Here is a 57,671-nt window from a genome sequence, read left to right on the forward strand (position 1 = left end):
GACACGTTTCTAAATGATCATTCACCAAACCCGACGCCTGTAAAAAGGAATAGACTGTCGTGGCACCTAAAAATTTAAATCCTCGTTTTTTTAACGCTCGACTAATCTGTTGCGATAATTCCGTGGAGGCTGGAACCTCTTCTGGCCGCTGCCAGTGATTAACGATTGGTTGCTGATCAACAAAGTTCCATAGGTAGCGATCAAAGGAGCCAAATTCTGCCTGAATTTCTTGAAAAACTTGCGCATTCGTAATGGTCGCTTGAATTTTTAAACGATGACGAATCACACCAGGATTTGCTAGTAAAGCTAAAATTTTTTTCTCATCATATCGCGCAATTTTCCGATAATCAAACGCATCATAAGCTGCTCTGAGCGTTTCTCGTTTATTCAAAATAATCGCCCAACTTAAGCCGGCTTGCATACTTTCCAAGGTCAATAACTCAAATAACTGTTGCTCTTCATGAACTGGACGTCCCCATTCATCATCATGATAGGCTTGCATCTCTTCAGTTGTATCCGTTGCCCAAGTACATCGCTCCATTGTCCTGCCTCCTTTTATTTGCTAAAAAAGATGCGAACAAAGGGTACTGCCTGTTGTTCCACACCTTTTCTTATTCCTAATAAAATGCCCAGAAGTTTAACGCTTCATTCATCACTTCTTCGGCTGTAAATGTCCGTTTTGAATGGCCCTTTTCTTCTGAATCGTTTGGATCATTAATCCAGAAATCGCCTTTTTCATCCACACCACTCATCACCATAATGTGACCAGTTGTAGTGAAATAGCCCGGTTTTACAGAAATAATGACTGGATGACCTTCCTTCAAGAAAGCTGCCACTGTTTCAATATCCCCAATTTCTTGACAGTTATAGCCTTTCATTTCAGCATATGCACTAAAAATAGACCACGCCGTCCCTTGCCCTTCCATAAAGAAGTCATTTTTTGCCCAAGCTAACACATCCAGAGGGGTAACTTCTTGGTGATCCATGTATGAACCAACCATTGCAAGCGATACAATCGCACAGCCATTAATTTCGATTGTATTCGGCTTATCCACATTGCCAAATCCGTATGCGGTGTCTTTCCATTTAGCATCTGTCTGCAATTCTAACGGCAAATCCAGATGTCCATCATATTGCTTCTTTTCAATTTCTTGATTGACCTGTTGTCCATAGCTTAAAGGTTTGACTTTTTTCTCAATTTTAACTGGTGCTGGTTCTTTTGTTTTACTTGATTCAGCACTAGCTTTGACATATGAATCATCAAACCAACTTGAAAACCCACCCGATTTCATCGGCGAAAACTGCGCTAACACCCCGCCAAAGCCAAACGATACCAACAACACCGCGAGAACTTTTTTTTGGTAACCTGATGGTTTTTTTGACATACTATTCATCCTTTTCTATCTATTGACTACATCCGATAATCTTATGTATTTCTTATATGCTCACACATTATACTACTTTCTTTTTCGAAAAACAGAAACGTTGGTAAATTCTCATAATTATTGAAGGCGAACATATTTTCTTGAATTTTATCACAAAATTAGGTAAAATACAGGTAATTAGTCATTTGAGTTTTATTCTATTTTATTCGTAAAGGAGGCAGAAGAATGGATCAACATAAAGCTACCATCAAGAGCATTTCTAAACTGATTACGCTCTCTTCCCAACATTTCTTTTCGGCATTTTTAGAAGATTCTCAAGATCAAAAGAATAAAGAAAAGGAACGCAGTGCGCTTTTACAAGAGCTCCAAGTCGCTGCCGCCCAAAAATCCTTAGTGGTCTTACAATTGAAAGAAGTCCCTACAGCGCATAAATTCGAAACGGTGATCGGCTGGATTGTCTCAAAAAATATTTCGGACAATATCGTTGTTCGTTTACAAACGGATGAACAACAGTTGCGCATGATTCCTGTTGCTTCTGTCATGAAAGTCAGCACGTTAGCCAATCGTCACCAACGTCAAATTCACTAGAATATTGAAGTCTTTATAAAATAAATGGAAACCACCAACCCTGGCGATTGCAGGTTGGTGGTTTCTTTTATTTATGACTTTAGTCAAAATCCCATGAAACTTCTGACTTAGGACTCAACTTATTTCTTAGGAACAAATAATTGCGGTGCTACTTTTGCCAATAAGCCTAGAACTAGACTTACATATAAACAATTGACGACGGTACTTGTACCGTTTAGAACAAAGGAATAGAGATATGGGCTCATTCCTTCTGGTGCATACATGCCCCAAACCAATACACCCGCCCAAAAATGCCAAAACCAGCGGGCGAAGACTGCGACAACACTTCCTAAAATAATCGTACGAATGGCTGATTTTAAACGATTCGCTTGAAAATACAGTTGAATTTTTCTAGCGAATACGCCACCCATTCCTCCAAACGCAAAAGCAAAGGGATATTCAAAAATAATCTGTGGAACGGACAAGAAATTTTTCATGGCTGTACCGAGAATAATATTTAACATGCCCCAAACAAAGCCTGCTGCAACTCCAGGAAGCAACCCACGACGAAACGAATAAAGAACTAATGGGACCATTCCCAACGATAGGTCCAAGCCACTATTGGCAAATTCAATCGGTAAAAAAGAGAGGGCCATTGCCATTGCTGCGACGACTGTTCCTTCTACCCAAATACGTAAATCCATTTTTCTAGCCAAACAAATTTCCTCCTATGTTCTGACGCTCTCAACCACTAATACATCGTTATTTTACCATAGGGACTTTAGAAAAACACGTTTGTCGAACAAGCAAAAAAATAGCTGATCAGCATTTAAGGGAATCAACTCCTACTCAAACGCATGCCAGCTACTTTTTATCCATTAATCGTCCCGCTCAGTTGTCAAAATTTTACCAGAATGAGCATCGATTTTTACCTCTATTTTTTGTTGGCCCTCTTTCACTTTCACTTCCCAATAGGTGATTCCTAATTCTTTCTCTAACTTCCAATCTGTTGCCTGGCCGACTTTCGCTTCTTTTTCAGCCAAGGTTGTGGCTTGTTCTCTGGAAATGATATTTGTTAAATCAAGTGCCTCTTCTTGCATTTTAACGCCATTTTGTTCATCGGCATCCAAGGTTTCGACTTTTTCTTTTGTGAATTCGCCTGTTTCTGCGTTCACTTCAACTTGATATTCTTTTTGCTGATCCACGCCTTCTATTTCATAAAAATAACGTCCAAAATCTGTATCTAACTGCAGACTTGTTATTTTAGCTTCTGGATATTTTTTCTCAAATGCTGTCGTTACTTTTTCTAAAGAGACAGCTACCGCACTTGTCTTCTCTGATGTCGTCGTTGCTTCTTGTTGTACGGATGAACTTGTTTCAGTAGTTGATATTACTGTTTCTTTTTGTTCATTTGTTGATGAAACAGCTGTGGGTGTTTTGGATGTACAGCCAGCTACCAAAAAGAGTGCCAAGCCAGTCATAGAGCCATAGAGTATTTTTTTCATTAAACAACCTGCTTTCCTTTTTATCATTTTATTATACTTGATTTCTCATCCAAATCATAGCTACAAAAAAAAGCCCTACTTTAGTTGATAAAGTTAGAGCTCTCTCAGCCTTCATGGGTCAACATAAAAATTTCACCGAAATCATTCTCTTGTTCAATGTGCCAAATGCGTTTTTCACTATTATAGACAAGCGTTGCCAAAATTTCTTCTTTTTGGTAAGAGGTATTTTTCATCTTGCTAAGTGAATCTTCCACCAAGTAAATAGGAATCCGATATTCTTCTTTATCCACTTCCGTTTGTTGGAAGCAAAAAATAACACCTTCTTGCAAGATACCTTTCATATTTTTAAGTAATTCAGGACTTAATTTTTCGACAGGCGTATTTCGTTTAAAGAAGGCCTTTTTCTGGTTCACTTTCTCTAAAACAACACGTGTAATTTTATCAGCAAAGATTCGATAAAATTCATCAATATAACGATAATAGACACGCGTCATCTGATCTGCAAATTCAAAAAAGACAAAATCATTTTGTAGCTTATAAAAGAAAGGCGAATGCAAACTATTCTTCATGTGTCCAAAATAAAGAAGTTCCGAAATTTCTAATGGCGTTAGCTCTTTTAGCATCGTCACATCGGAAAAGTCAATCCATTTAATTTCTTCAGTCATCCAACGACGTTGTAGCGATTGAAAATAGCGATTGACGCTTTCTTCTCCGCGAATAATTTTCAAGCCTGAATGCATATCGTATTCGCCAGCTTCGGCAGAAGGATCTAATAATAGTAAGTTCTGTGGATGATGCACAATTGAACGAACAAAATCGGAATGGGTAATTCCTTTAGATAAAACCGCGTTGCTGGTTACATCTATATGTACATAAATTAAATCAAGCAAATTCCCATCTCCCCTCTACTAGCCTCCTTACCATTTTACAATATTTTCAAAAGAAAAGCTTGTTTCTTTTACTTTAAAATTCCATTACAAAATGAGGATTTTTTTGAAAAATCAATCGATTCAGTTGTTTTTTATTAAATTAAGGTCCGGCCAGCTTACCTATTCCCCAAAGAAAATAAATAGGTTTTTCAAATAAATTGTGGTAAACTTGATACATTAAAAGGAGGGAGAATATGCGCCCAAAAGAGAAAAAAAGAGGAAAAAATTGGTTAATCAACAGTTTATTAGTTTTACTATTTATCATTGGCTTAGCCTTAATTTTTAACAATCAGATACGTAGTTGGATGGTTCAACAAAATAGCCGCTCGTACGCCGTTAGCAAGTTGAAACCAGCTGATGTGAAGAAAAATATGGCTCGTGAAACAACGTTTGACTTTGATTCAGTTGAGTCCTTGAGCACAGAAGCGGTGATGAAAGCCCAATTTGAAAACAAAAACTTACCTGTGATTGGTGCCATTGCGATACCAAGTGTCGAAATTAATTTGCCCATTTTTAAAGGATTGTCAAATGTCGCTTTATTAACTGGTGCCGGGACCATGAAAGAAGATCAAGTCATGGGGAAAAACAATTATGCCTTGGCTAGTCATCGAACGGAAGATGGCGTTTCCTTATTTTCACCTTTAGAAAGAACCAAAAAAGACGAACTCATTTATATCACTGATTTATCTACTGTTTATACATACAAAATAACTTCTGTAGAAAAAATCGAACCAACCCGTGTTGAGTTAATTGATGACGTTCCTGGTCAAAATATGATTACCTTAATTACCTGTGGCGATTTACAAGCAACGACGCGAATTGCTGTTCAAGGAACATTAGCAGCAACGACGCCTATTAAAGACGCCAACGACGATATGTTAAAGGCTTTCCAATTGGAGCAAAAAACCTTAGCCGATTGGGTGGCTTAATAAAAAAATCCTTGAAAAGTGTCAAAACTTTTCAAGGATTTTTTGCTTTATTTCATCACTTGGCGTTCTTGCTGTTTCAGACGAGCAAAACCATAACGAATACCTGCAAATAATAAAACTAACGGAGATAAGAAAACAGAGATCATTAACCATTCACTTGTATACATACTACTAAAAGATAAATGATACGTGACAGCATACACTAGCGGCAGACTCATTATCAACAATAAATAATACAAACTCAATTCAAAAACATAGGATAAATAACTACTGTTCATCTTACTTCCCTCCTGTCTCTTTTTCCCTGAACAATTTGTTAACACTATTGTACCAAGGGGAAACAGAAAGTACTATCGGACTATAGTCCTAATCTTTCAGCTGTGCTTTTATTTTTTTCAACCATTCTGAGGTACCTGCTTCCACTAAGCGGTAAGTTTCCTCAAAATCACCAGTATAATAAGGATCAGGTACGTCCATGGTTTCTTTACCAGCCACAACTTCCATAAATAAATGAATCCGCGGTTGCTCTTCTTGAGGAGCTAATGCTTTTAGATCTGCCACATTATTCGCATCCATCCCAATGATATAGTCATATTTTTTAAAATCACTTGGCTGGATTTGTGTCGCCCGCATTCCTTGATAGGAAATTCCTTGTTGCTCCAAAATTTTTCTGGTTCCCTTATGTGGCTGACTGCCAACTTCCCAGTGACTAGTAGCTGCTGAAAATACTTGAATAGTCGATTCTAAACCAGCTTGTTGGACTTTCTGACGAAAAATCGCTTCTGCCATTGGCGAGCGACAAATATTGCCTAAACAAACAAATAACACAGTTACCACAACGTTTCACTCCTTCATAAAACTTTTTATCCTTCACACATTACTCATTGGCTTCTTGTTCATACAAATGATAAGCCATAAATTCTGTATCTTTCGCTAAACGGAATAATTGCGTCGCCATTTCCAAAGGAGTCTGAGGATATTCCTCAAGAATCCATTTCGTTAAGACGCCGCTACATCCATAGGAAAAGAAATTCGCATAAAATTGTTTGTCTTTATCTGTTAAATGGTTCTCAACATCGACTTGTTCAAATAATGAAATAAATAAGCGATTGGTCGAAGCGGAAAAAACATTAAGAAGAACTTCTGAATCTGAGGTCACCGTTGTATAGTAAAAATGACTCTTCTCTTTAATCGCTTTTAATAACTTCAGGGCTTGTTCCTCCCAGTTTTCCAAACAAATATCTGTTTCCAAGTAAATCAATGCATCGTGACGATAAATCCAACGTAATAAATCATATTTATCTGTAAAGTGATAATAAAATGTTTGGCGATTCAAGCCCACTTTTTTGGTAATATCTTGGACACTTATTTTACGAAAATCCTTTTGTTCACATAATTCTATTAAAGCTGAAGCGATTGCTTGTTTTGTATCGTGCGTTCCGCTCATGCTGATTCCTCCGCTCCTAATATGTATATACCTCTATAATTGCAAAAAAATGGCCAGATTACAATATTTTCAGATACATTTTATGCATATATTTAAAATTAAATGAATAAAAAAAGCGGTAACTAACGATTTTTGTTAGTTACCACTCCTTGTTATCAATTATTAATAGATGACTATTTAGCCTGGAAAACGCCATACAACAGCGCGGAATCCTGCTGGTGGTGCTGGTGACCAGTTAGAGTTAGAAGAAACATAACCAGAACCTCCTGGGTTGTTTGCTTCAACGATTTGGACACTTCCACCACTTACACCTGTAACTAAGACAGTATGCACGCCACCAATCCAGCTATCTGGACTATAGGCACTTTCATATTGAACAACATCGCCTGGTTGCACGTTACTCCAGCTAACTTGTGTTGCGCCAGAAGCAACATAGCCACTGTTTGGACCACCATAACCGAAGTTAATACCGCCTGCCGCTAGCCAGCGACGAACAGATACTAAACATTCACCTGGTTGATTCCAACCTGTTGCATAAGAATTACCAACATCTGCTAAAGCTGCATTAATTGCGGCTTGTTTTCCTGAAGTCACGCCACCATTCCCTGGTTTTGCTTCATTACCTTTTTCAGGAGTCGTTGGGTTAGTTACAGGAACTTCTTTTTCTTTTTCAGGTGCTGCTGCCACAGGTGTTGTTACAACACTTTCTGTTTCAGTACTTGAAGTTGTTGTTTCTTGCGTTGTGGTACTTTCAGTAGTTGTTGATGATTCTACTGCTGGTGTTGCGGCTTTTTCTTCAGCGGCTGATGCTGCTGCCTCATTGGCTGCTTTTGTTGCTTGCGCTTGCTCTGCTGCCGCTTTTTGTGCTGCGGCTTGTGCTTGCGCTGCCGCTTGTTCTTCTGCTTTTTTAGCAGCTGCACGTTGGCGTGCTTGTTCTTCTGCTAAACGTTTTTCCGCTTCTTTTTTCTGTTTAATGAAGCCGTCTTTTTTCCCTTGTTCTTCAGAACGTTGTGCTTCTAAATCATTTTTAGCCACTTCTTGTTGAATCTTCAATGTTTTTAATGATTCTGTTTTGTCATTTAATTCTTTTGTTGCGGCTTCTAATTCAGCAATTTGTTTTTCTACATTCTTTGTTTTCTTTTCAACAGTCGCTTTGTCTTCTTTTTGTTGTTCTAGTAATTCATTGTTAGCGCTCATCATTGTTGAGACCGCTTGAACGCGACCAATTGCATCTGCTACTGAATCTGCATCTAAGACAGCATCAATAATTGAATCACTTTGACCATTCACTTGGACATCGCGTGCTTGTTTTGTCATTTGTACTTCACGTTTTTGAATACGGACATTCAAATCAGAAATTTCACTATATAATTTAGATACTTCTGATGATAGCTTGTTCTTTTTAGCTGTTAATGTATCGATTTGTTTGGCCGTTTCAACCATATCATTTTCAATCGCGGCAACTTTTGCTTCTGCATCTGACATTTGGCTAGTTAACGCATTAATTTTTTGATCTTGTTGTTGAATCTTTGTATCGTATTCATCTGCAAATGCTGCGGATGGCAACGCTACGCTTGTTAAGGTAATGGAACATACCATTAGAGCCGATAATACACTTTTCTTCAATCTGTTGTCCTCCGAAAATCCTTTTTTGTTAAGCTTTTTTATTATTTATTAAAATTTGAATAAATTTCTCTTTTTCAACGATAGAGCAATTGTAGCATAGCTGTATGTCACTGAGATAATATGGATGTTACAGTAATATTTCAATTTTCTTCTTGTAAATGACAAAAAAAAGCTTCACTTTTTTCACAACTTTCTTCAAGGCTCCAGGGTAAGCTTCTCATCGTTTTGTTATTTAAAGAAAATAAAAAAAGCGAAAAACGCTAACAAATGAGCATTTTTCGCAAACGAACAAAATTTTCAATTTTTATTTTACGGAAAACAGTTTTTTCAGCGGATAAGATAAAATAACATACCACACCATGTTCAATAGCAATGTAGGGCCCAACACACGTGTAATAAATAAAATCGGGCTGACATCCGCTAAATGAAAGGCCACTTGAATCAGTACCGCAATCAGTTCATACAACGTGGTAAAAATGACGATCCCAAAAAAACCAGTTAGTAAATTTGTTTGAATTACTTCTTTAAATGTATACATCAACATAACCGAAATCGTCAGTGCAACTGTATAAATCCCGATAATGCCAATGTAGTAGCTATCGCAAATAAAGCCTAAAATTAACGAAGTAATTAATAAATAACGTTTAGAAAAATTAGGAACGGCAAACATAAACGCAAGTAATAGCAGATGAGAACTGGCGAAGTAAACATTACTTGTCCACGTTTCAAAAGACTTTGTTAAATGAGCATCAATTAACATTAAGAAAAACAAGAGAATAGGTGTGACGTATTTTAAATACTCTTTCCGAATCATTCGCTTTCCCCTGCCGATCTTTTCACGACCGTCACAACGGAGATACCATAGACATCCGCATAAGGTTTCACATACACTTCACGATCTAAACCAAAACTATCTGGTTTCACTTTAATAACTGTCCCTACCGCTAAATCGGCTGGGGAATTACCACCTAAGCCAGAAGTCTGAACGACATCGCCTTCTTTCAGAGTAGCATCGCCAGTTAATTGTGACACAATTAATGCATTTGTCTTATTGTCGTAATTTTTAAGTAAACCAAACGATTCGCCATTTGCGGAAGTTACTCGCACAGGGAAATGGTTCGAGTTAACATTTTTAGACGTTAGTAGTTCCACTTTTGCAGTCGTTGCATTGACTTCAATAACACGCCCCACTAACCCTTTTTGCGCCATGACCGCCATGCCCGCTTCAATGCCGTCATTGGTTCCTTTATCGATAATTAATAAGTCTTGCCAAGTATCAGGCGAACGAGTAATGACATTCGCAGTTACTTTTTCATAGTTGGCCAACGTTTCGTTCAGATTCAATTCTTGTTTTAAACTATCAATTTCACGTTTATAGTTATTGTTTTGGACAGCTAATTCATTATAGCTATCAATTTTTTCTTTTAGACGTTCGTTTTCTTTAAACGTGTTAATTAAATTGCCCATTGAAGACAAGCCGTTTTCCACCACACGAGCTGGAAAAGAAATCACACGATCCACCATACTAACGCTATTATTGACGCCACCTTGAACGACATTGGTTTTGCCTTTTTCAGAACGTTGCGCAGCAGTTAAACTAATAATGGTTACTAAAATAATGACTAAAATTAAGGTAATGATTATATTTTTATTTGGATTAAATTTTTTCACAAAGACACCCCAGATATTCTTCAGACTGATAGTATTAATTTTACCACTAATTGACTATAAACAAAAGAGTTGGCGATCGTCTTTAGCTTTTTTTATCATTTCTTTTTTAGGGCTTGTTTTCAACGAAAAAACCAACGAAAAGAAAGGAAGCTTCCTTGGTTTTCGTTGGTTTAAAAAGAAATTATTTTTCTTTGTTTTCTTCGTTTAATAATGCTTTTCTTGACACGTTGACACGGCCTTGTTTGTCAATTTCAGTTACTTTGACAAGGACTTCGTCGCCTAATTTCACGACATCTTCAACGTTGTTCACACGTTCGTTTGCTAATTGAGAAATATGGATCAAGCCATCTTTGCCTTTAATTAGGTTAACAAACGCACCAAATTTTTCAATGCGGACAACTTTTGCTAAGTAAACTTGACCGACTTCAACTTCTTTGGTTAATTCTTCAATAATCTTGATGGCTTTTTTAATCATTTCAGCATCTGATGAAGCAATACTTACGTTACCGTCTTGATCGATATCAATCTTAACGCCGGTTTCATCAATAATGCTGTTGATTGTTTCGCCACCTTTACCAATGACATCTTTAATTTTCGCTGGTTTAATTTGAATCATTTCAATTTTCGGTGCATATTGACTTAATTCTTCACGAGGAGCAGCAATCGTTGTTGTTAATTCTTCTAGAATTTCCATCCGTGCTTTCTTCGCTTGGTCTAATGCTTCCGTTAAAATTTGTTCTGTAATTCCTTGGATTTTGATGTCCATTTGTAAAGCAGTGATTCCGTCTTTCGTTCCCGCTACTTTAAAGTCCATATCGCCAAGGTGGTCTTCTAAACCTTGAATATCTGTTAAGATTGTATAGTTTTCGCCATCACTAACAAGACCCATTGCAATACCTGCAACTGGCGCTTTAATTGGCACACCCGCATCCATTAATGCTAATGTTCCCGCGCAAATACTTGCTTGTGAAGAAGAACCATTTGATTCTAACACTTCTGCTACTAAGCGGATTGTGTAAGGGAAGTCTTCTTCTGATGGAATAATTTGTGCTAAGGCACGTTCACCTAACGCACCGTGACCGATTTCACGACGACCTGGTGAGCCCGCGCGTCCTGTTGAACCAACAGAGAATTGCGGGAAGTTATAATGATGGATGAAACGTTTGCTATCTTGGACACCCAACCCATCGATAATTTGATGTTCTCCTAAAGGCGCTAATGTACAAACGGATAAAGCTTGTGTTTGACCCCGAGTAAATAAGCCAGAACCATGCACACGTGGTAAAATACTTACTTCTGATGATAAATGACGAATTTCGTCTAATTTACGGCCATCCGGGCGAATCTTATCGATCGTGATTAACTCACGTACGACATCTTTTTCAAGATCTTCCGCAATTTGTTTCACTTCTTTTAGTAATTGCGCTTCTTCTTCGTGTTCCGCAAATTTTTCAGCGTAAACTTCTTTGACTGTATCTTTTACTTTGTCAATTTCAACTTCACGTGCTAATTTTTCTTCCGTCATTACGGCTGTTTTCATTGTATTGTAGTACGCATCAAAAATTTCTTTTTTAAGATCAGCGTCCACTTGTAATAAGTCCACGTCCATTTTTGGTTTACCTACAGCGGCAACGATTTCTTCTTGGAACGCCACTAGTTCTTTAATGGCATCAAAACCGAAAAGTAAGGCACCTAACATATCTTCTTCTGATACTTCTTTGGCACCACTTTCAACCATGTTGATGGCTTCTTTTGTTCCAGCAACAGTTAATTCAATATCTGTTTGTTCTGTTTGTTCTACCGTTGGGTTTAATACATATTCGCCATTAATACGGCCAACGTCAACACCAGCAATTGGTCCATCAAACGGAATATCTGAAATTGCTAACGCTAAGGAAGACCCAAACATTGCAGCCATTTCTGGTGTACAGTCTTGCTCCACACTCATAACGATGTTTGTGATTTGGACTTCGTTACGGAAGCCTTCTGAGAACATTGGACGAATTGGACGGTCGATTAAACGAGCGGTTAATGTCGCACGTTCACTTGGACGACCTTCACGTTTAATGAAGCCGCCAGGAATTTTTCCTACCGCATACATTTTTTCTTCATAGTTTACAGTTAATGGGAAAAAGTCTACATCTTTTGCTTCTTTAGAGGCAACAGCAGCACTTAAAACGACCGTATCGCCGTAACGTACTAAGACAGCTCCATTGGCTTGTTTGGCTAATTGGCCGATTTCTACTTCTAGTGGGCGGCCGCCCCAAGTTGTTTTAAAGACTTGTTTTTCTGTCATAATTCTTCTCCTTTACTCTTGCTCTTTGGAAAAGTCAGACGGCTACTAAACAAATGAAAAAGTAACAAGTCGTTGCTGCTCTTTCATTTGGTTAGTAGTTCCTAAAAACTTTCCAAAGAGGACCTTCAATAGTGACAATAAGATAAAAAGCGAGATTCTGATTGAACCTCGCTTTATACGTAATGATTAACGACGTAATCCTAAACGTTGGATCAATTCGCGGTAACGTTGGATGTCAGTTTTACGTAAGTAAGCTAACAAGTTACGACGGTGACCGATTTTTTTCATTAAACCACGGTAAGAATGGTGATCTTTTTTGTGTGTACGCGCATGTTCGTTCAATTGGTTAATGTCTTCAGTTAAGACAGCAATTTGTACTTCTGGAGAACCAGTATCTCCTTCATGACGTGCGTACTCTTTAATGATTTCGTTTTTTCTTTCTTGTGAAATTGCCATTTGTTCCACCTCTTTCTCTATTATTCGTCTGATCACTGAGTGAAGCGTTGGTGACTCGCTAAACCAAGTGATAGATGGTGTGTTTCCACACAAGCTTACTTTACAGGAAACACCGCTAAAATGCAAGCTTAATCTCTATTATTCGATAGTTTTTTTAAACAATCTAGCCCCTTTTTTGGTGATTTTGTGATACACTAAATGGTGGTAAACAACTGATTATTTCAGCGCATGAATAAATAAAAGAAGAATTTTTTATGTTTCAAAGGAGGAACCATTGAATGATTACAATGAAAGATATTATTCGTGAAGGGAACCCCACACTTCGTGCTGTGGCAGAAGAAGTGCCTGTCCCTATCACTGAGGAAGACCGACAATTAGGTGAGGACATGTTGACTTTCTTAAAAAACAGTCAAGATCCAGTCAAAGCCGAAGAATTACAATTACGTGGTGGCGTTGGTTTAGCTGCACCACAATTAGATATTTCTAAACGAATTATTGCTGTCCATGTTCCTAGTAACGACCCAGAAAACGAAACGCCTTCATTAAGTACGGTGATGTACAACCCTAAAATTTTGAGCCATTCTGTGCAAGATGTATGTTTAGGTGAAGGGGAAGGCTGTTTATCTGTCGATCGGGATGTGCCTGGGTATGTCGTTCGCCATAACAAAATTACCGTCAGTTATTTTGACATGGCTGGCGAAAAACACAAAGTTCGTTTAAAAAACTACGAAGCGATTGTGGTTCAACATGAAATTGATCATATTAATGGCATTATGTTCTACGATCATATTAACAAAGAAAATCCATTTGCTTTAAAAGAGGGCGTTTTAGTTATCGAATAAAAAAAAACTGGGCCGTTTGTTTTCAGACAAACGGCCCAGTTTTTTTAAATGGCCTTCATTTCTTTTAAGGCTTTCCAAATCCCATCATTATCATTTGTATCTGTGACCATTGTGGCCACTTTTTGAATGGAAGGACTCGCGTTGCCCATTGCGACGCCAATCCCTGCATGGCTTAACATTTCTCGGTCATTTTCGCCGTCCCCAAAGGCAATGATATTTTTTGCATCAATGCCCACACGTTTAGCTAAATACGTTAACGTAGCTGATTTTGAGCCATCTTTAGGCACAACATCTACGCTATGTTGATGCCAGCGAATAAAGCGAAATTCTGGGTATTCTTCTTCAAACGTACACTGATCTTCTGCGTCATAAAAAGCCAACGCTTGGTAAATATCATTTTGACGATAAAAGTGTTCATCATAAGCAGGTGAATGAAAATGAAAAGAGTTCATCGCAATTTCCATTTTTTCAGCACGGTGCTGGTTGCTCTTCTTAATATCATCTAAGCCCACACAAGCAAATCCTAAGCCGCGTTGATCACTGTCTTGTGCCAAACGTTCCAACGCTTCAGCGTGCAATAAATTTTGATAATATTGCTCATGATCCACAAAAGCCGCGGCGCCATTACATAATACGTAATTAGTAAAATCTAAATCCCAAATCACCTCTTGCGCCATATAACGACTTCTGCCAGTTGCCAGCGTAACTAAGTGTCCTTGCTCCCGCAATTTTGCTAGCGCTTCTCTCGTGCTATCCAATGCTTTCTTCTCCGAATTTAACAACGTCCCATCAATATCAAATGCAAAAAGTTTTCTTTCCATCATTTCTCCTTATTCGCTCGCTTTCGCTAAATATTTACTGCCTTCTCGTTGTGCTAAAGGACTCAACACTAATTCTTTCATCAATTCCTCGACCCATTGCGGATTCGTTTTACTATATTGGCGCAATGACCAGCCAATCGCTTTTTGAATGAAGAACTCCTCTGTAGTTCTATCATAAATAATCGCCTTTTTCAACAAGTCCTGATTGGTCTTTTCTTTCAACATCAACTGTAAATTCAGCGCAACACGCCGATTCCAGAAATTTTCAGCGCCATAAAAAAGGGCAAAAATCGTTGGCAATTCAGTCAGATGTAACGCCACCCACGACCCAAAAAATTTTCGCCAAGCATCCACACTATCCCACCACGCTTTTTGTGGAACATAGGCTTTAAACGCTACGACCTCTTCTAATGAAAATCTCCGAACATTTTGAAGGGCTAAATCAATAGCGACATACTGATATTCTCGTTCTGTTTTTTGATAATAAGCCTCAATCTCTTGGCATAATTTTTCCTTTGGCCACGTATGACTTTCTTTTAAAAGTTGTTTACTTAACGCTTGACGTTCTGGGGCGGGGATGCCTGCAAAAACAAACTGGTGTTTCATATAAGCAGACATTTTTGCTGCTGTTTCTGGGTTCTTCTGAAATTGAAGTGTGTCCATTCCTTCGCTCCTTATAATAAAAAAACTATACTAAAACAGTGTACCATGTTTTAGTATAGTTGGTTGGTCAATTAATCAAAATACGTTAAGTTTTTGTTGTCTTTATCTAACCAGGCATAGCCGAGACCCATAATTAAGCCACCACCGATAAAGTTACCGATAAAGGCCCAGAACAGATTATGAACAACATTACCAGCTGTGAAAGCTTCAATTGCGCCGTTCGAAGCAAAGTAAGCTAAACTGAAGGCTGGGAAGTTGGCAATCACGTGTTCAAAACCAAGGAACGCAAAGATAAAGATAATGAAAATAATGGCCGCGACTTTGCCGGCGTCATCTTTCATTCGCATACTCACTAATACGGCTGTATTAACTACAATATTGGCGAACATAGCTTCAACTAAAATCTGTAGGGTGGTTTTTTCTAATTTTCCAGCAATCGATGTAAAGAAGAAACTATCTTTTGGCAAATCTTGGAACGGTACTGTAAGTGATACCAAGAATCCAAACAAGACGCCACCAATTAAATTGAATAAGATACAGGTAAATAAAATTTTTGCAGCTAAGGAAAAGTTGACTTTTTTACGATAGACCCCAACAGTCATGTACAACATATTCGAGGTACCAAGTTCGGCATTCATATATAAAATCATCACAAGTGACCAACTGAACATGAAGGCGTAAAGCATTTTCCCTAAACCATGAGAAATCCCTTCTCCTTTAATTGCGATTGCAAAAGCAACGGCTGTTCCCAACGTTAAAAATAGACAAGCAAGCATTGCACGAACAGCGTAGCGGGAAAAGCTATTTGAGAATAAATTCACTTTCTTGTCGATGGATTTATCAATTTGTTCAAACAATGGTGAACCAGACTTCATTGTAAACTCCCTTTCATTCCGTTTTCAACTTATATTTTCAAAACATCTCCCCTTATTCTAATGAGGAAAAGTGTTTTTGTCTACCTTTTTTTCATATTTCACTTTAAAACCTTGACGTTTCCTATCCTATTAAGTATACTAGATTTTGTGTAAAATAATTGCAGCAGAAGAATAATAACTCGTCAACAGTTCATTGCCAAACTTGGTTCAACTGCGTAACCGCGGCTGCAAAGGCGAAGGTTGAAGAATGAACTGAACGAATATGAATTTTTCATCTAATTATTTTACTCCAAAAAAACATTTATTTATTGGAGGAATTTTTAATGTCTCGTTATACTGGACCATCATGGAAAGTATCTCGTCGTCTAGGTATCTCTTTATCAGGTACTGGTAAAGAACTAGCTCGTCGCCCTTACAAACCAGGTCAACACGGACCTAACAGCCGTGGTAAAGTTTCTGAATACGGAATGCAATTAACTGAAAAACAAAAATTACGTCATATGTATGGCATGAACGAACGTCAATTCCGTACGTTGTTCATTAAAGCAAGCAAAATCAAAGAAGGTAAACACGGTGTTAACTTCATGGTTTTACTAGAACAACGCTTAGATAACGTTGTTTACCGTTTAGGTCTTGCAACTACTCGTCGTCAAGCACGTCAATTAGTTAACCATGGTCACATCACTGTAGACGGCAAACGTGTTGATATTCCATCATACCACGTTGAAGTTGGTCAAGTGATCGGTGTTCGTGAAAAATCTCAAAACATCTCAACAATTAAAGAAGCGGTTGAAGCAACTGTTGGACGTCCAGCATTCGTAAGCTTTGACACTGAAAAATTAGAAGGTAGCTTCACTCGTTTACCAGAACGTGATGAACTTTACCCAGAAATCGACGAAGCACTTGTCGTTGAATACTACAACCAAAAACTTTAAGATTTCAAAAGGTCGAACTACGGTTCTTACCTTCTTTCAAAACCTTGCCTTTCTTGGCAAGGTTTTTTTCTTTGCCCTATTTACAAAATTGTTTACTTCCGCTAAACTATTGTTAACCAAATAAAAATAATTGGTTAACAATAGAAAGTGAGGCTTCTTATGAATAAATCATCGTTACGCTCTTTAATTTTAGCAGCAGAATTCGCTGTGATTATTGCTGTACTTTCACAATTTACAATTCCATTGGGGATTGTCCCCTTAACTGGACAAACATTTGCCATCGGCTTAACCGCTACCGTTTTGGGCAAGCGAACGGGGACCTACGCTATTTTAATTTACTTCTTATTAGGATTAATTGGTTTACCCGTTTACGCTGGGATGTCTAGCGGGTTCGGTGTACTCTTTGGACCAACTGGCGGCTATTTAATCGGATTTATCTTTAACGGCTTATTAACTGGTTATATTTTAGAAAAAACAACCTTTAACTATACTTGGGCCATTATCGCAAATATTGCCGGCGCCTTAGTTACCTTAGTTTTCGGTATGATTTGGTTGAAATATTCCGCAAATCTGCCGTGGCCAAACGCTTTCGCTGGCGGGTTTGCTCCGTTTATTATTCCTGGTATCATCAAGGCTGTCGCAGCTGCTTATGTTGGTATTTTAATTCGCCAACGCTTTATGAAACGTTTTTTAGCACACCTTTCTTAAGGGGAAAACTTTTTTCTTTTCCTTGTCTGTAGTACACTAAAAGGACAAAGGAGTGAAGTCCATGTCCTCATTATTAAAACGATTAGTTCAGTTGGTTTTGTTAGTCGGCGCTGTCTTGCTGATTCGACACTATGTTTTCTCCCCTGCTGCGGTGAACGGCTCTTCAATGGAACCAACACTTCATAACAACGACCGTTTATGGGTGACCTCGATTAAAAAGCCACAGCGCTTTGATATTATCGCTTTTCCCAGTCCTCGCAACGGCCAACGAGTAGCCAAACGTTTAATTGGTTTACCTGGCGAAACAGTCGAGTATCGCGATGATACCCTTTATATTAATGGTGTATCACTCAGTGAAGATTACTTAGCAAGTGCTAAACGAAATGTCTCTAAAAATGAAAATTATACCCAAGATTTTACGCTAGAGACCTTAGAAGCCACCCAATCCCTGACCGTTCCAGAAGGCATGTATTTTGTCTTGGGGGATAATCGCCCGCGCTCAGATGACAGTCGTTACTTTGGCTTTGTTAAACAAGCGAGTGTGGAAGGTGTTTTGACTTTTCGTTATTATCCGTTAGATAAAATTGGCTTTCCATAAAAATAATAAACCGCCCTCAAAAAGTCTAACTTTTTGGGGGCGGTTTACTATTTTTTTAAGGTCCAGTGACTAAGTTCCACGTCACCGTTCCTTGATATTTCTCATTTATTTTCCCTTGATTGGCAGGGACTTCTAATTTCACATTGGCAAAATCAAAATCTAATTGATAGACATCATTACCTGTAAATTGGTTATTAAGAATTACTGGTGTAGATGTGCCGTCACTCGTCAAAGTTAAGGCTTTCGTAACCCCAACTTTATTTGTTAACTCTGTGACTTGATTATAGTTTTCGATTGCTATAACATCCGCACTTCCTAATAATAAACGCGTACTAGTTGGCAAACTATCAGCTGACGCTGTTAACTGTGACAATTGTGCTGTTAACTGCCAATTAGGTTGGCTTGTCTTTATTCGTAGATATGGATTACGTGTGCCGTTGCCATAGTAATCAGCGGCTTTTTTCAGTCCGTACTGCTTAGTGCTACTGTTAATCGTAATTTTCCCAAAATCAAATGTTGGTGTACTAATGAAACCTTCTTCTACTGGTGTTGGCGTAATCGTTTGATCTTCTCCTTGAATACGTACAAAGTTACTAGCTGTCACTGCAGAAAAGTTTCCACTAGCTGTCATTTCTGCGGTTAAAAGTTGTCTTGGTTCTCCCGTGATTTTCGCTGTACCCACTGTCACTAAGGCTTCACCGTTCACAGGAATCTCTATATCCAAATTAACCCCTGCTTGCCATTGTTCTGCCGTCACTGGAATAATTTTATTTGGTGTATTACCAATACGAACAGCTAATTGTGTCGGTACCGAAATACCTGCCGCCCATTTGGCAGTTGGGGCTAGTTTAACGTTGGTCAATGGAACTTCACTGGTGTTTTTTAGTCTAACTGTCCAAACCATAGAAGCTTCATTTGGGATCACTTCTAGTAACCGACTAACCGTCATTTCTGCTGTTGGCTGGACTTCCTCATAGACTGCTGTCATGTCGTCTTTATCGTCGTAAGTCACAGCGTAACTTGGTGTTTTAGTCGTTGTCAAGGTACCTGGTTTGATTTTACCTTTGTACCAGCCTCTGAACTTATAGAATTTGTCTCCTGTTGTATAAGTGTCTGGTAAGGCTTTCGTACTAGCGTAAGTGAAATTATCACTATCAATCACTGTTTGTTTCCCTTGCGCGAAGCCTGTTGGCGGCGTAATTTTAGCGCCGCTTGGATCCACAAAGTTTTCAGTGACTCGGCGATTTTCTAAATAATAGTAGATTGTTCCCTCTGGAGAAGCTAGGTTATAGTTTTTTCCGACTGTCCCTGAATAAATTCCCATAGCATACAACGTGTTATTCGGGTCCCATGTCCAAAAAGCTCGTCTGGTTCTAAAAAAAGTTCCAGCGTCAGTTAATTTGAAGGCTTCTGCTCCGTCAGCTTGAGAAACAACCGTATATGGCGCTTCTATATTTTTCCGGATCTCTTTGCTCATAGGATACTTTGTTTTGTCTCCCGTATAAGTAGCTAGCGGTGTAATCGACATTGTCTTATATTGTTTAGGAATCGTATGATTAACAGACCTTGCACCATATGTCTTAAGCTTCTCTATCGGGAAATCATATGACTTGCCAGGAATCGATAATTTTTTTAATTTACTCATCACTTCATCAGTTCCTTGGATTTTCCCTAATACTGTTGATTCAGTTTCGTCACTTTCACCTAATTCGGCTTCTACAGAAAAGCCTGCTGTATTCAATAGGTTACCTGCCTCATCAACATAACCAAAGTACACATCTTTGGCTGGTAAATTATACGTTTTCATCACGACTTCTTCATAGACTACCGTCAAATCATCATCATCATTATAAGTGACTGGATAACTGGGAGCTTTGGTCGTCGTCAAGGTGTCTGGTTTGTTTTTACCTTTGTACCAGCCTTTGAACTGATAGGTTTTCGTGCCGACTTTATAGGTATCTGGCAAATCTCCGCTTTGCTTAAAGGTGTACGAATCACTAGTAATTACTGTTTTTTTCCCTTGAGTGAAACCCGACGGTGCGGTGATTTTAGTACCATTGGTATCTACGAAGTTTTCCGTAACACGACGATTTTCTAGGTAAAGATACATCCGTGCATTTTCATCTAGCGTATAGATAATCGGTTCTACTCCTTTACCAGTGCTAGTAGCACTTAGTAGTGTCGCAAGCCTAACATTTGCAGGCATTGATGACCAGTATATACCGCTCATCGTAAACTTTTGTGGATCTGTTGTCGGGTCAAGACCAATTCGCCATCCAGTTGTATCGATGTCACTTTTGACACCACTTCTTAAACTAAGACGATACGTTTCTGGAATAGGATAGGCTGTACCTGTATAATTAGGGCCAGGTTGATACGTTACGGTTTTATACATTTTGGGCAACGTAAAGGTTGCATTGCGAACTCCATATTGCAACTGTGTAGGTCTTTCTGTATCGAAAACCCGACCTGGTATAGTGATTTCTTTTACTGCGCTATTATCGTTAGTCGGAACTGGGCCAATTGGCGTTACTTTGCCATCCGCAACCTCAACTAATTCTCCAGTAAAGCCATAACGATCAGCAAATGTCAGCCCCCCTGTTTCATTGATAAATAGGACACGATACATGCGATCAGGCAAAGTCACTGGATTCTGAATCGCCTCATACATCACTGTCAAATCGTCATTCCCATCATAGATCACCGCATAGCTTGGCGCTTTAGTCGTGGTCAAGGTACTTGGCTTGGTTTTGCCTTTGTACCAGCCTTTGAACTGATAGGTTTTGCCGTCTGCTTGATACGTGTTTGGCAAAGTACCGCTTTGTTTGAAGGTGAAGTCATTGCTGGTCATTGGTGTTTTCTTGTTTTGGGTAAAACCTGTTGGCGGTGTAATGGCTACGCCGTTAGCATCTACGAACTTTTCGGTGACTTGTTTACGGGTGACTTTGTATTTCGCAACATATGGATGTGGTTCTGTATCGGCATTAAATCCTATTAATAACGCTGTAACTGGCGAGTCAGGCCTTCCTGTTACCATAGCTGTTACAGGAAGAACGGTGTAAACTGTTCCTGCTCCCCATTTTGACTGAATAGAGAAAGTATTATCTGTATTGTTTTTTATAAAATTCTTCTCAACAGCATTATGACTCACTCCTACTGTTGTCAAAGGAGGTCCAGCTATTCCATTAAAATTATAATAATATCCTGGTACACTGGTTGTTGTAAGCTCAATTTTATCTACGTAACGTAAAGGTGTTGTAATTTGTAACTTATTAATTCCTAATCCTCGTTGTGTATACCCAGTTGGAAGGACTTCAGACAGGTTACTGGGTACTTGCATTGCATTCTGTGTCACTACTTTATGTCTATTATTTACTGTAGATTTACTAGATACCATCGGATACATTGTATCTGTATAACGTACTACTTGTGTAGTAGAAGCAAGCCAATGGACGTACTCTCCAGTAATATTTAGAGGTTCTGTAAATGCTTTATTCTCTTCATCAAAAAACTCAGCATTAAAACCTGGGAATACCGGTGAATAAACAACTGCCTTAGCTAGCTTTTTATTAGCTTCTTTCAGTATATCCTTCGCCACTATGCTATTGGCATCATTCACAATCTTTCTGTCTGTTTCTTCTTGTTTCTCTATCTCTTTCTTTTCTTCTTCCTGACTCGTTTCAGTCGTTTCTTGACTGCTTTCCGTACTTTCTTGCGTTGCGCTACTTGCTGGTGTTGCTTCCTTAATACTATTTGCCACTGTCGGGCTACTTTCACTCGTGACTGTTTCCGCAATGGCTGTTACGCCAGAAAAGGCGTTAATCACTAAAGAACTACACAAGCCAATGGTTGCTAATCGTTGCCAGTTAATTCTCTTCATGTCGTCCCTTCTTTCTATGTACCATTCCCGCCAAGCCGATGAAGGCTAAGCTGAGAATGCTAAGATTTGCTTGACCCTTGTTCCCTCATACAGGGCGCAAGGGTCAGTCGTGATAGCTTGTGCTGAACCACCTCTTAGGTGAGTTCCTTGTTGGAAGTAACTTTTGCCATTTTTGATTCATGCTCTTCTCCTTTTTATGTATTGATTTATTGTTCATTGGTATATGTACACCTTTTAATTTTCTCCATTATTTTATCAAAAAAAGGCGGGCTTGAAATTTCAAATTTTGCTACAGACAAGTGACTTTTCCGACGATTCCTATTATACCAAGGCGGAAGAGTCCTTTTTCACTGGAAAAATGCGCGAAAATCAAGAAAATCTGCCATTTCGCTACTGATTCTCAGCTAAATTCCTTAATCTTTATAAATAAAAGCTCAAAATGTTAGTATTCGATACTAACATTTTGAGCTTTCCTCATGATAACTTAACTATTTTAAGGACCTGTCACTAAGTTCCACGTAACTGCGGCTTGGTATTGTTGCCCTTTGACCCCTTGGTTGGCTGGCACTTCAAGTTTGACATTGTTGAAGGTGAAGTCCAATTGATAGATATTACTCCCAGTGAATTGCTGGTTGGCAATAATCCTAGTGGCCGTGTTGTTGGCATTCAAACTAATGGTACTCGTAGTACCGACCGCATTTTTCAATTCGGTAGGTTGGTTGTAATTTGAGAAACTCGAAACAGGCGCCGTCCCTAATAATAAGCGGGTTGCTGTAGGCAAGCTGTCTGTCGCTGATTTCGGTTGCGACAGTTGCGCCGTTAAGCTCCAATTCGCTTGGGTTTTCTTGATCCGCAGATAGGGATTGCGTGTGCCGTTGCCATAATAATCAGCGGCTTTTTTCAAGCTGTGCTGTTGCGTGCTTCCCGCTACCCCAACTTGACCAAAATTGAAGGTTGGAACGCTGATGAAGCCTTCAGCCGTTGGTGTCACAATTGCTTGATCATTGTCTTTCACACGTACGGTGGCCGAAGTAGAAACACCACTGTAATTCCCACTGGTGGTAATCCCAGCGCGCAAGACTTGCCCCGCTGTCCCCGTTGCTTTCGTGGTAAACTGAACCGTGGCAGATTTCCCTGCGGGAATGTCAGTGCCTAAGCTAACACCATTGGTCCACGTAGTTGCTGTGACGGGGACTGTTTTCGCGGTGCCGCCAGCTGGCGTGACAATCATGGCAGTTGGTGCTGCTAAGCCAGTTGTCCAAGCGGTTGATTTCTTGATGGTCGCCGTGGTTAGTGGCGCTTGGCTTGTATTGGTAATTGTGGCACGCCAGGTGACATTGCCGCCGCTAGTCACGGTTTCAGCGGTAATGCGAGTTAAAGCGACACTTGCTTTCGGCACTTCTTCCTTATACATCGCCGTCATGTCGTCATTGCCATCAAAAGTTGTATTGTATGTTGGCGTAGTGCTGGTTGTTAAAGTATTAGGCTTGGTTTTACCTTTGTACCAGCCTTGGAAAGTATAGGTCTTGCCACCTGCGGTATAAGTTGCTGGCAAGGCTTTTGCGGCTGTGTACTTGAAGGTGTTGCTAGTCATGGGAATTTGATTCCCTTGCGTGAAACCTGTTGGCGGCGTGATTTTAGTGCCGTTGGTGTCCACGAAGTTTTCGGTGACTTGTTTACGGGTGACTGTGTAGTTCATCGTATGTTTATAGTCTGGAGTACCATCAAATCCAAATAATCTTGGCTTACTGCTATTGCTTACTAACAATAACATTGCAGGAACTATATGCGAAAACGTTCCATTTCCCCAAATTGATTTTATCGCAAAAGTGTTATCTGCTTGCTTAACAAATGTTTTATCAATAGCGTTTAATCCTATCTGAGAAGTATTATTCAAGTTGACTCCAATGTCTGCAATTCCAGCATAGTCATACATTGTAGTGCGCGTGTCAGTAGCTTCTATCTTATCAACATATTTCATTTGATTGGTAATATCTAAGTTATTTAATGCGTACCCTCTATTAGCAATGTCAGCAGGCATGGCTGTCCAATAATTATTTGGCACTGCAACACTACTCGTTGTTTCAATCTTATACTTATTTGTCACTGTTGTATCGCGCTTACCTGTCATTGGATAAAAGACGCCCTTCGTTTCAAAAACAGTGGTGCCTGTTTTTCTGAGATACTCAGTATAATTTCCAGAAAGAGTTAGCAAATTAGTAAAAGCTTTGCCTTGTTCATCAACAAATTGCGCATAGAACCCTGGATAAATAGCTGTTACTTCTTCATACACCACATTCAAATCATCATTATCATTATAGGTTACCCCATAACTTGGTGCTTTCGTCGTGGTTAAAGGCTCGGTTTTGGTTTTCCCTTTGTACCAGCCTTTGAACTTGTAGGTCTTACCGCCTGTTGTGTAGGTATCAGGTAAGGTACCTGCTTGTTTGAAGGTGTATGGGTCACTGGTAATCGCTGTTTGTTTTCCTTGGGTGAAACCTGTTGGTGGTGTAATTTTGGCACCGCTTGTGTCTACGAAGTTTTCGGTGACTTTGCGGTTGGTTAAATAGTAGTAGACAGGTTTATCTATTACATAATAGACGGCTGTATTTGATATCAGATCGGGAATATAGACAATCTCTCGCAAGTAAGCAGGCACCTGAACATCGATTGGTGCTGCTGGAATCGGTTTGTTAAAAACAAACGATTGGTTCCCACTTTTCTTTAGTTCAAACCAGCTAGAAAGATTTTTGTGTAAGCCTTCAACAGATGGTTCTGAACTATTATTATTTTGGACATTTGGAAACGGATAGCCTGCATCAAAAGTACCACTCTTGTTATAAACACTGATTTTCCCATAGTATTTGGGCAGTGTAAAGGTTAAATTAGCCGCACTATATTGTGTACTTCGATCACTCAGTATTTCAAGAGATTGCGCAGGATAAGCAATTTCCTTCAAATTGTTTTTGGTTGGTGCAACTTGACCTTTTTCAAGACTGACTGTTTTCCAGTCATTGACATTATTTGTTAACAACTCCCCACGCCATTTGTCATAAGTCAACCCAATTGTTGAAGCATCTACTCGTTTGCCAGACTCGTCCACGAACCCGAATTGATAGGTCAGCGCTGGGAAGTCAAAAAACTCAATCTCCTCATACACCACCGTCAAATCATCATCATTGTTATAAGTCACCGCATAGCTTGGTGCTTTGGTGGTGGTCAAGGTGTTTGGCTTGGTTTTGCCTTTGTACCAACCTTTGAACTTATAGGTTTTGCCGTCTGCTTGATAGGTATCTGGCAAGGTGCCACTTTGTTTAAAAGTGTACGCTTCACTATTAATAACCGTTCGCTTTCCTTGTGTGAATCCTGATGGTGGTGTAATTTTTTGTCCGTTACTATTAACAAAATTCTCATAAAGCTTTTTGTAATAAATATAATAATTAATAGTAGCACCAGAATTCCCTTTATTGAACTGTCCTGTTGTTCCTACAAGATTGTCACTAAACATAATATTGGTGCTTACTCCGCTATTAGAACTACGATTCGTTATACGCCATGTCTTACCAGTCGCTTTAGTAAAGTTATATGTTGAAATATCATAGTTACTTCTCGTATAAGTTGTTGATGTGTACGCTCTGGAAGTCATCACACCTGTTCGGCTGTCTGGAAGTGTTGCTTTAGGTGGTGCTAACACAATTTTATCAATTCTATTGGTGGTAGCTGTAGCAAAATTAATCGCAATATCGTTACTAAAGAAAAACCACGAACCCCCGTTACTAGTACCTATATTTTTTAGTCCTGTATCAAACCTATAAAGCCCACTACCAGCATTTGTCATAGTTAAAGGATATCTTAACAGCGTCCCTTCTACTCTCGAATTGGTTGATTTAAATAATACTGGGTTTATGGAAAGACTCATTTGTTCCTTACTAGCCACTCCATCCTCATCGTAAAATTTTAAATTCCCTTTCAAACCTAAGTTACCAGAAAATCTATCCACATACGTCATTTCATTTCGTCTATTCACTGCGCCAAATCCATTAAATCGAATCGTGGAATCGATATATTTTTTTTCGTTGTGTGTACCCGAAGTAATTCTTGTCTGAAAATACAATGTTTTGATATACCCAGTATTTCCAGAAGTTCGCCCGTGTAGATGATTGATAAATGCAGTGACCGTCCTAGTCGACTCTGTCCAAACAAAATATTCGCCACCACTATTGGCATTATGAGAGCCTTCTCCTATAACTACATTTTGTTCCTCGGGGCCAACTTTGATAATAACTGACGTTGGTCTAGTCATTCCAGCTGCCAATTTTGATTCAATTCGAATCGGACCAACAATATCTGAATTTGTATCATCTGTTGTAATATTTTCCAGTTTCATTCGATAATCAACTACATCGTTAAGACGAACCGTGGTTCTATTCGTGGTTCCTGTAGCTGCCCAGACAAATGCTCTAGGCATAATTTTCGCTTGAATACCAGATGGTTCCAGCAGATTTTCTTCTTGAGCTATTTCCGTTGTATCTTCTTGTTCCACTGTTTCCTGTGTCACTTCTTCCCGACTCGTTTCAGTCGTTTCTTGACTGCTTTCCGTACTTTCTGGCGTTGCGCTACTTGCTGATGTTGCTTCCTTAGCGCTACTTGCTACTGTCGGACTACTTTCAATCGTGATTGTTTCCGCAACTGCGGTCACGCCAGAAAAAGCGTTAATCACTAAAGAACTACACAAGCCAATGGTTGCTGGTTGCTAATCGTTGCCACTTAGTTTGCTTCATGTCGTCCCTTCTTTCTCTGGACCATTCCGACAAGACCAATCAAGACAAGACCAAGAATGCTAAGATTTGCCTGACTCTTGCTCCCTGTACGAGGGAGCTGCGAGCCAGTTGTGGTGGTCTGTGTCGAACCACCACTTCGTTGATCTCCTTGCGGAGGACCAGCTGGTTCCTTGGAATCAGCAGCTGGCTCATCTGTTTTCGGTGGGGCATCTTTAGGAGCGGGTGTTGCCGGATTTTGGTAAAATTCAATTCCCACCGAACTAGAACCACCCTCAGATGCTTCAACATTTATAAAAAAACTAGGGGAAAATAGTAAACACGCAATTATTAAATAACGCTTTTTTTCATTTAAAAACCTCCTTTTAACTCATTCACATTCTTCTATATAAAGAATGCGTAAACAACCTTTTTCATACCTTTATAATAGCAAAGAACTCTTTGTTCAAAACATCATTTTTTTTCATTTGACAACATCTATTCGCGAAAATCCCTTATTAAGCAAGGGTTGCTACTCTTGTTATTTAAACAAAAAAGGCTATCAAAACGTACTTTTCCATAGAAATCAGCCAGTCATCTCTTAATTTTTTTCAAAAAAACTACAGAAAAGCTCACAATGTTAGTAATTAAAACTAACATTGTGAGCTTTTCTCATTTTTGACGATTGGATAATTCGATAAAATAACACTAAAACACAAAATAACTGTCTGTTTCTCTTATTGGGCAACAGCTAATTGATACAATGGCAGGAGTTGTTGATAGGTTGCCAACATATAAGCTCGTGCTTTTTCAGGTTTTTGCCACAAGTCACTATCTTTGGGAATGATGCGCCCAATTTCAAACTCACCTTTTTTTACATCTCTAAAACGAGTTAAGGCTTTCTCTAAATCCGTTTCTGGCAGCGGAGTAATTTGAGGAACCGTATGATCCAAGGAAACATACGTATCTTCTGGTAATGCTTGGAATAATTGCTGATTCTCTAAAAAGGCTTGCGCAATCTGCTTTTCATTTTTAGGATTATCAATGAATGACAACCACATAAACACATAGTCGCCCCAAATGCCTAATTGAAAATGCGGTTGCATTTTATACCCGCGCTTATTCGGACTAAGTGCTGACCAAGTATTTTCTGGTGGATACACGGTGCGACGGCGATGTTGCGCAATATGGACAAACAACTCCGTTCCTAGTTCAGGCGCTAGTTGTTCGGCAAAATACGTGTCTAATTCTTGAAAAATAGGTTGAATTTGCGCACGGATAACCGCCATTCGTTCATCTAATCCAGCAACTTCAAAGGCTGCGAATTCTTTTTCTGTAAACATCAACATTTCTCTAATTCCTCTCTTAACTTGTCTTCCGCTTCTATTTTTGTCGATTTTGCCATGTTTCCAGTGTCATCCCACGATAAACATCTGTGACAATTTTCCCTTTACTAATTCGGGTATTGGGCAGTGTTCCTTCGTAGGTAAAACCAATTTTCTCCATGACACGACCAGAAGCTGGATTGTCTTGATCATGTAAAGCAAAGATTCTCATGAGTTTCATTTTTGCAAAACCCAGTTCAACTAACGCCGTCGCGGCTTCAGGCATGTAGCCATTGCCCCAAAAGGCACGGTTCAAGACATAGCCTAATTCTCCAATATTATTGGTTTCATTGACCCGCAAATCAATCGTGCCAATCATTTTGCCCGTTTCTTTCACTTCAATCCCATATTTTCCTAAAGGTTCCCCCATAAAAAATTTAGCAATGTTTTGTCTTGTTTCAGCGATTGTTTGATTTTTCAAAAACACATAGCGGACCGTTTCCTCATCTGAAGCATATTCGTACATATCCTCTGCATCGGCTAATGTGACGGGCCTTAAAATCAAGCGTTCGGTTTCGATTCGTTGGTTTTCTGCAAAAATCAATGGATAATTCATGAGCAAAACTCCCTACTTTTCTACATACTTTACCGAAAAACAGCGAAACACGCAAGGAAAATCGGCATTTCCCTTGCGTGTTTCTTTAATTAGCGTTTAAGCGAATGATGGCAATGATCGTCTGAACAGCTTTGGCCATTGATTCAACGGTAATGAATTCATATTGCCCATGAAAATTCTCGCCACCTGTAAATAGATTAGGCGTGGGAATGCCCATGAAAGAAATCTTAGAACCATCTGTCCCGCCACGAAATGGTGTGATGATTGGTTCAATGTCACAACTTTCCATTGCTTGGACGGCCAATTCTACAGGAGTCCAATCTTTTTCGATGATTTCCTTCATATTATAGTATTGGTCTTGGAAAGTAATTGTTAGTCTGGGTTTATCCGCCAGCGCATTTAAACGTTGGACTTGTTTTTCCAAAAATTGCTTTCTCGCTTGAAAGTTTTCTTGATCATGATCCCGAATGATATAGACAAGTTCTGCTTTTTCAATACTTCCTGTAAATTTATTGAGTAAATAAAATCCTTCATTTCCACGTGTTTGTTCTGGTACTTCCTTTTGCGGTAGTGATTGATCAAGTTGTTCGCCTAATTTAATGGCATTCACTAACGAACCATAGGCCGTTCCCGGATGGACACTGGTTCCCTCAATTGTAATCACAGCTTGAGCGGCGTTAAACGTTTCATACTCGAAATGTCCCACGCGGCCACTGTCGATTGTATACGCAAAAGCGACTGGGAAGTTCGGCGCATCAAATTGATCGGCCCCGCGTCCAATCTCTTCATCTGGACCGAAGGCAAGCCAAACATCGCCCCGCGCTACTTCTGGATGTGCCAAAAAATACTCAACAGCAGCTAAAATCTCGACAATTCCCGCTTTGTCATCTGCTCCTAAAAGTGTGGTTCCGTCTGTAGTAATCAACGTTTCCCCTTGATATTCTTTTAAATTGGGAAATTCAGCAACCGATAAAACGATGCCTTGTTCTTGATTCAAGAGGACATCTTGGCCATCATAATTAGTGATGACTTGGGGACGAATATTTTCTGCTGAAAAATCCGCCGTATCCAGATGTGCAATCAACCCAATACTCTTCGCTACAGGTTGGTTACCCGGCAACCGTGCCGTTAAAAATCCGTTTTGTTCGTTATAATGCACATCGGCCAAGCCTAATTCATGAAGTTCTGTTTCAATCATTTTGGCTAAAACCACTTGACCGACCGTCGTCGGTGTGGTTTGACTGTTGGCATCTGAACGGGTGTTAACTTTCACGTAAGTTAAAAATCGTTCGACTAATTTTTCCATTTTTTACTCCTTCTTCCTGAATCATTCTGTTAAATAGGCATTGCGCAAGTGGAAATAATCCCCATACAAGTGATAACTAATGCCTTTCAATTTAGGATTGATTAGATAATTTGAGGCACTTTGATACAGCGGTACTTGGGCAGCATCTTGGTTCAACAAGATGTCTTCCGCTTCTTTGTATTCTGCAAACTGTTTCTCTGGATTATTGGCATTAATCGTTCGTGCATCTTCTACCAGTTGGTCATATTTGGCATTATGATAATTACCATAATTGTAACTTGATTCTCCTGCATATAAGTTAAAGTAAGAGTCTAATTCACTACTGCCGGCAATCCATCCTGAAAGAGACAACTCATAATTTTTTTCACGTCGCGATTGGTTCACATTATTACTTGGTTGCGATGAAATGGTAATTTCTAAACCTGGCAGATTTTCTTGCAACTGACTTTGAACATATTCAGCAATTCGTTTTCCTTGATCTGTATCTGCCGCCAGCAATGAAAGTTTCACTTTTTTACCGACATCCGCTTGGGCTTTCGTCCATTCAGCTTGGGCTTTTTTGACGTCATTTTTCAAATATTCGCCACTGTATGCTCGGAAATCTTCATCTGTTTCTGGATTCGCATAAAGTTTACTTGGAATCAATCCGTTGAGGGGTTTTGACCCATCGTTTAAGACACTTTGTGTTAAGGCTTCTTTATCAATTGCTTGGCCAATCGCTTTTCGTAAATGAACATTCGCTAATGGCGTTCCTTCTTTTTTGTTGAAATCTAAGAAGTAGTTGGCCACATCTGGATGACTGACATAGCCTGGATCATCTTGATATTGTTGAACATATTGTCCGTTAATGCGAACTAAGTCTAGTTCATTCGCTTGATATAAGTTAATCCCAGTATTATCTTCTTTGATTGTACTAACCGCAACTTCTTCCAGTTTCACTTGATCCGCATCATAGTATTCTGGATTTTTTTTCAATGTCCAAGTATCTGAAGTCGCATCCCAATTGGCTAGCGTAAATGGCCCGCTATAAAGTAAATGTTCACTATCCAAGGCGTAATCTTTGCCTTGCGCTTCGACAAATTTTTGATTTTGTGGCGCTAACCAAGCAATCGAAACGACTGCTAAGAAGGAAGGTTGGGCCTGTTTTAATTCAACAATGAATTCTTTGTCATTAGGGGCTGAAATCCCTAATTCATCGACTGACTTTTCACCGTTGCGTATTTCAAAACTATTTTTAACACTGTCTAGTAAATAGGCATTTGGTCCAATCGTCGCTGGTGTCACCAGTTTTTTCCAAGAATAAACAAAATCTTGGGCCGTGATTGGCTCGCCGTTGCTCCACTTAATCCCCTCCCGCAAGGTAAAGTGGTACTTGCGCCCATCGTCACTAATCTTGACATCTTTAGCTAGAGCTGGCACCGTGGCACTATCATCATCAAACCGATAAAGGCCTTCAAATAAATGTTGTGCCATTGTAAAGGTATTTTTATCTGTTGTTTGTGTTGTATCCAATGTTGAGATTGGTGCAGGTGAACTAATACTGATTTTTTGTTCAGCTGCTAAATTTCCCGAATCTACTTTCTCTGCCGCTTCTTTGGTTCCGCCACATGCGGCTAAAAGAAACCCTGTTGCAATCAAACCTACTACTTTTTTCCCCAATTTCATGTTGTTGCCCCCTCATATTTTTTAAACAAATAAAAAAAGCATTCGTCCTAAAAAGGACGAATGCTTATGCAATCGCGGTACCACCTTTGTTGATCTCTTCGCTAAAAAAGATCCGCTCGTTTCCAGTACAATCATACTGTAGCGCTATAACAGGCGCACCTGAATTGGTTTAAGCGAACGGCTTCAACCAACCTGTTCAAAGGCCATTTTCCCCTTTAACGTCACTACCTCTTCTCACCAAACGAGGCTCTCTGCAAGCTATTTTAAAAAGTACTTTCCTTCTCATCACATTTTGTTCTTTTATTTGTTTCATCAATCATACTGATTTACGGATAGTTTAGCAAACATTTTCGAGGCCGTCAACCACATTTTTAATTTAAAACTTTTTTGTTTTTCATCAAAAAAAGAAAAGAGGTTTCAATTCCTCTTTTCTAAAACAATTTTACTCTAATCCTTTTTTAACATCTTCTATCATCAAATGCATTGATTCTAATCCACCACCGCTTAGATACCAAACATCTGGTTGAAGCATAATGACTTTATCATTTTTACCAGCATCGGTTTTTTGAATCAATTCGTTTGCAGCGACGTTATCTTTTGAATCGTCGCCACCAATTGCTTTGGTGCGATCTACCACAAAGAGAATCCCAGGATTTTTTTCTAAAACATATTCGTAAGAAACACTTTGCCCATGAGTGGAAGCTTCAATCTTATCGTCTGCTGCTTTGAAGCCAAATGTATCATGAATTAAACCGAAACGAGAGCCTTTTCCGTAAGCAGAAAGTTGTCCTTCGTTAACTAACACAACAAGCGCATTATTCGCGCTAGCTTCTGCTTGTTTTTTCACGTCAGCAATTTCTTTTTCTAAGCCGGTTATTTTTTCTTTGGCTACCTCTTCTTTATCAAAAATAGTGCCTAACGTTTCGATATTTTGTTTCGTTGATGCCCAAGGATTTTTGGCATCTACAGCTAAGTAAATGGTTGGCGCAATGGCTTTTAATTGTTCTTGATAATCTTGTTGACGACCAGAAATAATAATCAAGTCTGGTTTTAGTTGATTGATTTTTTCTAAATCTGGTTCTTTAATGCCGCCTGCTGATTCAACTTTTTGGTATTTTTTCAAATACGCAGGGATATTTTTGGTTGGCGCACCTACCACGCGGTCACCGACACCTAGTGCGTCCATTGTATCCAAGGAACCATTATCAAAAACAACGACTTTCTTAGGATTTTTGGGAACGGTTAATTGACCATTGGTGTCTTTGACTGTGACTTCCGTTTTAGCTGTTGTTTCTGTTGTTGCAGAATCTGCTGTTTTTTTATTTGTTTGACAAGCACTTAACATTAACAGTCCCATCATTGAAACTGCCATCATTGCTAAAAATTTCTTTTTCATTCTTTTCCTCCAAAAACGTTATTTTTAAATTGCCCGATTTAGTGATAAAGACAAAAGCGTTTTCCTTCAATTTCACAAATCCGGATATTCATTTCATAAAGATCATTTAAAATACTTGTTTGAATAACTTCTTCTGTTGCGCCATGCGCATAGAGCTTTCCGCCTTTCATGGCGACAATTTCATCTGCATAGCTTGCGGCAAAATTAATATCATGTAGAACAATCAGAATCGTTTTTCCTAGTTCATCCACTAAGCGTTTAAGAATCTGCATCATTTGAACCGCATAATTCATGTCGAGGTTATTTAAGGGCTCATCCAATAAAATATAATCGGTATCTTGGGCTAAAATCATGGCAATATACGTCCGTTGTAATTGGCCCCCAGAAAGGGTATCAATGTATTCTTCCGCCATTTCAGTTAAGCCCAATTGTTCCAGTGCTTCTGTTACTTTTTCGTGGTCAGCGCTTTTTAAGCGACCTTTGGAATAAGGAAAACGACCAAAATTGACCAGTTCTCGCACAGTTAATTTAAGTTGTACACCGTTGGCTTGTTTTAAAAGGGCAATTTTTTGTGAAAAAGCTGATTGCTTCCAGGTTTTTACTTCTTGCTTGTCCAGATAAATTTCCCCGGTATCTTTGGGAATTAAGCGACTCATCATGGCTAGCAGCGTGCTTTTCCCAGCGCCATTTGGTCCAATAAAGGCCGTTAATTTGCCTTCAGAAATAGGTAAATCAATGTCTGAAACGACAAATTTATCGCCATATTTTTTTGATACATCACTCATCTGGATCATGTGCGTTGCTTCCTTTCTGCAATAATTTTCCATATAAAATAAACGCCCCCAACAAATTGAATCACCACACTTAGCGGGGTATTCAAATGAAAGACCTGTTCAACCATCAATTGGCCAAACACCAGTAAAAAGACTGCTATTAAACTCCCTGCCACAAACAGTTCTCGGTGGCGATAGGTTTTCATGAATTGATAACTCATATTGGCCACGATAAAACCTAAAAATGTAATCGGTCCCACTAATGCTGTTGATAAGCCGACCAGACTACTGATCAAACACAACAACACTAATTGAAACTGATTCACAGCAATCCCCAAATTCTGGGCTTGATGGTTCCCTAAATGTAAAACGTCTAAACGGTAACTTTCCCGCCAAAGTATCCCACAAATTATGAGTACCGCCACACCAACGAAAACGAGATACTGACTATTGACGTTACCGAAACTGGCAAACAACTTTCCTTGGAGTAAGTCGTATTCGTTAGGATCCATAATCACTTGTAAAAACGTACTAATACTACTGAAAAAAGTACCTAAAATCATGCCAATCATCAATAATAAAAATAAATCGGATTGATTTTTGCGTAATAGAAAATACGATAAACTAGTACTTAAAAACACCATTAAAAAGACGTTCATCAAAAACGACCCAAGACTTACTTGGCCTAACGCTTGTGCGCCTCCTAAAAGAAAAAATAACACCGTCTGCACAAAGACATACAAGGAATCCATCCCTAAAATGTTTGGCGTTAGGAAATGATTTTGCGTGACTGTTTGAAAACTAATAGTTGAAAAAGCCGCAGCGATTCCAACAAAAATAAAAGCCAATAACTTTTTGCCTCGTAACGCCAAAGCAAAGGACCAATTGCCATACGTGTTATAAGTTAAATAACAAAGGCTCACAATTACTACGGCAGCTAAAAGCAAAAGTAATGAAAGCCATTTTTTTAAAGGCCGTTTCATTGTTTGCGCCCCCTTAGTAATAATAAAATGAACAAAATGCTCCCTAATGTTCCGACAACCACGCTGACAGGAATTTCATAGGGGGCAATCAATACTCGTGCTAAAATATCACAGATTAACAAGAACAAACTCCCGCAAATCCCAGTTAACCACAAGGTATTTTTCATATGATCGCCATAACGTAAAGACACGAGATTAGGAATCACAACCCCTAAAAACGGAATATTCCCCACCATCAATAAAACGATGGCACTTGCTAAAGCAACCAGCGTCAAACCTAAAAACTGAATTCGCTGGTAATGGACGCCAAGACTATTTGCAAATGCTTCACCCATACCAACGACAGTGAAATGATAAGCAAATAAATAAATAACAAACCACAAAGGAATCATTAAGAATAACCATTCATAATTCCCTTTCATAACTGTGGAAAAATTTCCTTGTAACCAAGCAGACATATTTTGAACCAATTGGTATTGATAGGCAAAAAATGTGGCAATTGAACCTAGAATGTTACCAAACATCACGCCCACCAAAGGGACCATCACTTGATTCTTACTTGGTAATAATCGAATGAGCGCTAAGAATAACAAGGTCCCGCTTAGCGCAAAAATAAAAGCAATTGCCGTTCGATAGAGAAACGGAGCTGTTGGGAAAAATAACATTGCGACTAAAATACCCAACCTTGCACTATCGGTTGTTCCAGCGACACTAGGAGCGACAAATTTATTTTGTGTGAGTTGCTGCATAATCAATCCAGAAATACTCATCGTACTACCAGCAATGATTAAACTCAACGTGCGGGGAACACGGGTGGTAAATAAAACAAATTGTTGCTGCGCATCTAATTGAAACAACTGAGAAAGTGCAATGTCCTTCACCCCTATCACTAATGACAATAAGCTGAAAAGTAATAGTAGAACAAACAAACCAATCTTTTTCATGAGAAAACTCCATTTTTATTTAATTGAGAATGATTCTCATTCTTAGTTACAGTGTATGAGAAAACCATCACAAATGCAACCACTTTTTTTCCTTTATTAAAAACTTCTTCTCAAGCCGACTGACCAACGACTTATCTAAGATATGCTATAATGGAGGGAAACGTTAGGAAAGGAGTGTTACTGAATGGCGAATGATGACTTACAACAACGTCTGGATAAAGGAATGTACGGTACGCCCCTCGTTAATCCTGAAGAACAACACAAATACATGGGCACATTTCGTGAACGCTGCCGTCTCTCCATGACCGTCGCTGAAATGAAAGATGCACAGAACCAAAAACATTTATTAGAAGAATTAGCGAAGCATCCTGAAGTTACAGTACTTTTAAATGGCGAAATCTCTTCTGACCTGCAAAGTACCTATATTAAATTATTAAATCAGCATGGCGCAAACTTTAAGATTGTTAACAATTTTGTGGAGAACAACCCTGACTCTCTCGGCTTACTGTTAGCTGAAAAACATGCAGTCGATGAACCTGTGATTGACGTTACAGAAAAATATCCTCAAGCAACCGAAACGCCAAAAGAAGAGCCAACAGCTAAAAAAGGCTTTTGGCAAAAACTATTTCACTCATAAAAAGCTCAAGAAAAGTTATGAGTCATTGGATTGTTTAAACATAAGTTATGAGCGCTTCCATTTTAAATAGAATTATGCTATTATGAAAATGAAAAGAGAGATATGCTACTACATACCTCTCCTTTATACCAACACCAGTTATAAGAACTGGTGGCTTACTGAGTTAAGTTTTTGTTGTTCTTTAACCGTTCAGCCGTCTAAGCTTATGAACGGTTATTTTTTATCGTTTTTCGTTGCTTCAAGGATACCGAAAATCAGTAACGCAACAAGGGTTGCAAAACTAATCATCAATTCCAATGTCGCTTCGATTGACAAAAAAAATACTCCTTTCGTTAAAGTGCATCGGATACACATAGGCATCACCTGCCTCTCTAACTCAGAGCCACCGTCATACAACTTTCATTGGTAATAGTTTTAGTATAACCTATTGGGTTCACCAAGAAAACGTTTTTATAAAGAATACCGCCAAAAAATCTATTATGAATTTTTTGGCGGTATTCTTTTTTTATTGAACCACTTCTGGGTATAAAAGTTTTAAAACGTCCATTGTCAAGCGTCTACCCTGTCCAGCGTAAGGATACACATGCATGTGCATGGCTGGATTAAAGTTCGCTTCAATAATCCCGTACGTTAAGCTATCACGTGTGCCTTTTACGTCTTTGTCAGGAATGATTAAATCAATACCGCAAATTTTGGCTCCTAAAGCAGCTACGGCCTCAATGGCGATTTGTTTATAACTATCATCAATGACATCGGTCATATCAATCGAATCCCCGCCCGTGCTAACATTAGAATTTTCTCGCAAGTACACGATTTGCTCTTTTTCTGGCACAGAATAGATAGTTAAACCTTGTTCTTTCAACATTAGTTTTTCTAAATCATTTAACTGGATTAATTCTAGTGGTGCACGGTGATTGGTCCCCCGCAATGGATTACTATTTTTAGCGGCCACCAATTCTTCTACAGTGTGTTTGCCATCTCCGGTAACATTGGCTGGCACGCGCAACATGATGGCTTTTACATCATTATCTAACACAAAGAACCGATATTCTGTTCCAGGTAAAAATTCTTCAATTAAAACCGCTGTGTCCTCTTTAAAAGCAATCCGTAACGCTTCCGTAAAGTCTTCCAACGAAGCGCCTTCTTTAAAAATGGTAATTCCTAAACCGTAATTCGTTGATTTTGGTTTCACGACAAACGCTTTATTGGCGTAGCGTAAATGTGCTTCTTGTGCCTCAATAAAAGATGAAAATTCTTCACCGCCAGGCACATGGAACCCTGCTGCAGACAAAATTTTCTTTGTCACGGTTTTGTTTTCCATAATCAATGGTACCACGTAGTTATCTTTGCTAGTCATGTTGGCATTTTTGACGTATTCAATGTGCTCGCCATGTTGCAATTTCAAAAATTGCTCTTGTTCATCTAAAATTTCGATTTCCAAACCTTTTTGAATCGCATCAAATAAGAAAATTTGTGTGGATAATTCCATCTCACGGAAACCAGCTAATTGATAAGGGCGTTCAAAGGCCATACTTTGATATTGGTTTCCAAAAATATTTCCCAGTTCACTGTTGGAGTTTTCTTGAATAATCGTCCACATTTTGCCAGAAACGGTGTCTTGTGGATTCCGCAGTTGTTGATAATACTTACCGACAACTTCTTTGCCTTTGCGAATGCCTAGAGCATCTAACATATCAATCATTTCTGAAAAAATCCGATCGCCTTCTGCAATTAACTTAATCGTTTCATGAGGATGACCAAGAGCCACTTGTTCATTAAAAATATCGCCAGTTTTTACCCATTCATCCGCTTCTTCTTTTTCATCTGTCCACAATAAATACAACATGAAATAATGTAAGAAATCCACAGTATCTTCCACAATGCCTAAACGTGAAAAAGGATTTAAGTCTAAATTACGCAACTCGATATAGCGAATACCTGTTTTAGGCAGATCAGACATTTGTTTCCCGCCACGTAAGCGCACAGGCGCATAAAATTCTTTTTCTTCAGAAAGTAAACCATTTTCCACCATGCGATGAATATCTTCTAAATAGCGTTCCAATGAGGCATACGATACTTTCACATTGTCATGATTTCTGTAGCCATACGTACTATTCCGAATACTGCGAATGGGTTCTTGCGGCTGGTCGTCATAGACCCTAAAGTAGCCGTCTTCACTAACTGGCGAAGCCCCAAAAAGATACGTAATTAACCAACGATAACGTAAAAAGTTACGGGCAACTTTCATGTACACTTTCGTTTTAAATTGTTTGCAATCTGTCACTTCGGATTGTTCATCATATAATTGCTGAATCAGGGCTTGGTCATATTCAAAATTAAAATGAATTCCGCTGACCATTTGTTTTCGTTTGCCATACTCTTTTGCCAAATAACGACGATATAACACTGCATCATATTGATCTAATTTAGCAATTTTAATCTCTTCATCTTTTGTTGGTAATTGTGGCGGCATACTTAATGGCCACAACATTTCATCTTCTGGAATCGAACGACGAGCCACATCGTGAATGGCATCTAAAAAACGAAGCATTTCTGTGCCGCTATTTGCTACAGGCGTGATTAGTTCTAATTGTGTTTCACTAAAATCTGTTTGAATATATGGATGATAAGAACGGTTACCAAAAACCGTGGGATGATCAGTTGTCGCTAAAAGCCCTTCTCGTGTACTACGTTGGTTTTCTTTTTCTAAACCAAAACGAGCCATCAATACGTAAGGACGAACATTTTTCTTTTGCATTAATTCTCTATAATTCATCTTGTCGCCTTTCTTTCTACAAACTATCTGTTTCTCTTACTATTATATAGGAAAACGAGTAAATATGCTGTTTTTTTGAACGTTCGCTTGAGAATTTTCGAGACACTTTTTGAGAGCGCCTTTTTCCGTTATACTGAAAACAACTAGTTTATAGAAAGTGGGGATTGCTCATGAAAAATCGTGCATTACTTTTAATTGACTTTCAAAAAGGCATCGAAAGTCCGTCGCAGCAATTGTACCGTCTACCAGCAGTGTTGGAAAAGGTCAATCAGCGTATTGCTGTCTACCGCCAACACCATGCGCCCATTATTTTTGTTCAACATGAAGAAACCGAATTAGCTTTTGACTCAGACTCTTGGCAACTTTTTGAAAAGCTGGATGCACAGCCCACAGATTTTTTCATCCGCAAAACACATGCGAATGCCTTTTACCAAACAAATTTAAATGATTTATTGACGGAACAAGCCGTTCAAACGTTAGAAATTGCTGGTGTCCAAACCGAGTTTTGTGTGGACACTACAATTCGGATGGCTCATGGTTTAGGCTATACGTGTTTGATGACACCGAAAACCACTTCCACCTTGGATAATGGACATTTAACCGCGGCACAAATTATCCAACATCATGAAGCTATTTGGGCTGGCCGCTTTTTGACTTTTTTGCCTTCAATAAATTGAGGGCTTTTCCAAAAAATTGTTTGTTCACTATGTTTTCTTGTCGTATTTCATGTTAGTATAAGGAAAAAGTGTTCAGTTGATTAGTTGAAGATTTAGAGTGTGGGACATAAGTCGATTAGGCTTGTCTCTCATGTTCTGTCTTTTTTTATGTCATCATTCACTAAACTAATAAATAATTGGAGGTATTTTATGAACAAATTTTTTACAGCCCAACGTTTAAAAGACACCGCCTATGTAACAGTCGGTGCATTCATTTTGGCCATTTCAATCAATGCGGTCTTATTGCCAAATAAACTTGTCGCAGGCGGAGCCAATGGCATTAGTATTGTTATTAATTATGTTTTCGGGATTAGTCCCGCCATTGTTCTTTACGCCATCAATATTCCTCTTTTAGTGCTTTGTTTCTTACTTCTTGGGAAAGAGGTCGGTGTCAAAACCATTTATGGCAGTCTTATTTATCCATTTTTTGTAGGAATTACTTCAGGGATGCCTGTTTTAACACATAATATTTTTCTAGCAGCATTATTTGGCGGTATTATTACAGGTGCTGGCCTAGGCTTGGTTTTCCGTGGCAATGCTTCAACTGGTGGGACAGCAATCATTTCACAAATTGTCAATAAATACTTCAAAGTTTCCTTAGGTATTGCTATTTTATTCGTCGATGGTTTAGTCATTTTATCAGCAATGTATGCTTTTAATGCAGATATTGTGCTATTCTCTTTAATTTGTTTATTTACAATTGGTCGTGTCGTTGACATGATTCAAGTTGGTCTGGTTCGCTCGAAGAATGTGATGATTATTTCACCAAAATATGTCGCTATTCAAGAACGCTTATTACGTGAACTAGATAAAGGTGTGACCTTGGTGCCAATCGAAGGCGGTTATCGAAGCGCGAAAGGCATGCTCTTAATGACTGTCATTCGTGAAAAAGATTTTCCCCGCTTAAAAGAAGCCATTCTTGAGATTGATGAAGAAGCTTTTTTGATTTCAATGAGTGCGAGTGAAGTCTACGGAAAAGGATTTAGCTTGAAAAAAGTAGCTGATTCTTATGGTGTTGAAGCAACTAATGCCAATAATTTACAATAGTTTTTTGTAGGAAAAGAGCCACAAAATCTGTAGAGATTTTGCGGCTCTTTTTACATCTTCATCCAGACAGGTTCTAAGCTATTGCCATCCAAATCTTGCACTTCTAAGCCATACATTTGCTCTTCTGGTATTCCCATATCAACTCTGTAGCAGTTGCCTCCGTTAGCTTTGGCGGTTTCGCCAAACTGTTTTACGGCTTCGGCACTCTCTAAACTAAAGGAAATTAATGCCCCACTGGTTGTTTGCGCATCAATAATTTGCTTTTCTTGGATAAATTTTCCATAAAAGTCATGGTTCAACAACATAATCCAAAATTGATCATCCCACATCATCGAACTAGCTTCCTCTGTTGAAAATTCCTCGTTCTTTTTGAATCCAAGTTTTTCATAAAATGCTGTAGAACGTTGGACATCCGCTACTGGGAAGTTAACAAAAACCATTGTGCCCATGTGATTCATCCCTTTCTTTTAATCATCTACGACAGCTAACTGTGCGTTGCGACAAAATCAACAAGCTTGTTTGATTTATACTAGCATATTCATAAAAGAAATGTTACTAAAACGTTTTCTTAAGGTAATTCTCGATAAGCCAAGCGCTGAATGATTTCACTATGTTGTGGATAATCGTTTAACAATTCCGCTTGAGTAAATAACTCGAAGTCTTCAAACTCAAAGCCTGGTGTAACTACACAACTGACTAACGCAAATCCTGTCGCTACTGTAGAGCCAAAGATTGTGCCGGCAGGAACTGAGAACGAAAGCTGTTGTCCTTGAACTAAGTCTTTCCCTAACTGAACAGCTTGATACGTTCCATCAGGAAAAATACAGTGAACGGTTAATGGCTGACCATCGTGAAAAAACCATAATTCATCCGCTTTTAAACGATGAAAATGTGACGGACTTTCTGTGTTTAATAGAAACAAAATCGCTGTATGCAATGCCCGTTCGCCTCGTTTGGTCGGAATCAATTGTTCACTTTTATTGGTTTGTTTAAAATAACCGCCCTCAGGATGCGCTTCTAATCCTAACTTCTCAATCCACATTTGTTCTGTCATCTTCTCCCTCACTCCTTCATTTTTTCAGAAACGATTTAGGAAGAACTTAGAACATCCGTCCCAATCCTAAAATAAACGGCGGGACAGGAGTAGCTTCTTCATTCTTGAAGCTAAATACTCCTGTCCCACGTTCTTCCCAAACCTGTTATTTTCTACAACTAAACATCTTTTAATAAGCCTTTAAATAAGCCCATTGCGAAATCGTTGGCATTAAATGGTTCTAAATCGTTAATGCCTTCACCTAGACCAACTAATTTCACTGGCAAGTGTAATTCATTCCGAATAGCAATGACAATACCACCTTTGGCTGTTCCGTCTAGTTTGGTTAAAACTAAGCCAGTGACATCGGTTGTTTCTTTGAACTGTTTGGCTTGTGTCATCGCATTTTGCCCAGTAGTTGCGTCCACGACTAAGAGAACTTCGTGAGGCGCATCTGGAATTTCTCGTTGAATGACTCGTTTAATTTTTTCTAATTCCTTCATTAAGTTGACTTTATTTTGTAAACGACCTGCTGTATCCACTAGCAAAACATCGGCCTGTTCTGCTTTGGCACGTTCCACTGCATCGAAAACGACCGCTGCTGGGTCGCCGCCAGCATTCCCACGCACAACTTCAACGCCAGCCCGTTCGCCCCAAACAACTAATTGATCGATGGCGCCCGCTCGGAACGTATCGGCAGCGGCCATTAAAACTTTCTTTCCTTCCACCTTGTATTGATGCGCTAATTTACCAATGCTGGTTGTTTTACCAACTCCATTAACACCAACAAATAAAATCACGGTTAAGCCATTTGGCTGTAAGTTAATCGCATTATTTTCATTAATTCCTGCTTCTTCATACAAATCAACCATTTTTTCAATGATGGTATTTTGAACTTGAGCTGGTTTTTTCACATTTCGCAGTTTCACTTCTTGTCGCAAGGCTTCTGTAATTTTTAAGGATGTATCAAAGCCTACATCTGCACCAATTAACGTTTCTTCTAATTCTTCAAAGAAATCTTCATCGACGCTTCGGAAATTAGCAAACAATTCGTTCAACCGTTGACCAAATGTTTTACGCGTTTTTTCCAAGCCTTTTTCATATTTTTCTTGGACTTGCTCTTCTTTTGACTCTTCAATTCCTTCTGAAACCTGCGTGTCTGTTGGTTCTGCCAACGGAGTTACGACACTACTTTCTTCCTCAGGCTCTTCCACAACAACTTCTTGTGTTTCCTCTGTCAAGATTTCTTCTGGCTCTTCTTCTAATGCTTCTTCTACGCCAGCTAATTTTTCCATTTCAGCGTTATCTGTTAAATCGGCTGTTTCTGTGACTTCTTCCGCTGTCGTTTCTGGCGTTGTTTGCGCCTCTTCTGTTGCGGTTTCTTTTGATTCAGCAGGCGCTGATTCATCACTAGGTGTTTCGTCTGCTGTTTCTTCAATTATCTCTTGTTTTTCTTCTTCCTTTTTTTCAGCGGAAAAAGCTTTTTTAATTTTATCAAAAAATCCCATTCTTATTGGCCTCCTTCCAACGGCGTTAAAATATATTTTTCGACCGCTTTGGCAACGCCATCTTGGTCATTCGTGTCTGTAACGACATCTGCGGCTTCTTTAACTAATGGAATCGCATTTGCCATGGCGACACCTAAGCCAGCGTATTCGATCATCGGTAAATCATTTTCTTCGTCCCCTAGGGTCATGATTTCTTCTGCACGGATTCCTAAATCTTTGGCTAACAAGGAAATACCATAGGCTTTCGTAATCCCTTTTGGCATAAATTCTAATAAGTTATTTCTCGTTTTAATAATTTCAAAGCGCTCATAAAAAGAGGCCGGAATTTCCTTGATGCGTTCATTTAAATACGCTTCATCAATCGCAACAACAACTTTGTTATAAATTCGATTCGGGGTTAACTCTTCTAATTTGTAGGACTCAAAGGTTAATAATTTGTTTAGAGAACTATAAATTGAAGGATAATTAGGTGCAGAAGGCAATTGCATCACGACCTCATCAGATAAGACATCAAACGGCATGTTGAGTGTGGTTGCTAATTGGTACAGCTCATGAATCGCTTCCAAGGGCATCAATGTTTTTTCAATAATGGCCCCTGTATCATTTTTTTGAACCAATCCGCCGTTAAAAGTAATGCTATAATCGCCTTCCTCTTGTAAACCTAATTCTTCTAAGTAAGGACCAATGGCTGCCAAAGGTCGACCTGTGCAGATAACAACTTTCACGCCTGCTTGTTTCGCAGCCATCAGTGCTTGTTTATTCCGTAAAGAAATCTCTTTTTGGCTATTTAATAATGTTCCATCTAAATCAATAGCAACTAATTTTATCAAACGTTCGCTCCTCCTTGCTTCTGGCTAATTGCTTTTTTCAATTGCGCCACCTTCTTTGACCTCTTCCAAGCGAACTGAAACGATTTTTGAAACCCCAGATTCTTGCATAGTCACGCCATATAAAACATCTGCGGCTTCCATTGTCCCTTTACGATGCGTCACCACAATAAACTGTGTGCCATCTTCAAATTCGCTTAAATAATGGCCAAAACGAGCAACGTTGGCTTCATCTAAAGCTGCTTCTACTTCATCTAAAATACAGAACGGAACTGGTCGAACACGAATAATTGAAAAGAGTAACGCAATCGCCGTTAATGCCCGTTCGCCTCCAGACAACAAGCTTAAATGTTGTAATTTTTTCCCTGGTGGTTGCGCCTCAATCTCAATCCCTGTATTCAAGAGATCCTCTGGATTGGTTAGCACCAGTTCTGCCCGTCCGCCTCCAAACATATTAGGAAATACCACTTTGAACTGGCCACGAATTGCTTCAAAGACTTCTTTAAACCGTTCTTTCACTTCTTGGTCCATTTCATCCATGGTTTCAAATAATTGTTCTTTCGCATTTAATAAATCATCTCGTTGACTGACTAAAAATTGATGGCGTTCATCGACTTGTTCAAATTGCTCGATGGCACTTAAGTTAACAGGTCCTAACCGCTCAATTTCTTGTTTTAGGCGTTTCACTGTTTGTTGCGCTTGCGCCAAATCATCGATTGGGAAATACGCTTCATAGGCAGCTTCAAAGGTTAAGCTGTATTCTTCCTGTAAGTAACTTAATGAGCTATCTAATTGCATTTCTGCACGATTTTTTAGGACTTCGATTTGTGTTTTATCTGCTAAATACTGTTGTTGGCGTTTGTTTTCTTCCGCTAATTTTGTATCTAACTCGTCTACTTCTTCTTGCAACGCTTGTCGTTGACTACGTGCCGTTTGTAAAGAGGTTTGCAACGCTGTTTGTTTCTCCGCTAATTGCGCGACTTGTGCCGCTAAGCCTTCTTCGGTTAACTGATGATCGCTAGAATGGCTACTTAGTTGTTGTAGCTGTTGACGGATGGCCGTTTCTCGAATCAACAATTCGTCCAATTGTTCTTGTTTGTCTTGCTTTTGACGAGCAAAATGGGCACATTGTTCCGCCGCTACTGCTTGTTCTGCTTGAACTGTCGTCAAGCGTTCTTGCGCTTGGGCTTTAAAGGTTTCCATTTGGCTAGCTTCTTGTTCCACTTGTTTCATTTCAGCATCTAAACGTTCTTTCGTTGCCGTTAAGTTTGCTTGTTGCTCTGTCAATGTGGCTTTTTTCGTTTGATATTCGGTTAAGAATTGATGCAATTCCCGTGATTCATATTCAAACAGACGTTTTTCTTTTGTTAAACGAGTAATCGTTTCTGTTTGATTGGCTAATTTATTGTCAATTTCTTGTTGTTTTAAGCGATTTTGTTCACCAGCAGAGCGCAACATTTCTGCACGTTCCGTGGCTGTTTTCACTTCTTGCGAGAGCGCTTGGACTTCTTGTTCTACACTTCTTAGTTGTGTTTCTAATTGAGTCATTTGTTCAGTAATTGTTTGAAGTTCTTGCGCTTGTGAAAATAGGCTTCCTTGGTTGCCACGTTTATTGGCTCCCCCAGTCATCGAACCGCCAGGATTCATCACATCGCCTTCCAATGAGACAACGCGATATTGGTAATTGACTAATTTTGCTAACTGGTTGGCACTCGTTAAATCTGCCGCTAAAATCGTGACGCCTAAGAGATTTTGAATAACGGTTTGTACTTGTTCTGGATAACGAACTAATTCACTGGCAATCCCCACGAAGCCCGGTGCACCAGCCAAACGATTCTGAACCATCGCCGATACAGAGCGCGGCTTAATGGTGGTCAATGGTAAAAAGGTTGCTCGGCCACTGTGTTGTTGTTTTAAGAAGGTGATGCCTGCTCGACCATCTTTCTCATTTTCCACAACAATATGTTGCGCCGCACCACCTAAGGCCGTTTCAATCGCCAACGTATATTCTTTAGGCACTTCAATTAACTCAGCCACTGCGCCAACAATCCCAGTTAGTTGGTTTTTGTGACGCAATACAGCTTTCACGCCTTGATAGAAGCCAGCGTAATTTTCTTGAATTTCTTGCAAACTTTTTTGGCGTGCCTTCGCTTGTTGCACTTGATTCATCGCTTGGTACATATCATTTTGACGCTGTGCTAATCGTTCACGTTTGGCTTCAAGCATTGCTTTCAACGCAGTGTATTCTTCCAGCTGTTCTTGTAAGCCTTGTTTTGCGACTTTTTGCTCTTTTTCTAGCGTTTCTTTCATTGCAAGAGCTTCAACCATCTGTTCTTCTAGCGCTTCGTGTTTTGCTAGCGATTGTTGATTTTTAGCTGTTTCTTGTTGATATTGTCGTTCTAAATATTTTAAGTCATTGGCTGTATTGGCTTGTTCTTGCATGACTTCCACATACTGACTGCGCAATTCTTCCATTAATTCTTTAGAAGACTTACTATATTTTTCCACATCTTTCGTTGCCAAAGCCAATGCTTCTTTTAACGTCTGACGTTGTGCCGTTTTTTCTGCGATTGCTGTTTCCAGCGTCTGCAATTCTTCTCGATAACGAACAATTTTTTCGGCCGTTTCTGCCAACGTCTCTTCGTATTCGCTTGCCGTTTGGGAGGTGTGTTTGGAACGTTCAATTAAAACATTTTTTTGTCCTTCTGCTTGTTTCAACGCTTCTGTCACTTGTAATAATTGTTGTTGTTCCGTTTCAATTTGTTCATCTAAACGATTGCGCTTGCTGCGTAAACGTACCAATTTGCCTTCTAGGTCATGGACTTGCTTACTTGCGCCAGCTAACTTTTCTTCAATGGCTGTTAATTCTTGCGTTTTCGTTTCCCAAATAACTTTTGCTTCTTGAATTTCGGTCACAGTTAAATTGACATCAATTTCGGTAAGTTCTTCTTTCAAAGCTAAATACTTTTTAGCCGCATCTGCTTGGGCGGCTAGAGGAACTAATTGGTCTTCCAACTCGTAAATGATATCTTGGACACGGCTTAAGTTGTCCTCGGTTTCGAAAAGCTTTTGTTCAGCTTTTTTCTTTCGTTGTTTGTATTTTAAAACGCCCGCTGCTTCTTCAAAAATCCCTCGACGGTCTTCAGGTTTACTATTAAAAATCGCTTCAACTTTCCCTTGTGAAATAATTGAAAAAGATTCTTTGCCTAACCCTGAATCCATAAATAAATCTTGAATGTCTTTTAAACGGCACGCTTGTTTATTAATAAAAAAGTCACTTTCGCCCGTTCGTTTTAAACGACGGGTGACACTAATCTCACTATAATCCAATGCTAAATAATGGTCGCTGTTGTCTAACGTCACGGTAACTTCCGCAATATTTAGCGGCTTACGACCTTCCGAACCGGCAAAGATAATGTCGTTCATTTTGCCACCGCGAAGGTTTTTCGCAGATTGTTCACCTAATACCCAGCGAACGGCTTCCGTGATATTACTTTTCCCACTTCCATTCGGACCAACCACTGCTGTCACATCATCTTCAAATTCAATAATGGTTTTATCTGCAAATGATTTAAATCCTGTAATTTCAATTCGTTTTAAATACACGAATATTGCTCCTTCCAGCCTTACTGAGGAATACTTTTCAGTGCCCGCTCAGCGGCATCCTGTTCAGCTAACTTCTTCGATTTTCCTTGGCCTAACCCAATGAGTTCACCATTCATGTAAACTTCAGTGAAAAAGGTGCGGTCATGAGCAGGGCCTTCTTCTTTAATTAAGCGATATTCAATTGAAACATCGCCTTTGCGTTGTAAAACTTCTTGTAATTGTGTTTTGTGATCCATCTCATGTGAAAAAGCACCGGCATCAATTTTCGGAAAAATAACGTCTTCAATAAATTTCTTGGCTGCGCCAACTTTTTGGTCTAAGTAGAGGGCACCTAAAAAGGCTTCAAATAAGTCACATAATAATGATGCACGTGTTCGTCCGCCCGATGCTTCTTCTCCTTTACCTAATAAAATGTAGTTGTCGAAGTGACATTCTTTCGCAAATTTGGCTAAACTATCTTCCCGAACGATGGCTGCGCGCATCTTCGTTAATTTTCCTTCTGGAAGTTCTGGGAATTTTAAATACAAATATTGTGAAACAATTAATTCTAAAACTGCATCTCCTAAAAATTCAAGACGTTCATTATCGGATAATTTTAAATAGCGATGCTCATTCACATAGGATGAATGAGTAAAAGCTTGCTCTAATAGATTGACATCATGGAAAACAATGCCGTAACGTTCTTTTAACTCTGTTGTTAACTGATTGTCCATTCTCCACATTCCTTTACATTTATTTACACCTTGTTTCATTATACTTTTTTTTTCACTTTTTTTAAATGGTTCTATTCAGAAAAAGCCTGTTATTCACTGTGTTCTCATTATTTTTTAGAAAAAAATAAATAAATAGAGCTATGATTGAGATAAAAGCGTTTGTTTACGTAAGAGATAGAAAGAGCGTGGGACAAAAATCACTTTGGATTTTTGCGCCACGCTCAAAAACTGATAAACGGCGGGAACAGAAGCAACTCCTCCTTATTTCTCGGAGTTAAACACTTCTGTCCCGACCTCGTTCTATCTCTATTAAATCAGCGGAACGTTGTTTAACGTTTTTCCGCAGTGACACCCACCGTTGCCCATGGATTATCTTTCGTATCAACTGCCCAAGTAAAGTCAACTACACGGTCGTTGACAGGCAAGACTTCATTTCTGTAAAGCGTTGGGATTACAAACGCTTCATCAATGGCATACTCTTGCCAATCGTAGAAGGCTTTTTTACGTTTTTCTTCATCAAATGATGCTTTTGAATCAATCGCATCAAGTAATTTAGTATTTTCTTCTGACTCAAAACGTGTATAGTTAAAGGCTGAGTTTGGACCATATAAGCCGGTTGGTGAAGGATCTGAACCTGTGCCCCACGCGCCTTGATAGATATCTACTTCTGGGTCATCATTTTTCAATTTATCATAGAATGCTTGGAAATCAATTAAGCGTCCTGTTGTATACGTTACGTTTAAGCCAATTTCTTTCCATTGTTGGACATAGTAATCAGCAAGTGGTTGTGCAGTTTCGCCGCCTGACATTGAAGCAAACTTGATTTCTAGTGGTTTACCTTCTTTGTCTTCACGAATGCCATCGCCGTCTACGTCTTTATAACCAGCATCGTCTAATAATTTTTTCGCTTTGTCTAAATCAAGCGTATAGCCTTTCGCTTCGCTATCATGCAAGCTCTTGAAGACTGGTGGGATTAACGTTGTTGCCCCTGTTCGTAAGCCGTTGTAGAATTTTTGGCCGACTGCATCATTGTCAATTGCATAGCCCATGGCTTGACGTAAGCTTTTATCTGCCATTTTCGCTTTTGGATTGTATTTCACTGTATTTGTTTCTTTGTCAAACGTACCCATTTTAAAGCCAATATACGTGTAGGCTTGTTCGGGACGTCCTAAGATTTGATACCCTTCAGTATCTTTGTATGTTGGATACGTATCTGTTGGCATTGATAATGCAATATCGTATTGTTTCGCTTTCATCGCTTCTACAATGCTCGCAGAAGGAACAGATTTGAACACTAATTTATCTAATTTAGGTTTGCCACCGTAGTAATGCTCATTTGGTAGGTATTCAACAGATTCACCTGTCACAATATTACTCATGTAGTATGGTCCAATAGTCACAGGATTTTTACGAACTGCATCGCTTGATTCCATGTCTTTAACAGCAATTCCTTCAAAGGCATGTTTTGGTAAAACTGAACCCCAAACACCGCCACCTAATTGTTGCATTCCTGGGTGAACTTCTTTATAAGTGATTTTAACTTCTTTATCATTGACTTTTTCTATGCCAGAAATGGTTGGTGATTTACCAGCATGGTAGTCTTCCATGCCAACAATATTCGTAAAGTTATCATCATAACGAATCCCTGTATAGTCTTTATGACCAATGACTTCATAAGAGAAAATCACGTCATCTGCCGTCACATCTTTACCGTCAGACCATTTCAAATTGTCACGTAATTTAATGGTTGCTGTATTGGCATCTTCATCTAATTTCAGATCCGCAGGACCCCCATCGACAATCTTAAAGTCTGCATCATTGTTAAATAATGGCTGTACCGTTGGAAGCATGTATTGTGCATCATAGTTGTCTTGATAAAATTCTTGCTGGAAAAGTCCTTGGAATTGTGTATCCATAACTACAGCGACATCTAATGTCCCGCCATCAATTGCTTTTTTATCATTTTTAACAGCGATTGGCATTTTTGAAATGTCTTCTGTTTCCGTTGCTTTATTGCCCCCGCCTTTATTGCCGCCACCACATGCAGCTAACCCGAATACTAACACAGAAGCTAACGTGATTGCACCTAAAATCCGTTTCTTGTTCATCTCTTTTCCTCCCTCATTTTTTGGCTAATTAGCCTAATCGTTGTCGTGCATCTGCTGAGCGCTTAAATGCTTGTCCAACATAGTTTATACTTAACATCAAGACTAAAATTAGAATTGATGCAGGTAACCAAACCCATTGTTTATTGACTAATACATCCCCACTGCTGGCGTAGCCAATTAAGGTTCCTAAACTTGGGACACTTTGTGGTAACCCGAAGCCTAAGAAAGTTAACGTTGTTTCGATCCCGATATTCGCCGCGAAATTAATCGTTAAGTTCGTAATAATTAATGAACTTAAATTCGGCATAATTTCTCGAAACATAATTTTAAAATCGCTTGTTCCCATTGTCTTAGAGGCACTAACGTAATCTCGGCGCCCTTCAGATAACGTTTTACTGCGGAACAACCGCGCTTTTCCAACCCAATAAAACGCACACATAATCCAAATAAAGGACCAGATACTATATTTAGGAATCACGGAAACGAACACAATAATAATTAACATAATTGGCAAAATCATAATAAAATCCACGATACGCATCAAAATATTATCAATCATACCTCCATAATAACCGGAAATAATCCCTAAACCGACCCCGATAATAGACGTAATAATCGTAATGGCAAAACCGATTAAAATCGAGTTCCTAGCCCCGATAATCAATTGTCCTAAAACATCACGACCCCCTTCATCGGCACCTAAAATGAACTTGGTGCCATTCATTGTAACGGTACCTGGTTCCGCATATTTATCTAAAATACTTACATGCATAACGGCACTTTGGTCTAACACTAACGAACCGATAAAAACGGCTAATAAGATAATGACCAAAAGGATTAAAGAAAACATCGCCATTTTTTCTTTGACGAATTCTCGCGCAATCATCCGAAAGCCCATTGGTGGAATACTTTCTTGTAAGACTTCTTCTCTTTTTTCTTCTGTCAATTCCATTTTTATCACCCTTTCTTCGTGTTTTTCTACTGAATTCGAATTCTTGGATCAACAATACTCATTACAATATCAGAAATTAAGGTTCCGATAAGGGTTGCCAATCCCAAAATCAACACGAGAGCGGTAATAACGGAATAGTCACGTTGAATGATACTATCAATAAATAATTTTCCAATTCCTGGGAAAGCAAAAATCTTTTCAATAACGACTGATCCGGCAATCAAAGCAGTAATTTCATAACCTAATTGAGAGGCAATTGGTAATGCTGCATTTCTAAAAATGTGTCGATTAAAAATTTTATTCGTTGGCACTCCTTTTGAACGAGCAGTACGAACAAAGTCCATGTTTTTAACATCAATCACTTCACTGCGCAAATATTGAATAGTGACCGCTGTCCCTAGCAACGCTTGAGTGACCCCTGGTAAAATTAAATGCTTCAGTTTATCTAAATAATACGGCCACGTTCCCTCAGCCAAACCAACAGTCACGGTTCCACTCGTTGGGAACCAGTCTAAGCGATACCCAAAAATAAAGAGCATAATCAAGGCAAAGATGAATAATGGCACGGCAAAACTGAAGAAGTTGTAGATAACCACCATTTTGTCAAACCATGAATTTTGGTAACGGCCAGCAATTAAACCGAAAGGAATGGCGATTAAATACGTGATTATAACTGACACAGCGGCCAATGCAATCGTATTCCCCACCCGACCAGCAATGAGCGTGGACACAGGTAACTTAAAGATAAAACTATGCCCAAAATCTCCATGTAAGGCATTGCCAATCCAACGGAAATATTGTTCGTACCAAGGATCATTTAACCCGGCAGCTTCGCGCATGGCTTCAATCACTTTCGGGTCTTGGTTCGGATTAATCAATCCTGTAAACGGATCACCTGGCATCATTTTAGCCAACAGGAAAATCAAGACACTTAAAATAATCACTTGCGGAATCATCAATAACAAACGGCGTAAAATTGTTTTCCACATTATTCAGCACCTCCATTTTTTAACGCTACTTGGTGGGTTGGACTAATCGCATGTAAGTTATAAACCCGCCCATTTTCATCATAATAGTCTTTATGATTTTCCCGATACTCTTGCTCAACTCTTCTTCGTTCTTCTTTGTGAGCTTCTCGGTTCGCTACGTCAATTTTAGGAATTGCTGAAAGTAAGCGTTTGGTATAAATGTGTTGTGGATTAGTGTAAATATCTTGGCGTGTACCGATTTCTACAAAACGGCCTTTGTACATAATGGCAATGTTGTCACACATATGTTTAACTACGCCCAAATCATGGGAAATAAATAAGTAACTTAACCCATATTCCTGTTGAATGTTTTTCATAAAATTCAATACCTGTGCTTGCACAGATAAGTCCAGTGCTGAAACAGGTTCATCTGCAATAATTAATTTGGGGCTGGTAGCCACCGCTCGGGCGACGCCTAAACGTTGGCGTTGTCCACCAGAAAATTCATGAGGATATTTGTACAACGCATCTTCTGGCATCCCCACAATGTCCAACAAACTTTTGACTTTTTTCTTTTCTTCTTGGTCACTTAACCGTTCAAAATTTCGAATTGGTTCGGCGATAATATCTAGTACTCGTTTTTTAGGGTTTAAACTTGACATCGAATCTTGGAAAATCATTTGGACATCTTTGTTGTATCCAATCGCTTTTCGACTTCGCGGCTTGGTTACATCTTGTCCTTGATAAATAATTTCACCATTTGTAATTTTTTCTAAACCAATAATTGCTTTTCCTGTCGTTGATTTTCCAGAACCCGACTCACCAACTAACCCATACGTTTTACCTTGTTCAATCATGAAATCCACACCATCAACCGCCAAAACATGATCAGTGATTCGATTGAAGAAGCCGCTGCGAATTGAATAATGAACTTTTAAATCTTTAATTTGAATAATTTCTGTCATTACGCTTCCCCTTCCCCGTCTCTAAAATGAAAATGTTTATAACATGTACAACGAACATAATGATTCGGTGCAACTTCATGTAATGTTGGATTTTCTTCATGTTCCGATGCATCAATCCAAGGAATTCGTGGGGCAAACCGACAACCTTTTCTAGGTAATTTGGTTAACGAAGGAACAATCCCTTCAATCACATGAAGTTCTTCTTCATCTGAATTCTCTTGGGGAATGGACTGAAGTAATGAACGTGTATATGGATGTTTTGGATGACTAAACAATTCTTCAGCAGTGGCTACTTCTACAAACTGACCCGCATACATAACCGCTACACGATCAGCCATTTCCGCAACTACACCTAAGTCATGGGTAATTAAAATAATGCCACTCCCTGTTTCTTCTTGTAAATCTTTTAACAAATCGAGAATTTGTGCCTGAATGGTAACGTCTAAGGCCGTTGTTGGTTCATCTGCAATTAAAATCGGTGGTTTACACGCGATTGCAATGGCGATAATTACCCGTTGACGCATGCCGCCAGACAATTCATGAGGATACTGTTTCCCGACACGCTCTGGGTTGGGAATCCCCACTTGATCTAACAGTTCAATGGCCCGTGCTTGTTTTTGTTGTGCGGTCATTTTGGTATGATACGTGAGACTTTCTTTAATTTGGTCTTCAATTCGCATGAGCGGATTCAGTGCAGACAACGGATCTTGGAAAATCATCCCAATATCGTTTCCTCTGACTTTGTTGTACAATGTTTCATTAAACGTAGTTAAGTTTAAATTGTTGTATAAAATTTCCCCAGTAATTTTGGTATGATTGGGATCATGTAAGCCCATAATCGTTGTTGCTAAGGTACTTTTTCCACAACCAGATTCTCCGACGATTGCCAGAATCTCATTTTTCTTCAATTCAAATGAAACATCATCGACGGCATTATAATAATCATCTTTGATTCTAAATGCTGTTTCTAATCCTGAAACCTCTAGTAATTGTTCATTTCCTTGCATCCATACGCACCCCTTACGTCCTTTCAAAAACATTATATAAATTAACTAATATTTAATGATAGCACTTTCTAATTTTTATCAATGTTAATTTACAGCTCATTGTTTTTTCATAATTTTATAGAATTATTCCATAAAAAGCAAGATAAAATAACTTTTTTCGCAGTTATTTTTTTACATGTATGATTTTTTTACAAAAATATGTGTAAAAATAGCCTTATTGCTTAATAAAATAACCATTATGTACGCAAAAAAGTCGATCAACACGAATGTCAATCGACTTTGTCTTATTATTTTTTATGAATTACTCACAATATAATCTACAGCGGCACCAACTGTTTCAATTTTTTCTGCATCTTCATCTGAAATCTCTGTTCCAAATTCATCTTCAAGTTCTAAAACAAACTCCATTACGCTAATTGAGTCAGCGTTCAAATCATCTTTAATGTTTAATTGATCTGTTACTTGATCCGCTTCAATATCAAAGTGGTTTGAGATAATCTTCGCTACTTTTTGAAGTACTTCTTCACGAGTCAACTGTATTCACCTCCACTGCTTTTGAAAAAAGGTTCTTTCTTTTACTAAAACGCTAAGATACATTGTACTCACAATTTGGGTATTTGTCCATCTTTTTTTCATTTGAGTAACAAACTGATGTCAAGACAATTGCAAATTACTCTGCTTTGCCTTCATAATATTCCACTAATTGTGGGACAACTTGGGTTTCTAACATTGTATGAATTTGACGAATGGTGTAGCGGACGGCATCAGGACCCGTGGCCCCATGCGTTTTAATGACTGGCGCTTTTAAGCCAAATAAAACCGCTCCCCCATGTTTTGAGTAGTCCATTTCGTCTTTCATGCCACGCAACGCATTCTTTAATAATAAGGCGCCCATTTTTCCTTTGACACCTTCAGAAAGAATCGCTGTTTTCAGCAAGCTCATCATGTTCATAGCTGTGCCTTCGATGGATTTTAAAACGGCGTTTCCTGTGAAGCCATCTGTCACCACCACGTCAGCTACGCCATTTAATAATTCTCGTGCTTCAACGTTTCCGACAAAATTAATCGTTTCATCTGCTGCTAACAATTCGAAGGCTTTTTTCGTTAATTCACTGCCCTTTGTTTCCTCAGTTCCATTATTTAATAGACCGACACGAGGATTCTGAACGTTCCGAACTTTTTCAGCATAGAATGAACCTAAAACGGCATACTGAACCAAATGTTCTGGTTTATTGTCTGCATTGGCTCCTAAATCTAACATGTCAAACCCTTTGTCTGGTTCTCCCATGACAGGTAAAGTTGACATCAAACCGGGACGTTCCACATTTTTGATGCGGCCGACAATGAACAGACCCGCTGCTAATAGCGCTCCGGTGTTGCCTGCAGAAAAAATCGCATCGGCTTCCCCATTTTTAACTGCTTGCGCTGCTAAAACCATGGAAGCAGTTTTCTTACGACGGATTGCTTTAACTGGCTCATCGTCACTAGCAATTTTTTCATCGGTATGAATAATCGTAATGTTTTTTTCATCGGTGATGTATTTTTTTATTTCGGCTTCTTTTCCATATAATTGAAATTCAATGTCTGGGAAGTCTTGTTTGGCTAGCATAACCCCTTCAACAATTGCTTGTGGGGCGTTATCTCCACCCATTGCATCTACAGCAATTTTCATGAGTGATTCCCTCCTACTTTTTTGTTTCCTAACAAGTATAACATATTTTTTTCAAAGAAATACGCATTGGCTTTTACTTTCTGGCTTCAAAAATTACCTCTTCTAATCGAAAAATTGGGCTGCCTCATCTTGGGGTTTCACTCGATTGGCTAAGCCTTGATAAGCAGGATATTGCCACCATTCTTTCACTTGCCATAGGGCACTTGCTTCTTGGCGCGCAACTTCTAAAATGTTAAAGTCCGTCACGATATCTCCTACCGCAAATTGAGGCACCCCTGATTGCCGTGCACCGAACACTTCCCCAGGTCCGCGAAGTTCCAAATCACGCTCACTCAAGACAAAACCATTGGTGGTTTCTGTCATGATTTTCATACGCTCAACGCCCATTTCATTTTTCGGATTGGCCACTAAAATACAATAAGAAGCACTGGAGCCACGCCCAACACGGCCCCGTAACTGATGTAACTGTGCTAACCCAAACCGGTCCGCATCCATAATTAACATCACCGTGGCATTTGGTACATTCACGCCAACTTCAATAACGGTGGTAGAAACCAGTAATTGCAGCTGATTGTCTTTGAACTCCTGCATAATGTCATCTTTTTCTTGGTTTTTCATTTTACCATGTAGTAATCCCACTTGATATCTTGGGGAATAAAAGCTTTGCATATGTTCAAAAATTTCTGTTGCGTTTTTCACATCTAAGGCTTCTGATTCTTCAATCAAGGGACAAATAATATAGGCCTGATGTCCTCGAGCCAGCTCTTTTTCCATCCATTCTAAAACAGTATCTAACTGCGGCGGCCGAATCCAACGTGTTTCGATTGGAATCCGTCCAGCTGGCATTTCATCAATGATTGATACATCCATTTCGCCATAGGCTGTAATGGCCAGCGTTCGAGGAATCGGAGTGGCCGTCATGAATAAAACATCTGGTTTTAAGCCTTTTTCTCTTAATATTTTTCTCTGATTCACACCAAAACGATGTTGCTCATCGGTGATTACCAAACCTAATTGATGGAAACTGACATCTTGTTGTATCAAAGCATGGGTCCCTACCACAATGTCAATCTCGCCATTGGCCAGTTCTTCGAGAATTAGACGACGTTCTTTCGTTTTGGTGGAACCTGTTAATAAGGCCGTTCGCACTTCTAATGGATCAAACAACTGCTGTAAGCTTTCCATGTGTTGCTGCGCTAAAATTTCAGTCGGAACCATTAACGCCCCTTGAAAGCCAG

The 57,671-nt window shown here is 39.1% G+C and carries 52 protein-coding genes and 1 other annotated feature (2 of these 53 cut by a window edge); of the genes, 9 read left to right on the forward strand and 43 right to left on the reverse strand.

Going from position 1 to position 57,671, the window contains the following annotated elements; translation table 11 throughout:
• Positions 1–541, reverse strand: the 5' portion of a protein-coding gene (locus tag IGI63_RS08130) for a DNA-3-methyladenine glycosylase I (RefSeq protein ID WP_429975632.1). Its footprint begins 11 nt before the window's first position; 541 of the gene's 552 nt are visible here — the first part of the coding sequence; the start codon lies at positions 539–541; the stop codon falls past the left edge of the window.
• 76 nt (positions 542–617) lie between these two features.
• On the reverse strand, positions 618–1,394 hold the full coding sequence (locus IGI63_RS08135) for a peptidase C39 family protein (RefSeq protein ID WP_429975633.1): 777 nt from the start codon (positions 1,392–1,394) through the stop codon (positions 618–620).
• 216 nt (positions 1,395–1,610) lie between these two features.
• Here IGI63_RS08135 and IGI63_RS08140 point away from each other — a divergent pair, with 216 nt between their 5' ends.
• Complete coding sequence (locus IGI63_RS08140; protein WP_002354999.1) at positions 1,611–1,973, forward strand: hypothetical protein; 363 nt, start codon at positions 1,611–1,613, stop codon at positions 1,971–1,973.
• A 119-nt stretch (positions 1,974–2,092) separates the two neighbouring features.
• On the opposite strand, the gene thiT is transcribed toward IGI63_RS08140, so the two are convergent.
• The 3 genes from thiT to IGI63_RS08155 all read right to left on the reverse strand — a co-directional run bounded on the left by thiT (position 2,093) and on the right by IGI63_RS08155 (position 4,347).
• Positions 2,093–2,668: an energy-coupled thiamine transporter ThiT gene (gene thiT / locus IGI63_RS08145; RefSeq protein ID WP_002354998.1), complete on the reverse strand. Its 576-nt coding sequence runs from the start codon at positions 2,666–2,668 to the stop codon at positions 2,093–2,095.
• A gap of 162 nt (positions 2,669–2,830) precedes the next feature.
• Positions 2,831–3,484, reverse strand: coding sequence for a PepSY domain-containing protein (locus IGI63_RS08150; protein WP_429975634.1), 654 nt, complete (start codon positions 3,482–3,484; stop codon positions 2,831–2,833).
• 77 nt (positions 3,485–3,561) lie between these two features.
• Positions 3,562–4,347, reverse strand: coding sequence for a hypothetical protein (locus IGI63_RS08155; protein WP_429975635.1), 786 nt, complete (start codon positions 4,345–4,347; stop codon positions 3,562–3,564).
• A gap of 233 nt (positions 4,348–4,580) precedes the next feature.
• Here IGI63_RS08155 and IGI63_RS08160 point away from each other — a divergent pair, with 233 nt between their 5' ends.
• On the forward strand, positions 4,581–5,315 hold the full coding sequence (locus IGI63_RS08160; RefSeq protein WP_429975636.1) for a class A sortase: 735 nt from the start codon (positions 4,581–4,583) through the stop codon (positions 5,313–5,315).
• A 47-nt stretch (positions 5,316–5,362) separates the two neighbouring features.
• On the opposite strand, the gene IGI63_RS08165 is transcribed toward IGI63_RS08160, so the two are convergent.
• The 8 genes from IGI63_RS08165 to rpsO form a co-directional block, all read right to left on the reverse strand.
• Entirely contained in the window at positions 5,363–5,593 is a 231-nt protein-coding gene (locus IGI63_RS08165; RefSeq protein ID WP_002385239.1) for a hypothetical protein, read from the reverse strand.
• An 88-nt stretch (positions 5,594–5,681) separates the two neighbouring features.
• On the reverse strand, positions 5,682–6,152 hold the full coding sequence (locus IGI63_RS08170; protein ID WP_002368415.1) for a low molecular weight protein-tyrosine-phosphatase: 471 nt from the start codon (positions 6,150–6,152) through the stop codon (positions 5,682–5,684).
• Positions 6,153–6,192: 40 nt separating this feature from the next.
• Positions 6,193–6,762: a TetR/AcrR family transcriptional regulator gene (locus tag IGI63_RS08175; protein WP_002354991.1), complete on the reverse strand. Its 570-nt coding sequence runs from the start codon at positions 6,760–6,762 to the stop codon at positions 6,193–6,195.
• Positions 6,763–6,939: 177 nt separating this feature from the next.
• Positions 6,940–8,361, reverse strand: coding sequence for a CHAP domain-containing protein (locus tag IGI63_RS08180; protein ID WP_002394023.1), 1,422 nt, complete (start codon positions 8,359–8,361; stop codon positions 6,940–6,942).
• A 331-nt stretch (positions 8,362–8,692) separates the two neighbouring features.
• The gene (gene mreD / locus IGI63_RS08185) at positions 8,693–9,202 is read right to left on the reverse strand and encodes a rod shape-determining protein MreD (RefSeq protein WP_002359075.1); all 510 of its coding nucleotides are present in this window, start codon (positions 9,200–9,202) and stop codon (positions 8,693–8,695) included.
• On the reverse strand, positions 9,199–10,059 hold the full coding sequence (gene mreC / locus IGI63_RS08190) for a rod shape-determining protein MreC (RefSeq protein WP_002383273.1): 861 nt from the start codon (positions 10,057–10,059) through the stop codon (positions 9,199–9,201). Before mreC ends, mreD begins: the two co-directional genes overlap by 4 nt.
• A 181-nt stretch (positions 10,060–10,240) precedes the next feature.
• On the reverse strand, positions 10,241–12,355 hold the full coding sequence (gene pnp / locus IGI63_RS08195; RefSeq protein ID WP_116495163.1) for a polyribonucleotide nucleotidyltransferase: 2,115 nt from the start codon (positions 12,353–12,355) through the stop codon (positions 10,241–10,243).
• Positions 12,356–12,541: 186 nt separating this feature from the next.
• Positions 12,542–12,811, reverse strand: a complete 270-nt coding sequence (gene rpsO / locus IGI63_RS08200; RefSeq protein ID WP_002354983.1) for a 30S ribosomal protein S15 — start codon at positions 12,809–12,811, stop codon at positions 12,542–12,544.
• Positions 12,812–13,089: 278 nt separating this feature from the next.
• Between rpsO and def the strand changes: the two genes are divergently transcribed.
• The gene (def, locus tag IGI63_RS08205) at positions 13,090–13,653 is read left to right on the forward strand and encodes a peptide deformylase (RefSeq protein WP_002354981.1); all 564 of its coding nucleotides are present in this window, start codon (positions 13,090–13,092) and stop codon (positions 13,651–13,653) included.
• Between the two features lie 44 nt (positions 13,654–13,697).
• On the opposite strand, the gene IGI63_RS08210 is transcribed toward def, so the two are convergent.
• From IGI63_RS08210 to IGI63_RS08220, 3 genes are all read right to left on the reverse strand, one after another.
• Positions 13,698–14,474 carry an HAD family hydrolase gene (locus tag IGI63_RS08210; protein ID WP_002361040.1) on the reverse strand — a complete coding sequence of 259 codons (777 nt, stop codon included), beginning with the start codon at positions 14,472–14,474 and terminating at the stop codon, positions 13,698–13,700.
• A gap of 9 nt (positions 14,475–14,483) precedes the next feature.
• On the reverse strand, positions 14,484–15,137 hold the full coding sequence (locus IGI63_RS08215; protein ID WP_002354978.1) for a DNA alkylation repair protein: 654 nt from the start codon (positions 15,135–15,137) through the stop codon (positions 14,484–14,486).
• 71 nt (positions 15,138–15,208) lie between these two features.
• Positions 15,209–16,012, reverse strand: coding sequence for a formate/nitrite transporter family protein (locus tag IGI63_RS08220; RefSeq protein WP_002365340.1), 804 nt, complete (start codon positions 16,010–16,012; stop codon positions 15,209–15,211).
• A 323-nt stretch (positions 16,013–16,335) separates the two neighbouring features.
• On the opposite strand from IGI63_RS08220, the gene rpsD reads away from it, so the two are divergent.
• From rpsD to lepB, 3 genes are all read left to right on the forward strand, one after another.
• Positions 16,336–16,947: a 30S ribosomal protein S4 gene (gene rpsD / locus IGI63_RS08225; RefSeq protein ID WP_002365342.1), complete on the forward strand. Its 612-nt coding sequence runs from the start codon at positions 16,336–16,338 to the stop codon at positions 16,945–16,947.
• A gap of 159 nt (positions 16,948–17,106) precedes the next feature.
• On the forward strand, positions 17,107–17,655 hold the full coding sequence (locus tag IGI63_RS08230) for a biotin transporter BioY (RefSeq protein ID WP_429975637.1): 549 nt from the start codon (positions 17,107–17,109) through the stop codon (positions 17,653–17,655).
• Between the two features lie 61 nt (positions 17,656–17,716).
• Positions 17,717–18,253, forward strand: a complete 537-nt coding sequence (gene lepB / locus IGI63_RS08235) for a signal peptidase I (RefSeq protein WP_010707024.1) — start codon at positions 17,717–17,719, stop codon at positions 18,251–18,253.
• Positions 18,254–18,308: 55 nt separating this feature from the next.
• On the opposite strand, the gene IGI63_RS08240 is transcribed toward lepB, so the two are convergent.
• The 11 genes from IGI63_RS08240 to IGI63_RS08290 all read right to left on the reverse strand — a co-directional run bounded on the left by IGI63_RS08240 (position 18,309) and on the right by IGI63_RS08290 (position 35,898).
• Positions 18,309–22,133, reverse strand: coding sequence for a WxL domain-containing protein (locus IGI63_RS08240; protein WP_429975638.1), 3,825 nt, complete (start codon positions 22,131–22,133; stop codon positions 18,309–18,311).
• 493 nt (positions 22,134–22,626) lie between these two features.
• Entirely contained in the window at positions 22,627–26,853 is a 4,227-nt protein-coding gene (locus IGI63_RS08245) for a WxL domain-containing protein (protein ID WP_429975639.1), read from the reverse strand.
• A 47-nt stretch (positions 26,854–26,900) separates the two neighbouring features.
• On the reverse strand, positions 26,901–27,242 hold the full coding sequence (locus IGI63_RS08250) for an LPXTG cell wall anchor domain-containing protein (RefSeq protein WP_429975990.1): 342 nt from the start codon (positions 27,240–27,242) through the stop codon (positions 26,901–26,903).
• Between the two features lie 385 nt (positions 27,243–27,627).
• The gene (locus IGI63_RS08255) at positions 27,628–28,239 is read right to left on the reverse strand and encodes a YktB family protein (protein WP_429975640.1); all 612 of its coding nucleotides are present in this window, start codon (positions 28,237–28,239) and stop codon (positions 27,628–27,630) included.
• A 34-nt stretch (positions 28,240–28,273) separates the two neighbouring features.
• Entirely contained in the window at positions 28,274–28,831 is a 558-nt protein-coding gene (locus tag IGI63_RS08260) for a GNAT family N-acetyltransferase (protein ID WP_429975641.1), read from the reverse strand.
• An 85-nt stretch (positions 28,832–28,916) separates the two neighbouring features.
• Positions 28,917–30,137 carry a peptidase T gene (gene pepT / locus IGI63_RS08265; RefSeq protein WP_429975642.1) on the reverse strand — a complete coding sequence of 407 codons (1,221 nt, stop codon included), beginning with the start codon at positions 30,135–30,137 and terminating at the stop codon, positions 28,917–28,919.
• A 21-nt stretch (positions 30,138–30,158) separates the two neighbouring features.
• A complete protein-coding gene (locus tag IGI63_RS08270) occupies positions 30,159–31,802 on the reverse strand; it encodes a peptide ABC transporter substrate-binding protein (RefSeq protein ID WP_002359061.1) in 1,644 nt (547 codons plus the stop codon).
• Positions 31,803–31,851: 49 nt separating this feature from the next.
• Positions 31,852–32,097, reverse strand: a binding site (T-box leader).
• A 147-nt stretch (positions 32,098–32,244) separates the two neighbouring features.
• Positions 32,245–33,198, reverse strand: a complete 954-nt coding sequence (locus IGI63_RS08275) for a siderophore ABC transporter substrate-binding protein (RefSeq protein WP_002370087.1) — start codon at positions 33,196–33,198, stop codon at positions 32,245–32,247.
• A 38-nt stretch (positions 33,199–33,236) separates the two neighbouring features.
• Positions 33,237–33,992: an ABC transporter ATP-binding protein gene (locus tag IGI63_RS08280; protein ID WP_429975643.1), complete on the reverse strand. Its 756-nt coding sequence runs from the start codon at positions 33,990–33,992 to the stop codon at positions 33,237–33,239.
• On the reverse strand, positions 33,989–34,954 hold the full coding sequence (locus IGI63_RS08285) for an iron chelate uptake ABC transporter family permease subunit (protein ID WP_002367415.1): 966 nt from the start codon (positions 34,952–34,954) through the stop codon (positions 33,989–33,991). The genes IGI63_RS08280 and IGI63_RS08285 overlap by 4 nt, the downstream gene beginning before the upstream one ends.
• Positions 34,951–35,898 (reverse strand): ABC transporter permease, encoded by a 948-nt coding sequence (locus IGI63_RS08290; protein WP_002354960.1) that lies wholly within the window; start codon positions 35,896–35,898, stop codon positions 34,951–34,953. Before IGI63_RS08290 ends, IGI63_RS08285 begins: the two co-directional genes overlap by 4 nt.
• Before the next feature lie 184 nt (positions 35,899–36,082).
• Here IGI63_RS08290 and IGI63_RS08295 point away from each other — a divergent pair, with 184 nt between their 5' ends.
• The gene (locus tag IGI63_RS08295) at positions 36,083–36,535 is read left to right on the forward strand and encodes a YueI family protein (RefSeq protein ID WP_002354958.1); all 453 of its coding nucleotides are present in this window, start codon (positions 36,083–36,085) and stop codon (positions 36,533–36,535) included.
• A 213-nt stretch (positions 36,536–36,748) separates the two neighbouring features.
• Here the strand turns inward: IGI63_RS08295 and IGI63_RS08300 are convergent, their stop codons facing one another.
• Together IGI63_RS08300 and gshAB are read right to left on the reverse strand one after the other, a co-directional pair.
• Complete coding sequence (locus tag IGI63_RS08300) at positions 36,749–36,850, reverse strand: putative holin-like toxin (RefSeq protein ID WP_021164442.1); 102 nt, start codon at positions 36,848–36,850, stop codon at positions 36,749–36,751.
• A 190-nt stretch (positions 36,851–37,040) separates the two neighbouring features.
• On the reverse strand, positions 37,041–39,311 hold the full coding sequence (gene gshAB, locus IGI63_RS08305) for a bifunctional glutamate--cysteine ligase/glutathione synthetase (RefSeq protein WP_429975644.1): 2,271 nt from the start codon (positions 39,309–39,311) through the stop codon (positions 37,041–37,043).
• Positions 39,312–39,481: 170 nt separating this feature from the next.
• Here gshAB and IGI63_RS08310 point away from each other — a divergent pair, with 170 nt between their 5' ends.
• Positions 39,482–39,988 (forward strand): cysteine hydrolase family protein, encoded by a 507-nt coding sequence (locus IGI63_RS08310; protein ID WP_429975645.1) that lies wholly within the window; start codon positions 39,482–39,484, stop codon positions 39,986–39,988.
• Between the two features lie 189 nt (positions 39,989–40,177).
• Positions 40,178–41,074, forward strand: a complete 897-nt coding sequence (locus tag IGI63_RS08315) for a YitT family protein (protein WP_002365354.1) — start codon at positions 40,178–40,180, stop codon at positions 41,072–41,074.
• 50 nt (positions 41,075–41,124) lie between these two features.
• On the opposite strand, the gene IGI63_RS08320 is transcribed toward IGI63_RS08315, so the two are convergent.
• The 14 genes from IGI63_RS08320 to recG all read right to left on the reverse strand — a co-directional run.
• Positions 41,125–41,523 carry a VOC family protein gene (locus tag IGI63_RS08320; protein WP_002354951.1) on the reverse strand — a complete coding sequence of 133 codons (399 nt, stop codon included), beginning with the start codon at positions 41,521–41,523 and terminating at the stop codon, positions 41,125–41,127.
• 119 nt (positions 41,524–41,642) lie between these two features.
• Positions 41,643–42,128 carry a cupin domain-containing protein gene (locus IGI63_RS08325; protein WP_033595386.1) on the reverse strand — a complete coding sequence of 162 codons (486 nt, stop codon included), beginning with the start codon at positions 42,126–42,128 and terminating at the stop codon, positions 41,643–41,645.
• Positions 42,129–42,286: 158 nt separating this feature from the next.
• Positions 42,287–43,615 carry a signal recognition particle-docking protein FtsY gene (gene ftsY, locus IGI63_RS08330; RefSeq protein WP_429975646.1) on the reverse strand — a complete coding sequence of 443 codons (1,329 nt, stop codon included), beginning with the start codon at positions 43,613–43,615 and terminating at the stop codon, positions 42,287–42,289.
• Between the two features lie 2 nt (positions 43,616–43,617).
• The gene (locus IGI63_RS08335) at positions 43,618–44,445 is read right to left on the reverse strand and encodes a Cof-type HAD-IIB family hydrolase (protein WP_002354948.1); all 828 of its coding nucleotides are present in this window, start codon (positions 44,443–44,445) and stop codon (positions 43,618–43,620) included.
• Positions 44,446–44,469: 24 nt separating this feature from the next.
• Positions 44,470–48,048, reverse strand: a complete 3,579-nt coding sequence (gene smc / locus IGI63_RS08340) for a chromosome segregation protein SMC (RefSeq protein WP_429975647.1) — start codon at positions 48,046–48,048, stop codon at positions 44,470–44,472.
• A 20-nt stretch (positions 48,049–48,068) separates the two neighbouring features.
• Complete coding sequence (gene rnc, locus IGI63_RS08345) at positions 48,069–48,761, reverse strand: ribonuclease III (protein ID WP_002354946.1); 693 nt, start codon at positions 48,759–48,761, stop codon at positions 48,069–48,071.
• A gap of 329 nt (positions 48,762–49,090) precedes the next feature.
• Positions 49,091–50,869, reverse strand: coding sequence for an oligopeptide ABC transporter substrate-binding protein Opp2A (opp2A, locus tag IGI63_RS08350; RefSeq protein ID WP_002365357.1), 1,779 nt, complete (start codon positions 50,867–50,869; stop codon positions 49,091–49,093).
• A gap of 28 nt (positions 50,870–50,897) precedes the next feature.
• Entirely contained in the window at positions 50,898–51,821 is a 924-nt protein-coding gene (gene opp2C / locus IGI63_RS08355) for an oligopeptide ABC transporter permease Opp2C (protein WP_002365358.1), read from the reverse strand.
• A gap of 26 nt (positions 51,822–51,847) precedes the next feature.
• Positions 51,848–52,810, reverse strand: coding sequence for an oligopeptide ABC transporter permease Opp2B (opp2B, locus tag IGI63_RS08360; protein ID WP_002354943.1), 963 nt, complete (start codon positions 52,808–52,810; stop codon positions 51,848–51,850).
• A complete protein-coding gene (gene opp2F, locus IGI63_RS08365) occupies positions 52,810–53,754 on the reverse strand; it encodes an oligopeptide ABC transporter ATP-binding protein Opp2F (RefSeq protein ID WP_429975648.1) in 945 nt (314 codons plus the stop codon). The genes opp2B and opp2F overlap by 1 nt, the downstream gene beginning before the upstream one ends.
• Complete coding sequence (gene opp2D / locus IGI63_RS08370) at positions 53,754–54,794, reverse strand: oligopeptide ABC transporter ATP-binding protein Opp2D (RefSeq protein ID WP_002367425.1); 1,041 nt, start codon at positions 54,792–54,794, stop codon at positions 53,754–53,756. Before opp2D ends, opp2F begins: the two co-directional genes overlap by 1 nt.
• Positions 54,795–55,055: 261 nt before the next feature.
• Positions 55,056–55,295 carry an acyl carrier protein gene (gene acpP, locus IGI63_RS08375; protein ID WP_002354939.1) on the reverse strand — a complete coding sequence of 80 codons (240 nt, stop codon included), beginning with the start codon at positions 55,293–55,295 and terminating at the stop codon, positions 55,056–55,058.
• Positions 55,296–55,431: 136 nt separating this feature from the next.
• Positions 55,432–56,433 (reverse strand): phosphate acyltransferase PlsX, encoded by a 1,002-nt coding sequence (gene plsX, locus IGI63_RS08380; RefSeq protein WP_002354938.1) that lies wholly within the window; start codon positions 56,431–56,433, stop codon positions 55,432–55,434.
• A 102-nt stretch (positions 56,434–56,535) separates the two neighbouring features.
• Positions 56,536–57,671: the 3' portion of an ATP-dependent DNA helicase RecG gene (recG, locus tag IGI63_RS08385; RefSeq protein WP_002359051.1), read on the reverse strand. 901 nt of this gene lie beyond the right edge of the window; only the last 1,136 of its 2,037 coding nucleotides appear in the window; its start codon lies off the right edge, out of view; its stop codon occupies positions 56,536–56,538.

This window comes from Enterococcus sp. DIV0086, from assembly GCF_050498705.1.
GTDB classification, from domain to species: Bacteria; Bacillota; Bacilli; order Lactobacillales; family Enterococcaceae; genus Enterococcus; species Enterococcus faecalis.

Excerpts from the sequence above, each read along its gene's own strand:
- IGI63_RS08295 (WP_002354958.1), top strand. The coding sequence starts at position 36,083 with ATGGCGAATGATGACTTACAACAACGTCTGGATAAAGGAATGTACGGT.
- opp2F (WP_429975648.1), bottom strand. The coding sequence starts at position 53,754 with ATGACAGAAATTATTCAAATTAAAGATTTAAAAGTTCATTATTCAATT.
- opp2D (WP_002367425.1), bottom strand. The coding sequence starts at position 54,794 with ATGTTTTTGAAAGGACGTAAGGGGTGCGTATGGATGCAAGGAAATGAA.
- IGI63_RS08180 (WP_002394023.1), bottom strand. The coding sequence starts at position 8,361 with ATGGTATGTTCCATTACCTTAACAAGCGTAGCGTTGCCATCCGCAGCA.
- lepB (WP_010707024.1), top strand. The coding sequence starts at position 17,717 with ATGTCCTCATTATTAAAACGATTAGTTCAGTTGGTTTTGTTAGTCGGC.
- IGI63_RS08210 (WP_002361040.1), bottom strand. The coding sequence starts at position 14,474 with ATGGAAAGAAAACTTTTTGCATTTGATATTGATGGGACGTTGTTAAAT.
- IGI63_RS08275 (WP_002370087.1), bottom strand. The coding sequence starts at position 33,198 with ATGAAAAAGAAATTTTTAGCAATGATGGCAGTTTCAATGATGGGACTG.
- IGI63_RS08325 (WP_033595386.1), bottom strand. The coding sequence starts at position 42,128 with ATGACAGAACAAATGTGGATTGAGAAGTTAGGATTAGAAGCGCATCCT.
- IGI63_RS08140 (WP_002354999.1), top strand. The coding sequence starts at position 1,611 with ATGGATCAACATAAAGCTACCATCAAGAGCATTTCTAAACTGATTACG.
- opp2C (WP_002365358.1), bottom strand. The coding sequence starts at position 51,821 with ATGGAATTGACAGAAGAAAAAAGAGAAGAAGTCTTACAAGAAAGTATT.
- IGI63_RS08320 (WP_002354951.1), bottom strand. The coding sequence starts at position 41,523 with ATGGGCACAATGGTTTTTGTTAACTTCCCAGTAGCGGATGTCCAACGT.
- IGI63_RS08150 (WP_429975634.1), bottom strand. The coding sequence starts at position 3,484 with ATGATAAAAAGGAAAGCAGGTTGTTTAATGAAAAAAATACTCTATGGC.
- IGI63_RS08285 (WP_002367415.1), bottom strand. The coding sequence starts at position 34,954 with ATGAAACGGCCTTTAAAAAAATGGCTTTCATTACTTTTGCTTTTAGCT.
- IGI63_RS08220 (WP_002365340.1), bottom strand. The coding sequence starts at position 16,012 with ATGAAGTCTGGTTCACCATTGTTTGAACAAATTGATAAATCCATCGAC.
- IGI63_RS08310 (WP_429975645.1), top strand. The coding sequence starts at position 39,482 with ATGAAAAATCGTGCATTACTTTTAATTGACTTTCAAAAAGGCATCGAA.
- IGI63_RS08315 (WP_002365354.1), top strand. The coding sequence starts at position 40,178 with ATGAACAAATTTTTTACAGCCCAACGTTTAAAAGACACCGCCTATGTA.
- pnp (WP_116495163.1), bottom strand. The coding sequence starts at position 12,355 with ATGACAGAAAAACAAGTCTTTAAAACAACTTGGGGCGGCCGCCCACTA.
- IGI63_RS08290 (WP_002354960.1), bottom strand. The coding sequence starts at position 35,898 with ATGAAAAAGATTGGTTTGTTTGTTCTACTATTACTTTTCAGCTTATTG.
- IGI63_RS08280 (WP_429975643.1), bottom strand. The coding sequence starts at position 33,992 with ATGATCCAGATGAGTGATGTATCAAAAAAATATGGCGATAAATTTGTC.
- mreD (WP_002359075.1), bottom strand. The coding sequence starts at position 9,202 with ATGATTCGGAAAGAGTATTTAAAATACGTCACACCTATTCTCTTGTTT.
- IGI63_RS08230 (WP_429975637.1), top strand. The coding sequence starts at position 17,107 with ATGAATAAATCATCGTTACGCTCTTTAATTTTAGCAGCAGAATTCGCT.
- IGI63_RS08175 (WP_002354991.1), bottom strand. The coding sequence starts at position 6,762 with ATGAGCGGAACGCACGATACAAAACAAGCAATCGCTTCAGCTTTAATA.
- rnc (WP_002354946.1), bottom strand. The coding sequence starts at position 48,761 with ATGGACAATCAGTTAACAACAGAGTTAAAAGAACGTTACGGCATTGTT.
- opp2A (WP_002365357.1), bottom strand. The coding sequence starts at position 50,869 with ATGAACAAGAAACGGATTTTAGGTGCAATCACGTTAGCTTCTGTGTTA.
- rpsD (WP_002365342.1), top strand. The coding sequence starts at position 16,336 with ATGTCTCGTTATACTGGACCATCATGGAAAGTATCTCGTCGTCTAGGT.
- def (WP_002354981.1), top strand. The coding sequence starts at position 13,090 with ATGATTACAATGAAAGATATTATTCGTGAAGGGAACCCCACACTTCGT.
- opp2B (WP_002354943.1), bottom strand. The coding sequence starts at position 52,810 with ATGTGGAAAACAATTTTACGCCGTTTGTTATTGATGATTCCGCAAGTG.
- ftsY (WP_429975646.1), bottom strand. The coding sequence starts at position 43,615 with ATGGGATTTTTTGATAAAATTAAAAAAGCTTTTTCCGCTGAAAAAAAG.
- gshAB (WP_429975644.1), bottom strand. The coding sequence starts at position 39,311 with ATGAATTATAGAGAATTAATGCAAAAGAAAAATGTTCGTCCTTACGTA.
- IGI63_RS08255 (WP_429975640.1), bottom strand. The coding sequence starts at position 28,239 with ATGTTGATGTTTACAGAAAAAGAATTCGCAGCCTTTGAAGTTGCTGGA.
- IGI63_RS08215 (WP_002354978.1), bottom strand. The coding sequence starts at position 15,137 with ATGGACACACTTCAATTTCAGAAGAACCCAGAAACAGCAGCAAAAATG.
- pepT (WP_429975642.1), bottom strand. The coding sequence starts at position 30,137 with ATGGAAAAATTAGTCGAACGATTTTTAACTTACGTGAAAGTTAACACC.
- IGI63_RS08135 (WP_429975633.1), bottom strand. The coding sequence starts at position 1,394 with ATGAATAGTATGTCAAAAAAACCATCAGGTTACCAAAAAAAAGTTCTC.
- IGI63_RS08165 (WP_002385239.1), bottom strand. The coding sequence starts at position 5,593 with ATGAACAGTAGTTATTTATCCTATGTTTTTGAATTGAGTTTGTATTAT.
- IGI63_RS08240 (WP_429975638.1), bottom strand. The coding sequence starts at position 22,133 with ATGAAGAGAATTAACTGGCAACGATTAGCAACCATTGGCTTGTGTAGT.
- plsX (WP_002354938.1), bottom strand. The coding sequence starts at position 56,433 with ATGAAAATTGCTGTAGATGCAATGGGTGGAGATAACGCCCCACAAGCA.
- IGI63_RS08260 (WP_429975641.1), bottom strand. The coding sequence starts at position 28,831 with ATGAATTATCCATTGATTTTTGCAGAAAACCAACGAATCGAAACCGAA.
- IGI63_RS08160 (WP_429975636.1), top strand. The coding sequence starts at position 4,581 with ATGCGCCCAAAAGAGAAAAAAAGAGGAAAAAATTGGTTAATCAACAGT.
- rpsO (WP_002354983.1), bottom strand. The coding sequence starts at position 12,811 with ATGGCAATTTCACAAGAAAGAAAAAACGAAATCATTAAAGAGTACGCA.
- IGI63_RS08270 (WP_002359061.1), bottom strand. The coding sequence starts at position 31,802 with ATGAAATTGGGGAAAAAAGTAGTAGGTTTGATTGCAACAGGGTTTCTT.